Genomic DNA, 57,671 nt, shown 5'->3' with positions numbered 1-57,671 from the left:
CGAGATCATTCGCATCAAACGTTTCCTCTTTCACTGTAAGCTTATACCACTTCTCATTTACATACATTCCAAATGTTTTTGGCTCATTTGGTTTATACGGAGAAACAGCCGCTTCTTCTACATAAAAGTATTGCGCTATTTGTTTTAAAAACTGTTCTTCTGATAAACCATTTAAATCTTTTACAACTCGGTTATAGTCCCAAATGGATAACTCATCGTGTGGGAATAAAACAGATAAGAAGAAATTAAATTCCTCTTCTCCTGTGTAATTCGGATATTGTTCTCTTCGCATGATCCCTACTTTTGCAGCTGATGCAGAGCGGTGATGTCCATCTGCAATGTACAGGTTAGGAATATCTTCAAATAAGTTTACTAAACTTGCAATTACTTCTTCATCAGCTATTTTCCAAGCAACGTGCCTAACGCCGTCTTCTGCTGTAAATGTATAGATTGGCGCATGTTCTTCTTTCCAGCTGGCAATGAAATGCTTTATCTCTTCTTTTGTACGATACGTTAAAAAGATAGGACCCGTATTTGCATCACACACATCTACGTGACGAATACGATCTAGCTCTTTTTCATGACGCGTTCTCTCATGTTTTTTAATTGTATCATCTTCATACTCATCAATAGATGTACAAACGACAAGGCCTGACTGCGTTCTTCCCTGCATCGTCAGTTCATAAATGTATAACGCTGGCTCTTCGTCTTGAATGAACACTTCTTCTCGTATAAATCGATTTAAATTTTCACCCGCTTTTTCATATACACGATCATCGTACGGTGAAAGTGCCGGGTCTAAATCAATTTCTGCTTTATCAACATGCAAGAAAGAATATGGATTCCCTTTTACAACTTCCCTTGCCTCTTCACTATTTAATACGTCATACGGTAAAGCTGCCACTTGTGCCGCTTTTTCCTCTACTGGACGAATGGCCCGAAACGGTCGTATTTTTGCCACATTCCTCTCTCCTTTACACAATCATTCGAACGGCTACAACACCTGTAATTTTGCTTATATTTTCTACAATATTCTCTTTTATTATATCATCAATTCCGTTATCGATATCAATCATTGTGTATGCCCAAGAATGTTTACTACGATTAATCATATCGGCAATATTAATATGATGTTCCGCTAAGCATCCTGTAATTTGCCCTACCATATTCGGGACATTTTGATGCATAATTGTAATTCGTTTCTTTCCGATATACGGTAATTCTACGTTTGGATAGTTTACTGAATTACGAATATTTCCTGTCTCTAAATATTCACGTAATTGGCGCGCTGCCATTACTGCACAATTTTCTTCTGATTCAGACGTAGATGCACCGAGGTGAGGCGTCGCTGTTACGTTTTTCATTTTAATCACATTTTCATTCGGGAAGTCAGTTACGTAATGCGCAATAACATCTTCTTCTAACGCTTTTTGAAGAACTTTTTCATCTACAAGTTCTCCTCTTGAGAAATTGAATAAACGCATTCCTTTTTTCATCTTCTCTATAGCGTGTTCACCAATAAGCCCCTTCGTTTGATTGGTAAGAGGAATATGCAGTGTAATATAATCACACGTTGCAAAAATTTCATCAAGGCTAAATGCTCTTTGCACATGTGTAGAAAGGCGCCAAGCTGTTTCAACTGAAATATAAGGATCATATCCAATAACGTCCATCCCTAACGCTAACGCATCGTTCGCAACTAAAGCACCGATTGCGCCAAGGCCAATTACACCTAAACGTTTTCCTGCAATTTCTGATCCAACGAATTGTTTTTTTCCTGATTCAACAAGCTGCGGTACTTCTTCACCCTCTAAATTTTTCGTCCAGCTTACACCGTTAATAATGTTACGTGAAGACATAATAAGGCTGGCGATAATAAGTTCCTTTACTGCATTGGCATTCGCTCCTGGTGTATTAAATACTACAATCCCTTTTTCTGTACATCGCTCGACAGGAATATTATTTACACCAGCACCAGCTCTTGCAATCGCCTTTAAGTCTTTTGAAAAATCTTCTTGATGTAAAGAATAGCTGCGAAGTAAAATACCATCTGGGTGATCCATTCTCTCCCCTACTTCATAACGCTCTCCGCTAAGAACTTGTAAACCTTTTTCCGCAATTTGATTTAACGTTTGAACACGAAACATATCCCCATCTCCCTATCTATTCTCAAGCTCAAATTCCTTCATATAATTTACTAATTGCTGTACGCCTTGTACTGGCATCGCATTGTAAATACTAGCTCGCATACCACCGACTGAGCGATGTCCTTTTAGCGTAACAAGACCGCGTTCTTTCGCTTTTTGTAAAAACTCATTGTTCAGATCTTCTGACGGTGTTGTAAACGGAATGTTCATAAGTGATCGATACGTAGGATCAACTGGTGAAGTAAACAATGTTGATTCATCTAAGAAATTGTAAAGAAGTGAAGATTTCATTCTATTCTGTTCTTCAATCGCAGATACCCCGCCCTGTTCTTTCAGCCACTCTAGTACAAGTTTCGTTACGTAAATACTAAAGGACGGCGGTGTATTATATAAGGAGTTATTTTTGCTGTAAGTTTCATAGTTTAACATCGTAGGACAAGAGCGATCTGCTCCTCCAATTAAATCTCTTTTTATAATTGCAATCGTTAAGCCCGCTGGCCCTAAATTCTTTTGCGCTCCCGCATATATAAGGCCAAACTTCGTAACATCATATTGTTCTGATAAAATATTTGAGGACATATCCGCAACGAGCGGTACTTTATCTAAATGTGGAACTTCTACATATTTCGTCCCCTCAATTGTATTATTCGTTGTAATATGTACATAATCTAGTTTTTCATCGCTCAGTAAACCATCCAATTTAGGAATTGTAGTAAACTTCTCTTTTTCAGAAGAAGCAATCACTTGTACTTCCCCTACTTTTTCAGCTTCTTGCATCGCCTTTTTTGACCATGAGCCAGTCAATACGTACCCTGCTTTTTTATACGTATTCATTACATTTAACGGTATCATAGAGAATTGTAATGACGCACCGCCTTGTAAAAACAATACATCATATTCATTAGGAATGTTCATTAATTCACGAAGTAGGTTACTCGCTTCATCTATAATACTTTGAAAATATGAAGATCGATGACTCATTTCCATAATAGACATGCCTGTCCCGTTATAATTTACAAGCTCCTTTTGCACTTTTTCTAAAACTGGCAAAGGGAGTATTGATGGTCCTGCTGAAAAATTATACACTCTCTCCATCCCCATGATAACCCCCCTATTTCTCATTTTTATTAATTTTTAAACTTTCTGAATTATAACCTAAAATATAATATACGGTCAATTTGTTTTCCACTATTATGGCGTAAGACGCAATGGAATCGCTTGCAAGTGCAAACCTTTTTTTTATAAACATACAAAAAAGTGTTAAGTACATAATCGTACTTAACACTCTAGTAATGAAAGAATAATAGCTAATTGTCCGTAAAGAACCGATCAAAAATTTGATAAATTGCAGAAAGACCAATGAGCCAATAAATAGTGTCCACAAGCGCCGGCATAGAACCAAACCATTTCTCAACTACATTGTAATCTAACGCTACAAACAACCAATTCAAACCGCCAAGAATCACCAAAATTACTGTAAGGTAAGACAAAAATTTCATTATGATTGCCCCCTAGGTGATAAGATGGTGAAAGGCCTTTCACTAGAAATATATGTGGTAAACTTTAAAACTTACCTATTTTATAAAATTTATTTTCGGTACCACCCGCTAATAACTGCCTCTGCTTCTTTACTATGTATTTGATACGCATGCGTACTATCATTAGATCCAATAAACCAAATTGAAAAACCTTTAAAATATGGTTTTGGTTCTAATACGTCACGGTAAGCGCGCCATCCGTTTAATTGTACGTCTTTTGAAAACACATTAGAAACATCTGGATTCCACGGATTTTGCAGTCCAAGTTCACGCGCTGGAACGTTAAATCCACCAAAATAAACAGGCTTTCCTGTTGCTTTATGTAATTGTTCTAGTTGCTGAACAACATTTTGCCCACGATTATATACTGTCGTCGCAAATAAACTTTGCTTCACTTCTTCGTATGATGGATTTCTTTTTCCTGAAACTTCAAACCAACTGTCTATGCTAACAATATCCACCTTTTTTAAATACGGGCGATTGATTTTCTCTTTAAACTTCGCTTCATAAGAAGGGTCCCAGCTTGCTGTTAACCACCAGTTCATTTGATACAAAACATTTCCTTTATACTGATTACGAACAAAATCAATTGTATCGCTCCAGTATCCTTCTGCATACTCCATATTCACGAAATTAGAAGCAATCTTTAGTCCATACACATTGTATTTACTTGTAATGGAATTAAAAATATCTTGCAGAATAACCGTCTTCCAATTCCAGAAGAAATCATTAATGTTACTTGGGTTCCATTCTGTCTCTCCAACATTCCCCTGCTGAATATACGGGAACGGTTCCACTATAACTTGAATATTACGCTTTAATAATTCTTGAATTAAAATAATAGCTTGTTGCTTTTGCGCTTGATTAATTACCATGTTAGTAGAAGTCACATTTGGGATATCTACTTGAATCGGTACATTTACTGTATTTAAATTTAAGCGCTCCACATCCGCTAATACTTTCGCTACATTTCCAACTTCCCATACTGTTACGTTTCCTGATTTGATTTTTCCAGATTGAACAGTATTTACATCTGCCTGTACATTTCCTTGAAAACAAAAAGAAAACAACATAATAAACACTCCTAAAAAACTTATTAAACTCTTATTTTTCTTCACAACTTTCCCCCTATAATTTTTGGCTTTCTTGATTATTTTATACAACGTTTCATATATATTCCACAAAAAATCCAATAAATTTTTATTGATAAAAATGCTATTCATCCTTTATTCACATCTTACTCATACTAAGCTCCTAAAAATAGTAAGATAAATAAAAAAGGAACGGATTTCCGCTCCTTTTTTATCTTTTTACAATTATCAATCTATTTCCCTTTTAGGCTCTACCAACATGATATGAGATTCCTTTTCAGTGAAAGGTTTATGCTCAACGCCTCTCGGGACAATAAACATCTCGCCTTTAGAAATTTTCACCTGTCCATCACGAAAATCGATGAACATCTCCCCTTCAAGCACAATAAATAGCTTATCCGTATTAGGGTGCTCATGCCATATAAAATCTCCATTAGCTTTAAAAAGCTGAATTTGATCGTCATTCATTTCACCAATCACTTGTGGATACCAATAATCGTTAATTTTAGATAACTCGTCATTTAGTTTAATAGGTTGGTAATGGATAATAATCCCTCCTCACTTTCAAATTCCACTATATTACAGTAATATAAGTAAAAAAGTCGTTATTACGCTTAAAAAGAAAATGCTCCGGCCAGAACTTTTCATTCAGATAGTACAAAGGAGTGATTTCAATGAAAGTACTTTCAATCCAATGTTTCCTTTAACTCTCCATAAGTATAGAACAGTGATTTTCAAATAAGAATGGACCCCTGTTGACATTAGTATGGATTATTGATGAACTTCTCGCGATATTTAGTAGGCGAAATGCCAACTCGCTTCTTGAAAACTCTACTAAAATAAAAAGGGTCTGCGATTCCAACAGCCTGCGCAATTTGTTGTACAGGCACATCACTTGTACATAACATTTTTTGAGCCATCTTTATACGATAGTTCAATAAATATTCTGTTGCCCCCATACCTGCATGCTTTCTAAACACGTAAGAAAGACGATTTCGATTAACATTATTTTGTTCTGTAAGCGTATGAATTGTAATATCCTTATAATAGTATTTACGAACGTAACTAGATATTCGTTCGAATAAAGTATGCGACTCATAATTGCTTTCTCTATTGACAACACTTAATAAAGCTTCATTCAACGCTTCGCGAAACAGCATTTCGGTCTGAAACATCGAAATGCCTCCACGCTGATTATATACATCCCAAAGACGCATAAGTAATTCGACAAGACGAGGAGATTGTCCTGTTAATAATTCAAAATGCTGATGAGTAAAGCCAGAGTCTTCTCGTTCTGAATTGCTTATCTGATATAAAACAAGAATATATTCCCAGTTCATTTCACCAAGCATTTTATGGGCTAATGTCATTTTTGCACCCCCATGTATAACTTTTCCTGGGGAAAGAGTATACGGCGTACCATTAAATTGAAATTGCGTCTTCCCTGTAATTGGAAATACAAATCCTGGGAAAGAATCTGTAGACTCAGCAAAAGGCACACCTGGATTTTTAGCATAACGATATACTCCTTCTACTCGGAAAGGAGTATTGGCAAGATACTCTGCTAACTCATTCACGTCCAACTTCACAATACACGCCTCATTTCAATAATAGTTTTCTTGTAATTCGCGAGATTAATTGGTGTACATTCTGGGAAACGCTAAACTAAAAATAGTACATACAACTTAACATGATCTGGTTATTAACCTATAAATATATTATTTTTCATTTATTGACCAAAGTATCCTCCCTATATTATTGATAATGATTTTCATTGTAGTTTGATAAAAAAACATTTGTCAAGTTGGCTGGCCTAGAAAAATGATGAAACAAGGGGAATAGAGGAACAGTTCTGTTGCAAATAATACCTAGTCTTTGTTAACTAATTCCCCTCAAAACTGGAATGATCATGTTAATAGTTGTAATGACTTTATTAGTTACAGCACTTGCAGCATGTGGAAATAATCGTAATCCTGAAGAAGTTGCTACAGCGTATTTCGAAGATGGAAACAGCCTACTATCAAATTAAATGATAGTAGGCTGGCTGTTAAAATTATTTAAGAACTGGGTTATGTTCTAAATGATAAGCTTTCATTATCAAAAAGAGTATTACTAGTTCCCTCCACAAACAAAAACACCCTATCACTTCGGTTCTAAATTTAGCACCTTCCCCTCTATCCCCTCCGTATTCAATGTAGTCGTATGATACGTACCATTTACCCAATCATCTATTTGATCATGATACCAATCGCTTCTAAAATGTCCCGACTGTCCTGGTCCTACGATATGATAACCGTTTGACATATCTTTCGTATCAATAATGAATCTCCAAGACGCTCCGTGATTGACAATGCCGTTCTCGCCGTAACTCGCTGCTTGGACGGTAACTTGACTTCCTCCAATTGGAACTGGTTTCTCACGATTAAAAGCGAGTAATGCTAACATACTCGATGATTTCGAAATTGGATGTGTAAAAGCGAGTTGATGGTAATCGCCCCACTTCCACTCTCCAACATCGGGTCCATATTCCTTCTGCAATTTCTTCATTACATTCTCGTACGATGTATGCACAACTGTTGTGAAACCTCCGTACTTCGTAAACCAAACGCTATTTTCTCCCGCTACTTCTTTTCGAATCAATTCATCAACAACTTGTGACTTCCCTTCAAATAACTCCATTACATCTTTCGGTATTTCTTTTGAAAATAACGTATTTGAAATCTCTTTCATTAACAAATGGAATATTAATGGTGCCGCTTCATCTTTACTATCGTAAAAATTCCACTTTGTTAATTGGTCTACGCCTTCTTTCTCTACCTCATTTAAAGATGCTTTATTTAACTCTTTTAAAAATATAGGAGTAAACTCTTTCCCGTATAAATTCTTTTGATCCATCTGTAACTCTTCTAAATCTTTCACCGTATACTTTTCCTTCTCTTGCAAAAATTCTTGAATACGCATTTGCCTATATGGCTGCGCCCACGTATCGCTAATATGATATGGATAATCATCATCAACAATTTTATTATTCGCAGTTGAAATAAACCCTTGTTTTGGATTGATTACTTTTGGAAGTTGATCAAACGGGATATACCCTTCCCATTCATATTCATCTGTCCATCCTGGAACAGGCAAGCTACCATCACCTTTTTTACGCACTGGTATATTTCCATTCGCTTTATAAGCAATTGTGCCGTCATTTGATGCAAACACAAAGTTTTGGGTTGGTGTATGAAAATCTTGAAGAGCGGTTTCAAACTCATTCCAGTCTTTTGCTTTGTTCATATTTAATACAGCTTTTAACTCAGCTGACGGTTCTAAAGCTGTCCATTTCAAAGCAAATACTGTTTTCGTTTTCTCCTTCCCCTTATCCGCAAACTCTGAAATTACTGGCCCATGTCTCGTAATCGTAACGTTATAAGGAATTGTCTTCCTGCCTTTTACTTTAATCGACTCGTCTACAACGGTAGCTTTCTCCCATTTATCGTTATACAGAAATTCATTTTCATTATTAGGATTTCTCTTCTCAATATATAAATCTTGCACATCAGGCCCCGTATTCGTAACGCCCCACGCTATTTTGTCATTGTGTCCTAATATAACACCTGGTACTCCGGCAAAAATAACGCCACTCACATTCAAACCTTTCATTTCAAGTCGCGTTTGATACCAAATAGAAGGCGTCGCAAGAGATAAATGAGGATCATCTGCTAAAATTGGCTTACCTGACGCACTCTTCTCACCGCTCACAACCCAGTTATTACTACCGTTAAACTCCGGCGGAATTATCGTTTTTGAAAAACTTTGTGCTACGTCCACATTTGTATTTTTCAGTTCAGTTAGCAATCTAGGGGCATCTTTCGGATATGCAGGAAATAGCTCATTCGCTTGCTCTTTCGGAAGATTTTTCAGCGCCCAATATCGAAATGCCTGTCCGTGCCAATGTCCTCCTAAGTCAAACGCCATATACTTCCCGATTGTTAAAGTATCAACAATTGACCACTCAGCAGGTTCATAACCTAATATAGTAAACTCAACTGGTAATTTCTTTTCCTTTTTCGCCTCACGTATAAAAGCGTTCACCCCATCAGCAAATGACTGGAGGGCATATTTCGCTTCTCCATCATATTGACCAACTGAAGCTTCGGCCGCTCGCCGTAAACCGAGTGTTCGAAACAATTTATCTCGATCAACAGCTGCTTCCCCAACAACTTCACTTAACATACCAGACGCTTGTCTTCTACTTAAATCCATTTGAAACAAACGATCTTGCGCTTGCACATATCCTTGTGAAAAATATAAATCATGTGCATTTTCCGATTTAATATGCGGTACACCTTTACTATCACGCTTCACCGTAACAGCCTGTTGTAAACCCTCTAGCTTTATCGTTCCATCTATCTTTGGCATAGATTTCAGCGTATATATGTTCAAAAAAATCACAGCGGAAATAACTAACAAAAGAACGATACTACTAGCCCAAATAAAAATTCTTTTTCCCTTTTTTCGTTTCTTCTTTATAACGACTTCCATATAACCACCCCTTTCTCACAATATTCGCTTCTATAGTAAAAGAACCTTTTAGACTAGAAAAAATCCTTATCCAAACTATGGATCATACAAACCAAATACTTCTCTCCTATGCATTCCTTCACTAAAATCTACTCGTCCTTTCTTACACCAATTCCTCAAAATCCCCTTCACATAAGCTAACGTTTTCTTATTATTTTCAAACGCAATTTTAAGTGCCTCTAACACTTTCTCTCCAGAAAGTCTTTGTATCCAATTCTTCAATTCCTTCACAATATATGGGGATAAACTACTAATATTTTGTTCATAAAACTTATAAACTTCACTATTTGGAACGTCCTCTTCTATGGTTTCCACCTCTATCTCTTCCGCTTCTTCTTTCTCTTCAATAACTACTTGTGAACTACTATTATCCTCTTCTTTTGGCATACCAAAATGCTGCAATAATAATGGAATCTTGTATTCTTCTTCAAGGCATTTACGTAAAAATATATGTATGAACTCATTACTTTTTATAGTCTTTAACTCACGTAATACGCACTTCTCCACATTCGTATTTGAAATAGGGTTATAGTGTAACCAGTTTATTATGAATACCTCTTTCGTTTCCGTATCATATAGAATCTTTCCATACTCAACAAACCTGTTTAGCAACTTCTCAACAGTCTCCATACTATAACCTGTTTCAAGCTCTGCCACACGCTTCGGTAATATATAAATACCACATTGCTTCGTTTTCGTACCAGTTAACAAATATATGTAAAAATAACGCTCCTCTGGCGTTAAATCTAATATGAATTCATCTTGCCAAAAGTTCACCTGCACATTACGGTATACTGCCATATGTTTCCCTCCACTCTTTGCTAGTAAATAGGAAAATTTTAATCCTTCATTATAAAGATAGGACTGCGGGAATGGTTTTGGCATTCGAATTACAATTTTTTTACTACTACAACGCCGGTTTCATTTTTTCGCGCTTGTTTTGTTCTTGTAGTTGTTTTTGTTTTTTCTTAGTGATTTATTACTTGGTAGGGGCTTATGAGGGGCTTGGAAGGGCATTCTACATTACAATCTATCAAATACAATTGTTCTTCCTACTAAATAGGAGCTATTCCAAATTATTATTTTGGATAGCTCCTTTCAAATTCTTCTTATTTTTTTACTTCTACCAATGTCAGCTTCTACATACAATTTCTTCTGCTATTTGTGGGCAGTAACACTCTCATTTCAAAATTTGGTGAATAAACTGCTTGATTGCAATGCGAGTGGCCCTCACTGATTAAAGTTTCATTTTATTTTTGCATTGAATCTAACATCTTCACAATAAAGGCAGCCGCCTGACCACGAGTTGCTGTGCCTCGAGGATCAAACTCATTATTTCCAATACCATTAACTACCTTTAGACTGTATAATCGTTGAACCGATTCTTTGTATGTTATTAAATGCTTATCTGTAAATGGTAATGCTACTAACTCACCTGTAATTCCTTTATATCGTAATGCTTTGTCAATCATAATAGATACTTCTTCACGAGTAATTGGTGAGTTAGGATCAAAAATCCCTTCACCACGACCATTAATAATTCCTGCACTTGCACAACGTTTAATACCGTCATGAAGTGATGGATGTGCCTCATTGATATCTACAAATGACTTATTTCCCTCTGGTAGTTTAAGAGCATTCGAGATTAATTTCGCAAACTCCGCTCTCGTTACATTTCGATATGGCGCAAATACACCATTACCTTCGCCTTGCATAATACCTAGACTGTTTAATTTACGAATATGCCCTTCAAACCAGCCACCTGTAATATCATCTTTTGGTTTTTGTACTTCTTCCTTAGGCTTTTGTACTTCTTTCTTTGGTACATTGTAGTTAATTTTAATCCAACTTGGGTCATAGAAAATCCATTCTCCATTACCTACTTTATACCAACCATTTTTAACCGCTAATACTTTGTAACGATCTCCGTTTGAAGCTTTACGTACAACCCGATGTTCAATACCCGCATCACTACGTACATTGATGCCACTACCATTTACCACTAGTTCCATGCTAGGTTCAGCTGGATTATTTTCATTTGGATTAAATGAGTCATTTTTATCTTGTAAAGGCGTATCAATCTGCGCATTTATATTTGCATACCACTGAATTCCTTGTACGAAACCAGCCCAATTACCACGTGAAATTAAAATGTCAGGACATTTTTTCCCGCTCCATTGTTGATGCTTGTAAATATGACCTGCACCAATTCCTTCTTTGTTCATTAAATAACCTGCAAGTCGTTTTGCATTTTCTAACGCTTTATTGTAATCACCGTCTTGGTTAACCGCAATCTCGATACCGATAGACTCCCTGTTTCCTGAACCATCTCCATCGCCTGCATGCCAACCATTTTCGTTTGTTGGTAAGTGTTGATAAATTTGTTTATCATCTACAGTAAAATGCCATGAAGCTGTTCGGAAAGTGCCTTCAGTTGCTTGCTTGTATAAATATTTCGCATGATTTTCAGCATTAGCACCAGCGGCTGTATTTGCGGTCTCATGAATTGTAATGTAACGTGCTTTCATCGGATTTGCAGGACGAATATCAGGATTTCCTGCTGGAACAATCCACTCCACAAATGGAACCCCTGCAAGTGTTCCATATTTCTTCGTACTCTGTGCACTATATTGAATACCTCTTGGCTTTGCAACAGGTTTCATTTGACGATCAGATCCATCATTTCGACCATCTACAGATTCAAATGCCTTTTCAATGTTTGAAATAGCTTCCTTTTCTGCTACTTGCCCCTTCTTAGCATCTTGCACTTTGTTTAATTCTTCTGTTTCATCATGTTTATGCTTATATTCTTCTAAAAGAATTTTTTCATTTTCAGATACTTCTGCTTCGTTAATTTGTACATGATCAGGAACTTCCAACTTGAAATTAGAATAATTTAATCCGCTCGTTCCATTTTCTCCCTGGGCAATATTAAGTTGATCAGTTTGAGATTTGTTCAACTCTTTTGCTGATGCTGATAAAGGTACGCTCCCTAAAATCACTAGACTTGTTGATAGTGCGATTACTTGTTGTTTGATTGTCTTATTCATTATTATAATAGATACATACACATTGCCGCCGTGTATGTATCTCAACCTCCCTTTATTCTCACATTAATTTGTTAAAATATGAATCTACTATGTACTTCTAATATGACTTCTTTTTATTTACATATTTAAATAATTATATTTTATAACCATTAAGAAAATATTTATATGTCATCCCTACAGATGAATTTCATCTAACATACTTTTTACAAAATCCGTCAACAAACATTATTTTACAACTAATTACAAATACCGTCAAAAGCATTTGTACATACTGGCATGTTTTTAGGCTGAATCATTGAACATAATTTATTTAGTCAAGAATTTGAAGAAGAGTCTCCAGACGAAATTAATCAATTTAAACTTAGACAAATGACTGGCACACAAATTTATATAAACTGGGATGGCGTTTTAGCAGACAACATGTTAAATGATGAGGGCAACCAATTCGCAATGTACTACTTTAACAATAAGGATGAGTGGAAGTATATAGATGATTACTCAGGTATTTTTACAGACGATGGAGAAACTCTCTACCACGTGCAAGTTACTTGAGAAAATTATTTCAAATTAAAAGAAGTTATTGATAATAGCTATAATTTTTGGAAAGACAACTTACAAAATATATAATTATAACAAGTCGATTTCTTATTTTAATAAGGAATCGACTTTCTTAATATTTAATTTGCTGATTAACATCTCACTCAAAAATTATTTTACTAACGATACTATTATAGATACCGAATTATCTATAACGGAACGTTCTGGGCGTGATTTCATTAACACTGTTAATCCAATTAAGGACGTGACTAATGTTTGCGCTAATGCTTTAGCGTTCAAATCACTTTGTAGTTCTCCTGATCGAATTCCTTTCATGATTAATTCTTGAAAAATAACTGCAAGATACATTTGGTGTTCTCTAGTCAGTACTTCAAACTTTTCATTATGAGGAGCAAGCTCAACCATTGTGTTAATACAAAAACAGCCTTTACTGAACTCTTTTTTATATTCCTCTTCCACCATATTTTCAAAAAACATCCGAATTGCTTCTTTTACAGATTGTTCGTTTTGAAGTTTTGTTCGTATACGAGCCGCATGTAAATTTGTGTATCTCCTTAATGCCGCTTCAAATAAGCCCTCTTTATCACCAAAAGCTGAATATAAACTCGGTTTTTGTATTTCCATTCTTGCAGTTAGATCACTTAATGAAGTAGTAGCGTATCCTTTCTCCCAAAAAAGTTGCATAGCAGCATCCAAAGCTTTTTCTTCATCAAATTCGCGTAGTCGAGCCATTTAAAAATATCCCCTTCCTCTACATTTTTAGATTATAAACTAACACTTTATGTACCAATCAGTATATTATATATCGTATTAAATTATAAACGATGTGTCAAAGAAAACAGAATTAACTCAAAATAAACTTGACATATACATTTACTCAAGATTATATTTTACTTACAAAATAACATACCGTTCGGTACGTTATTTACACCAATACAAAATGGAGCTGATTTTATGAATAGCAAGGAAAAGATGATGACCACTCTTAAACATAATGATCCCCAGTTATATTCACCTATTAGCGCAAACATGTCCCGCTACATGACTCTATTATTCGCAATAGCTTGCGGGATGGCGGTGGCAAATATATATTTCGCTCATCCGCTACTTGATTCTTTATCAAATGAATTTAAGATTAGTCATTCAACTATCGGTATTGTGATTACTATTACTCAAGTTTGTTATGCAATCGGATTACTTTTATTAGTTCCACTTGGTGACTTATTAAACCAAAAAAGACTCATTATTGTTCAAATGGTTTTATCCGTTATCGCTTTAATTGTAATTGGGACCGCTCCCTCGGCCATCGTACTTTTTATAGGTATGGCCTTAGTAGGAATTCTTGCAACAGTTACGCAAACACTCGTCGCATACGCATCCATTTTAGCAAATCCAGCTGAACGTGGACGCATAGTAGGTTTCGTTACAAGCGGCGTTGTAATAGGCATTCTCCTTGCGCGTACATTTGCAGGCGCATTAACAGATTTAGCTGGATGGCGATCCGTTTATCTCACCTCCGCTACACTTATACTATTCGTAACTGTTTTGTTATATCGTAATTTACCTACTCTTGAACAGAGCAGAATGACAACTATGCCTTACCGGAAGTTAATACGTTCTGTACTCTTATTATTTGTAGAAGAACAACTCTTACGCATTCGCGGAATATTAGCATTGCTCATTTTCACTTCATTCAGTATTTTATGGACTTCTTTAGTATTACCTCTAAGTGCTACACCACATAATCTTTCACATACAGCTATTGGTGCGTTCGGCCTTGCTGGAGTTGCAGGTGCATTAGCTGCTACTAAAGCTGGACAATTAGCTGATAAAGGATTAGGACAAAGAACAACTGGCATAGCTTTATCTTTATTAGTACTTTCATGGCTCCTAATTAAATCTATTAATCACTCTCTATTATTACTAATTTTCGGCATTATCCTCTTAGATTTAGCGGTGCAAGCTGTACATGTCACCAATCAAAGTATGCTGTTCACAGTGCGTCCCGAAGCAAGAAGTCGACTTACTGCCAGTTACATGATTTTTTATTCTATCGGTAGTGCAACAGGTGCAATTCTTTCAACAAATACGTATGCAAAATATGGTTGGGATGGCGTATGCATATTAGGTGTATCTATTAGTGCTTGTGCTCTTTTATTTTGGATAATAACCTTGCGGCGATCATCACAGCTGAACGAAGAATAATTCATTTATGATTAATACGTGTTTTTCTACAAGACTATAGAATAACATTTATTTTTTAACACAAATCAACGGCATTTTCATATAAAAAATGCCGTTGATTCACAATTTCATAATAAGAGATCCTATACTATCGAAATACATCTATTACAAATTCCCTTTAACGTTTTCAACAATTTCGTTTATCGTATTTCGATCAAACTTATCACTAATTTCGTATGGCTCACGATCTTCTACTAATTGTACGCCGACGATATCGTTGCGATTTTTACCATATTGCACTTCAATAATAGACCCACGCTCTATTTGTTTCCAAACGAGACTTGCTTCATCTTTATTATCTAAAATAATACAGTCCTCAATATTTTCATCAATTCCAATTAACTTATTATCATCCATATATCCAATCTCGTATTGTTGCCGTTCTTTCGCTTTGCCACTTACTAATATACCTTTGCTACCATATGAATAATCCATATAGTCCTTTTTCTCCGTTTGTACCGCTTTCGGCTTTTGTGCTTCAGTTTTTTCAGTAGCCCCACAACCTGTAATAAGACTGATTGGCATAACCACTATTAATACTAATCTAGTGAATTTCTTTATCATTTGTAACCAACCTCATATATTTAATGCAAAACTCCATTTATTACTCTATTAAAGAATAACATGATACTAAGTAAACAGAACGAAAGATAACATATTATTTACATACCCACACTTTAATGAAGGACCAGACCATTTAAACCTAGTCCTCCATAATTTTAGCTTTGCTTCACATACTTAATTGTACGAAATGACGTCTCATTAAATAATCGCAAGTTTTCCCCATCATAATCTTGAACTTTATATGCTATTTTCTTTTTTTGAATTGTATCTTCTACACCGTCTACTAAACGTTTATTGAGATGTAAATAGATTGTAAAAGCTTCCTTATCATATTCCCAAGTGCCTTCAATATAATTCTTTTTATTTGGATACTCATCTTTACCATACGTTTCAAATGTCTTATCACCTTTTAAAATAAGTGACATAATGAAACCGTCTGTTCCTTTGAATCCCCAATTACCAATTAATTCCGTACCATCCTTCACATTCTTCATAACGTTATCCGTATTAATTCCAGCTTTCTTATCTAACTCTTTCAAATCTTTCACAGATACTGTACCGTCACCGATTTTAATATCCCCTTCAAGATCTTTGAATGCCTTAAGCCAGTAAATATCTCCTTCTTTCACTAACTTTTCAGATTTCTCTATTAACTCTTTATCAGTCTTATCACCTTTTTCTCTTTTTTCTTTTCTGGTGAAGACTTCATTTATTAAAGAAAAAGACTCTCTAAAATAACTAATTGCTTTTTCAAAATCTTTTTGTTGGTTTACATACTCTGTCGGGGGATCTATCGTCTCAAATTTATCTAACACTTTATTTAATTCTTTCACACTATCTACTATATCTGATTTCTTTTTCTTACCATCAAAAACCTCTCTTGTAATATTGTTATGCTCCGCAAACAACTTATCAAACTCTACCCCTAATTTATACACTTTATTAGGATAGTCTTCCTTTGAAACTTTTTCTTTCTTACTATTAGACTTCGATTCTTTTACTTTAGACTCTTCCGTTTTCTCCTGTTTAGAAGTGTTCGTTTTCTCAGAAACTCCACAACCAAATAACAACATGACCGGAACTGCTACCCCTAGTAGTTTCTTTGCATTCATGACTGATTTCTCCTTCTACTTGAATAGATTACTCTTGCTATACCCATCCTCTTTTTTATCTTGTAATTAAAGTTACAATCGCAATAACTCCTAGAATCGGTCCCCAATATTCCATTTTTATAAAAAATAATGAGTGCTTTTTGTTAAACATAACTTTTTCACCAGTTTCGGTATCTATATAAACTTTCCCATCTGGCTTATTAATATATTTACCTAAATACCAAGACATAACCCCTGATATAATAAACATTACCGCCATTGGCCAACTATGGTCTTGAAAATATGTAGCGTCCCCCGTTATAGATCCAAAGATAGCCTTACCCAAAAGAGTATTAATAATTACAATAATTGCGACTAAAAAACCCCAACCAGACCAAATAATCATCTATTTCTCCTCCTAAAGCGTACAACTTTGTACTTTATGTTAATTTGAACTGCAAACGAAAATGTTTAAAAAACCGAATATTCAGACGTTAATAATTATATTTAGCTTACATTCGATTCTAACTTTAATGTCCTAAATGCAAATGAACCAGATATAATTTGTAAAATTGTCGGAATAAGTAAAAAGAATAATGACATACACAACATAACTATAGGAATCACAATCATACAAACTCCATAAACTTTATTATTAACCTTGTTTACTAAACACGATAAAATGAACAACCCTATTTGAACCGTTAAAATAATAGAGTAATAAGCTAAAAGTTCGTAATCAACACCTTCCATAATATTAAACGCTACAACTATTAATATTATAGAAATAATAATTCCCAAAATGCCACCAATTAAACCTAATACAAATTCAGGTGTTCTTTTCAATTCAATCCCCCTTTTATGAACCACTAACTGCTTGTATATTTTTCCCATTCACCATCATACCAAATATTCATTGGAAAAACTATACATACTTTTCATTCTTTCTTACAGTGACCTTCTTACCATTATAGATAGCTTGTAGCAGTCACAAAATCAAAAGCTTCAAAATTACTAACTGGTTTTGATACCTTTAGAAAGTAGACATACCTCTTAAATACAATTAGTATTAAAATAAGAAATATGAAAGACTTAAAAAGGCTCTTACATGAAGGAAGGAAGTGCACAGCTATGGATTTTAAAACAGTTATGCAAGAACTTGAGGCTCTAGGTAAGGAACGAACGAAAAAAATATACATATCTAACGGTGCGCATGAGCCAGTATTCGGAGTTGCTACAGGTGCTATGAAACCAATCGCTAAAAAAATAAAATTAAATCAAGAGTTAGCTGAAGAGCTTTATGCCACAGGTAACTACGATGCTATGTACTTTGCAGGTATTATTGCCGATCCAAAAGCTATGAGTGAGTCTGATTTTGATCGCTGGATAGACGGGGCATATTTTTATATGCTATCTGATTATGTAGTGGCAGTAACTTTATCGGAGTCAAATATTGCACAAGATGTTGCTGATAAATGGATTGCAAGTGGGGACGAGCTTAAAATGTCTGCCGGATGGAGTTGCTACTGTTGGCTTTTAGGAAATCGCAAAGACAATGAGTTTTCCGAAAGTAAAATTTCCGATATGCTTGAAATGGTGAAAGATACAATTCATCATTCTCCAGAACGAACAAAATCCGCTATGAATAATTTCCTAAACACCGTGGCAATTTCATATGTACCACTACACGAAAAAGCAGTCGAGATTGCAAAAGAAGTTGGTATAGTTGAAGTCAAACGTGATAATAAAAAAAGCAGTTTGTTAAATGCTTCTGAAAGTATTCAGAAAGAACTAGATAGAGGAAGACTTGGTTTCAAGCGTAAGTATGTAAGGTGTTAAAAGTATGAAGGTGTCAATCTAGGAGAGATTGACACCTTTTTTGTGGACATTACTAGACTAACGGAGCTGCAAGTTAAAGGGAACCAATCATTCATCTCCCGCTATACATCTCAAACTTCTTCTTTCAACTTATATACCCTATCTCTTTTCTCATCATCTTTGATAAAAATAAGTTTTCCTTCTGTAACAAAACCTTCTAATAGTAAACATACTTGTCCATATGCTTTAGGCTTATTCGTAGTAAATCTTTCATCGGGTATTTTACCAGATCGTATTAATCGTTCACATAGCTCAAGCGCACTTATTTCTTCAGAATCAATTAATTCTAAAATATCTTTTTGTAATGGTGATAAAGGGGCTGGTACCTTACATACCTCAGCTACCTCCACCTTTTCTTTTTCTTCTTCAAATAAATCTTCAAATGAAATTTGATTCATTACATCTGTTCCTTTCTAACGATTGATTTGTATAATATGAACTGAATCCTATAGCGTATTTATTATTATGTATTACTTACCTTTTTTCATAAATCTCAAACTCATGTACATCGTTTCATATAGTATGTTTTGATTATACCAAATATACGTTCTGTTTTCTATTGTAGAATTTTCATAACAGAAATGAAAGTAATAGTAAACATTTCTCTTCTCGTTAGTTATATAGAAAACTATGTAAAAAGTTTACATAATAAAATTATAGTGATCTGTTAAATTTCTATGCAAAAAAGAAGCACTTGTTGCCTCAAGTAGACAATCAAGTGCTTTAAGTTCATATGTTTTTAAGTAGCATTAATCTTGTAAGTTTTGTAGTAACAGTATGACACCTTTTATACGTCATGACAACTACTACGTTAAAACTTACGAGTTTGTACGAGTTCGTTAGTTTTATGTCCATTCCATGTCTTTATATTCGTCGCACATTAAAATGTCATCTCGCCTAAGCTCGTACCTTATTTTCTATTCTATCATTGCACACAGTACTCCATGACGGTACAACCATCATGAAGTGCGTACTTCAAAATGACCTTTTCTTTTTTGTACACTTCAACTATCCCTTAATTCTATCAGCCCATATATTCCGAATGAATAAAAAAACAATTTTATTGTCTCTATAAAAATAAACTTCGAAGTTTAAAGTACAACGTCCTGATAACCTACCTCAGTTACTTCACCTTTCACAAAACAAAGGCCTAATCCATTTTCCATATCCCATGTACAGTCAAACGTAAGTCCGATATCAAGAAAGTCGATAAGGTCATTATCTGGAACAAAAATTCCAACTAAGGTTATTTTTTCAAGAATTTGAGTAGCTGTTTCTATTAAAGGATAATTTTCGTTAAATTCAACATCGTAACCAAGTTCATATCTTTTTTGTTTATAATAATCTAATATAGGCTCCAAAATACTTTGTTGTAATTGTTGCCATCTTTCTATTAAAAAATTATATGCCATATATTGTTCTTCCTCAAACTGACCATCATCTTCTCCCCTGACTATTAATGCCACCTTAACTTCGTTCCCAAAAAACTCAATGTTTTTATATCCAATCCAATCATAATTATTAAACTCAAGTTCGCCAAAAACTGCATCATTTATTTTCATTATATATCTCTCCTTTATTGTTTACTAGCAAATCCATCTGGCATAAACGCTCCTGCATTGATTTCACCTACTCCACCAAGATGTCCAAATTTACTGTTTATCTCTGTCGGTACAAGTTGCACTGTCTTTACATCATTTAATTCATGCCAAGTTAACTTGTGTGCACGTCGATATTTCTCTATTTGCTTCCATGTAATTTCACCAGATTCCATCCCAAACTTACGTGCTAATTCAGGAGAATTATTCAATTGCTCAGCCAATTTTTCATCTGCTTGAGTGAAATTAAGACGTCTTGCTGCTGATCCATTTCCACCAGTGCCGCCTACCATATGATTGATTTCTACCTGTGCTTTTGATACTGGTGAAAAATCAGGAACTCCATTTTTATATTGAATACCCTTTATACCAGCCTCATCTAATATGCTTTTCAATTTAGGGTCTGGTGGCGGTTTAAGCGTACTTAAAGATTCTCTCCTAATTCCTTCAAATTCAATCTTTGGATTAATCTGTGCAGGTGTTTGATTAATCCTTGATTCATACGAACTAGCAAAATCAGTTTGTCTAAAAGCAGGTGGAACTTCAACCTCTCTATTACCCGTACCCTTAGCCACACTACCTTCCTTACTAACTCCTGAACCACCACTACCCTTAGCAAGTTGATAAGCGTCATCCTTAGCTGCCGTACTTGCCTTTGAAAACTTTCCGGCTACTTCACCAACAGTTGAAGATTCTATATAAGGAAGCTTCATTCCTATTCCAGTATCCACCGTCCTAACTGCTACTGGAATAGGAGTATTTTTCATAGCATCTAGTGCATTTTTTAAAGTCTTATTTTCCCTAGGCGATTGTACCATATTATTTCTACACTAAAACAAAAAAAGCACTTGTTGCCTGTAATTGACAATCAAGTACTTTAAGTTAATATATTTTTAAGTATCGCTAATTTTGTAAGTTTTGTAGTACAGTTTGACACCTTTTATATATCGTGGCAACTACTACGTTAAAACTTACGAGTTTGTACGAGTTCGTTAGTTTTATGTCCATCTCATGTTTTTATATTCACCACCATGTAAAATGTCATATCGCCTAAGCTCGTACTTCGTTTTCTATTCTATCATTGCACACAATACTCCATGATGGTACAACCATCATGAAGTACTTACTTTTTAACAGCTTATTCTTTTTCTTTCCACTTCAAAAATAAATTCTTTTTCGTTTACTTGTCTTATGTGAATTCTTTAATTTCTAACCCTAATTGTCTATACCTTTCAATACTAATTAACCCTCAAATTATAGATTTCCTGCTAACATTAAAAGGATCTACGTTATTTTCCTCTAACAAATCTTCAAATTTTTCTGTTCCGTATTTTACAAAACATTCATATTCCGACTGGGAAATAAAGAATGCTAACAAAATTTTACCATCTTGATCTTCACTTCCAGTACGTACATCACCATATTCTTCTGGAAAAGCGAATGGTTCAGTAAAGTAAACTGCACTTTTATTATATTTTTGAACAAATGATTTATCAATACTTTCAATACCACTAATTGCTGTTCCTCGTCCTATTTCTATTCCATTACCTATACAATAAAATAAAGCACTTGCAAGGATATACCCTGTACTATTAAATGCCCCATCAACTACCATTGAAATTTCAACATTATCCCCTACTATTTCTTCATATTTACTGAGTCCAAGTGTATTAAAAACTAAACATTCTTCAAATACATTTTCATATTTTAAAATTTGCATACTCGGAAGCTCTTCATTATTTTTAAAAACCTCTCGGTCTATTGGATCACCTAAATATTTACTATAATGGTCATAATAAAGCTCTCCGTAATTTATCATTCTTTTATCTCCCCTTTATATGTTCCTTCTATTCCTTCAAATTTATGACTTATATTACATTCATGACATTGAACCCTTATTCGAGCATTATATTCATCCAATACTTCTTTTCGTGTTGGTTTTACTTCACCTGTTTTCATACTTACAACTCTTTCTGCCCAAGTATCTGGATAATGATCTAAGTCATATCCAATTCTTTTTACTGGTCCATTTTTAGTATTAATGGTAATACTATCTGGAATATCTTTTCCGCACGTAGGACAAATCATTTTTCCTGTTGCATTTTTTGGTGCTTCACTTTCTGCTTTAACACGAGTACCTTTTCTAAAACTACTTCTCTTATACAAACTATCAGTTTTTTTAACTTTTGTACTACCTTCACCCGTACCCTTACTAGCAAGAGAAGCCTCTACACCCTTAATCTTATCATCTATAATCTTATTACTTTCTGTATGATGCTTATTCACCCAGCTTTGGAAATCTGTACCACCTTGCTTAGATATTAGTAAGCCATTTCCATCAACTTCAAAACTTGCCGATTTGGCTGTCCTATCATCTATGCTTTTGGCTATTTTTTCGCCAAATTGATACATCTTTTCATTTCCGGATTTCTCCATTTTAAGGCTCGCTAGTTTCAAACGGTCAAGCATAATAGCTTTATTATCACGCAATGATTGTACCACATTTTTACCCAAATTTGGATTAAAACCAGGCATTCCTTCTTTGAATTTTAATAATTTGGCTAAATCAGCTAATTCACTCGTGCCTTTGAATGCTTTTACTCCTTTTCCTACTGCTCCAACAACTGGGATTGCATCTAATCCGCCAAAAATGATGTTTCCTACCCGCTCTTCTTGGCTCAATTTCCTATGTGTTCCCCAGTCTTCTCCGTCGATACCGCTTTTTATTTGTACACCTCCGTATACTACTGCGGCAGCGGCCCCGAGTGGCGGGCAAAGGATTGTTGTGATGATGATTCCTAGGCCTATTCCTATGTCTCGCACCATTTCTAGTTTTTTCTGTTCATCTTCTATCGATTTGTATTCAAATCCTCGTGTGGATGGGACTACTTTCTTATATTCTTCATAATTTAGTTTTGCATCTGGGTTTTGTTTTTTTAGTTCTTTGTACTCCGCTCTCAGTACGTTATCAAATGCAGGTGAATCTCTAAAAATATCTTCTACTGTTATTTTATCTTTTTTTGTTTTTATTGTTTGTGGTACACTTCCGTACCCTGCGTGCGCATCTGGTAATACTGTCGTTGTTGTGGAGCCAATTCGGTTATCTGTTTCGAAACTGAGAATAGATGTATCTCTCATTTTTTGAGCAAATTTATCCATTTCTACTAAAAAAGGTTTATCTATATGTTCAGAGACCAATCGCCCGGCTTCTCCGCAATATTTTTGTAATGTCGAATAGCTATCAAGTAATTCTCCTATTTTTTGCGATTGATCTTTTGGGTTAAAGTGTATACTGCCATCTGAGTCTAAATCTCGTATTCTTCCATCAATTTTTTTCAATAATTCATTTGCGCGCTGTAATTTTATGAGTGCATCTTTTGTAATTCGATTCATACCATCCCCCATGTTTTGCCATGGTTCAGGTCTATATTTCACATCCATTTCGTTTTCATCCCCCAGCCGTATGGTGATTTCTACAACTTACTTAATCTTTCACGTAATTGTTCGTCCTTTTCAAGCATTTCCACGCATACATTTCCTACAACTTTCGCCGACCTCAAATAGTGTTCAGACAATTCAAGTGTTTTGTGTAATATATCAGGATATTTTTCAATTACTCTCATCGCTTCACCTTTTTGATAAAAATCACTGCTTAATAAACTCTCAATATTCGTTCCAATAACGTCTACATGGATTTTATATATATCTTCTAATTTCATTACTATATCAAGTAGTTCTTGAAAATTAACTAATACTTCTTCTCCACCACCAGAACCACCGTCTCCCATTGATACTTGCATTATTCAATACCTCCTAACGAAAATTGTCTCGGATCAACTAATTTTTTATACGGCATTTTTAACACGTCATACAATTTCTTATTTACCGCATAGAGACTCACCCAGTCATATCGATTACGTTCTACATCAATTTGAACGAAATCTTCTCCTTCAGTGAAATATAAGAAACATTCCCATTTTCCTCCTCTATTACTACGAGGCCTCGTATACGTTTCTATCGCTATAACGTCTTTATTTGATAAATCTTTTCCCTCAAATGTTTGTTGTTCTGCCTCTGTCATTCTCTTTGAGAAAAATGTATCTTCTATTTCCCTCGGTTCTCTCAATAAGAAGGGAATGCGTGTTAATAATGAAAAATATACGTCCGGTTTTGGTATGTAGTCGATCTCGTATTTTTTATTTGGTTCTATTTCTGTTAATACAGCCACTCGGTCTTTATCCTCTTTTAAAAAGCCAATTAATACATTATTCATTCTCGTGTATTCATGACAATTTTCATATTCCTTTAATAGTTCAATTATTTGAAAAGCTGCAGGGGTAATTCCATTTTCACTTGTAAGTAGGCCTTTTTCTTTTAAACTCGTAGTTGCTTTCGTGACACATTCTGCATCAAGTAAAATAATTGCGTCACGGTTTGGCAATCCAAATATATCGGTAACCCCAGCTGCACCTGCGAGAACATATAATTCAGCAGGTGCAAAACTCATTTCTTTCCCCATTCTTTTATCCCTCGTTTCTCCATCACAATTGTTTTATCGCCCTTACTTCCGATTTATCTCCGTACGTTTGAATGCTTTTATCTAACTCTTTCAAAGCTTTCGTATGTCCTTCAAATGCCTCTACCATTTCTGAATTATATTGAATGATCAAATCAAGATAACTTAAAAATGCATCTCTCGTTTTTCCATTCCATTTCGCACCTGTGACATATGCTTTTAAGTCTTTCGCTTGGTTTAAAGAATCCTTCATACCATTTTCAATGTTTTGTGCGTAAGAAATGGCACTTGCAGTGTTACTTCCTATAATTTCAACCTCTTTACCACTCATGTTCGTTTCCTCCATTCTTTGTATACTTAATGGATAAGTTTTTCAATTTCCTTTTTCTTTTCTTCAAAAGCCTTGGTCGCTGCGGCGTATGCTGACGCTTTCTCCGATTCTGCTTTCGCTTTATATTCCAAATACTTTGCATAAGCTGTACTTTTTGCAGATCCAATATCGCTTAATGCACTTTTAAAATAGGATAATACTGTATTTAAGTCTTCATCCTTTTCATGACGTTTTTGTTCAAATTCAACTGCCGGAATTTTATTAGCTTCTAAGCCATTACTTTTACTCTCATACTCTCTCTTCGCTGATTCAGCCTCTTGAATGAATTGCTTTAACTCTCTTTCTTTATCTTTTAAATAATCATGTAAATCATCATACCGATCTCGTTTCCTCGCACTTTCTGTAAAACCAGACGCATTTAAAAAAGCATTATACAATTCATCTAACATCTTTCTCCCCCTTTAGCACAATAACTATGTAGTTAAATCCGTATATTTAAACATGAATATTCATTACATTAAGAATTAACAAATAATTTTTTTACATATTGCTATTTTATCAAAGGGATTTTAACATTTCCATATTTTATGAATGGCTTTCGCATTTTTCTTCAATAAAGTGAAACTTTAATCAATATGACTATGTATTTATGTGCAGAAATAATAAAAAACACTGCCAGGCGCAGTGTTTTTTATTATTTCCTTTTATCCAATTCATTCATATTAAATCCTTGCTTGAGAGTAAGACCAGTTCTTTCTTATTTTCATCAACAACTATTTCTGGATAATCCCAATGAAGCGTACGAGTAGACTCCCTGATTCGTTTTACTATTCCTTTGGCTGTTTTATTTCTATATTCATTCCAATATTTTGGCTCAGTCGCTCTTAAAAGAACGATAGAAAAAGGATCTGATATGAATATCAGATCCTTAACTTTAATTTCTTAATACATACATCTTTTTACACGATAACTGGTTCGTACGTGCTCAAATTATCATACTCAGTTTTTACAATACTAGGCGGAAGGTTAACAAATCCTCAGATTTACCTTTTCTTGTAGCAGTGCATAATGTTTAATAAAATTAAAGCATATTTTTACTTACCAGACTTAATTTTTTCGTTATATTCTTCTAAAGTTAACCCTTTTTCTTTTAGATAAACGGCAACTTCTTTCCCTACATAACGATAGTGCCATGGCTCATACTTAATGCCAGTAATATTCTCTTTCTCTTTTGGATAGCGGAGAGTAAATCCATATTCTGCAGCATTCTTATCTAACCATTTGAATGCATCGGTAGTTTCAAATTTTGCATTTAAATCTTCTACAGTATTCTGCCATTCAACTGAAATAATGTCTAACGCTAATCCAGTATGATGTTCACTTGCACCAGGATACTGAAGATATTCCAATGCCTTAGCACTAGCCTCTTTATCCGACAAACCTTGAGATTTATAGCTTTTAACTGAAGCATCATAATAAGTTTGTTGTAATTTTATAGCTCGATAACCTGATCTTAAATAAAGATTGATTCCCTCTTTTTTTGCAGCTGCTACCATATCCTGATAGGAAGTTGCAATTCTACTATCTATTTTCATATTTGGCTTCGCATTTTGGGTGATACTTGTTAATTCAATTCCTAGTTCCTTTGATAACATATGCTCTCTATTTACAAGGATAATTCTCCAATCATTAACATCAGAGATAGGTAAAACATCTTTTTTCTTCGCATGTATTTCATTTTTATTTTTATCGTTATTATTAGTAGTTGCCTGAGATGTTTGCTTTCCACTACAAGCAGCAAGACTCCATCCCATTGCTAATACCAATGCTAAAATTATAAATTTTTTAATTGTATCTCATTCCCTTTTGTTTATTAGTCTTTATACCAATTTCCCAACACGTCTCTAGGAATCTCCTTGAAATCCTTCAAAGAAACGGGGCCGACAAATTTTTTAATTCCATGTTTTTTAGAATTTTCATCCGAATAATCTTTTAAAAATTGAATTTTAAATTGTTTCTTACCATCAGCATAGTCGGTTACTGTCGGTACGATTGCCGCTTGTCGTATACCAAAAGTTTTATCTTCATACTTAACAAATTGTACATAAGATAATCCTCCAACTAATGTTTCTAATTTTTCTTGCGCAGAAATAAGATTTCCAAGAGAATAATAGATTAGCGTTTCATGTCCATCTTTATTTTGTTTCCACTCAATTGGTTGAATTACATGTGGATGATTTCCAATTACTACATCTACACCTAAATCTGTTAAATATTGAGCAACTTCTTTTTGTTGCTTTGAAGGTGTGGAGGTATATTCTACTCCCCAATGCACCATAACAATCACCATATCAGAGCTACTCTTTGCCTTTTCCACATCATTTTGTATCGCTTTTTTATCAATTAAATTTAAAGCCCAAGACTTATCAGCTGGAATTTTAATTCCATTCGTACCATATGTATAATTTAGTAACGCAAAACGAATACCATTTTTTGTAATCGTTTTTATTTCATTACGCTCGTTTTTACTCTCATTAATACCTACCGGGATAACATCCAGATATTTTTTCCAGTATTCTCTTGTATTCGCAACACCTTTAATACCCATATCCATAGCGTGATTTGTCGCTTGCGTCACTATATTGAATCCAGTGCCCACTAAAGATTGGCCTACTTCTTCAGGTGTATTGAAAGTCGGATATCCTTGTACTTTTAAATTATTCCCGGCAATCGGAGTCTCCTGGTTCACTATAGCAAGATCACTTGATTTAACAGCTTTTTTGATATTTTCATAAATATAATTATAATCATATGAACCGTCTTTTTGTTTGCCATCTTTAATTACTGCGTCATGATATAAATTATCACCCGTAGCTATTAAATTCACAACCGATTGTACTTTTTTATCTTCCGTAAAATTAGGAGACTGTTGGATAGGACTTTTCTCTACCCAATTTGGTGCTTTTAATGATGTATCTATATTGGATTCAGCCGGTGGTAATGAAGCTTTAGATGTCTTAACATCAGTATTACCACAAGCGGTTAAAAGCACTAAAAAAATAAGACATACTAAAAAAAACTTTTTACTTCTCTGTAAAGTATCTAACATGTGATCCTCTTTTCTGTTTTATTCCTTATAACCTGTTCTAACAAATCATTCTTTAAAAAAACGTATTTTGGTTTTACCCTTAATTATGGAAGGACACTCTGTTACACCTGCTTCGGAATATACTAATAATTGTTTTCCGCTTTCTAGCAATCTATCGATTCCATCAGAAGTAATAGATTACTAGAAAAACATAATCCATCAGGATGTCGACTAGTTTGATATACCTATTCCAATTGCAATAACTCGTTTAATATTTAAACAAGATAGGAGAATCGTTCATATAGCCTCTTCTCTCGCTTTATGTTTAAGGTGCCTCCAAAAAAGGGATCGTTGCTGTACCCCTTTGCATAGTGCGAAATTTTTGTAACTAATTTCTTTCATTCAAGCGACAAACATTATACCGATAACAATAAGTAAGACCCAAGAACTTATTTTACCAATATACGAAAAAAGTAGCAATCTTTTGCCCCATATAAAGAAGCCAATTAGGAGAAATGAACGAGAGATTCATTCTATTCAATTCCTTCATTGATTAATAAAAAAACAAGCCACCCAACTATTGGATGGCTCTATACTATAAAGAGAATTTGTTATTGGATTACTTCAATTTCCCTTCAAAAACAATCTTCCTACCGCACGGCTCAACTACTGTTTTGCCGTCTTTCTTTACTTCATGAAAGATTGGCTCTTCCATACGACGAGACGGAGCGTATCCTTCTTGTTCCATACGTGCTAAGCAGTCTGTAATTGTTTCATTTTCAAGTACTTCAAATTTCTTTTTATTAGGTTGTTTTGTCATGCCCTAACCTACTTTCTATTTTTCTTGATGCGAATTGATTTTTCATGTAGACCATATATAACATTGCGAGAATTCCCATTATAATCATAACCGCAATAAAAAAGCTTGTATACTGTATTTTTTCTATAAATACGCCGCCTAATACAGGTCCCATAATACTTCCTAAACTAAAAGCGATTCCGGATAATATATTACCTGCTGGTAGTAAGTGTCTCGGTAATAAATCAGTCATAAATCCAAGCCCTAAAGAGAAGCACGATCCAATAACCATACCCGCTAAAAGCATGCAGGCAAAGACGATCCAGTAATATTGATCAAATACGGCGGCAAGTAGAAAAATGCCCGTACTTATGCTAAACGTCCACGTTAATATACGGTCCCTTCCGTATTTGTCACTTAATATACCGAGCGGAATTTGTGTAATAATACCCCCAACTGCAAATGCTGGTAATAAGAAGGATACATCTGAAACAGACCACCCTTTACGAAGTGCGTATACTGGTAAGTTACTGTTTAACATCGCTTCAAGTACGCCATATGCAAGTGGACCTAGCAATGCAATCCATCCTAATCCAACAACTTGTTTATAACGAGAAAATGATGATTCACTCTTCACTTCTCTTTCATCTTGCGCTGGGAATGCATTTTTTGTTGGAAGTAGTAAAAGCCAACCTATTAGACAAAGTATAGTAGATATAATAAATGGTGTTGCAAGACCGTACTGCACAGTGCTTGCTAAATACGGACCAACGGCAAAACCAATTCCGAAGAATACACCATATATCGATACTTGTCTCCCTATTTTACTTGGGTCTGATGTTGTCGTGATCCATGTTTGTGTTCCGACATGAAGCATATGATCTCCGACTCCAACTAGAAATCTAAGGATAAACCATACCCAAAACGAAAATGTTTGTGTAAAAAAGAATAATGAAATAATAACGAGAAACCCACCTATAACAATAATCGGCTTCATTCCAAACCTTTGCATCGGTTTTTCAAGAAACGGCGAAATGACTAATATCCCAATGTACAATGCCGTCGCATGAATACCATTAATACTTGAACTAACCCCTTCTTGTTCAAAAATCATTGCAATGGCAGGTAAGAGCATTCCTTGTGACAAACCCGAGATTGCTACAATCCCAACCATAATCCAAAAAGTAAAACGCATTGACATCCCTTTCCCTCTCCTTCTCACGCTTCCACTTTTCATTATAAACTGTTTCTGCAAATGCGTGTACGAATATTCATAATAAAAAAGAAGCTAAAAGAATGAACCTTTTAGCTTCCTATCCTTCCCAAACTTGCGCTTTCACATTGTAATGAAAGTGTTTAAAATATGGATTTTCATAAAATGAAGGTCCATATAAGTAATGTTGCATATGAGCTGTTAGTGGCTGCTGCATCTGTAAAGGAACTACAGCTGGTGAAACTTGCATATACATCGGATCTATCATTATTTTTGTATAGATATGATGATTATATGGCGAATAAGCGATTAAGGATGGTTTATGCATTGATAATCTCCCCTTATACATACAAATGTTATAGTATATGCAACACTTCTCATTTCCGGGATTATTTCTGTTCTAACCAATCCTCTACATGTTTTATAAATACATCTAAACAATCAATAAACGGCGAGTGTCCGCAATCTTCTAATACCTTCAACTCTGCATTTGGCAAATGTTTCGCTAATTCCTCACCGACTACTTGCGGTACGACATAATCTCTATCACCTTGTATGACGAGTGTTGGCGCTTTAATACGATGAATTTGCTTACTTCCCCCTACAACCCCGTTATGTTCATCTGAAATATTAAATGTAATGAGCGCATAATTCACATCTACGAAATTACGTTGCGTTAACATATCATCTAAATACTTTTCATAACGGTCCGGTTCAGGTTGATTATGTGTATATATTAATAGATTCCATACTGTACGGTAATATAGTTTGTTCATATTTTTTATCGCGTCTAATACTGGAGCGATTTGTACTGGATCTTGCGCAATTTCTTCTTTCGTCTTTACTAAACTTGATACAATCGGCTGCCCATTCGTATCTTTTTTAAAGATTGGGTATCCTTTCATTCCTACTGATTCTACTAAAATTAACTTTTCTACAAAAGTTGGGTGGTTCGCTGTAAATTGCATCGCAACGCCACCGCCCATTGACCAGCCCATTAATGAGAATTTCTCTAGCTTTAACTCGTCGATAAATAATTTTATATCTTCTACAAAGTCTTGTAATGAATCTATGGACTGATTATACGTTGATTGTCCAAACCCTCTTAAATCAAGAGCGTAAATATGGTATTGATCTTGCAACTTTTCAATAACTAAATCCCAATGTTGTGACGATGTCATGTTCCCGTGAATGAGTAAAAGAATATCTGTATTTCGCCTTCCAACTTCCTGATATGCAATCGTTTCTCCGTTCGATAGTGAAACAAACTCCATTGTTGCAGGCTTAATCATCACAAGTTCCCCCATTCTATTTAATAGAAAGAAAATTCTTTACTTAATTAAAGAATAGCATGTAGAATGTACGTTCGCAACATAAAACCTATAAGAATTTTTTACATAAATCAACATGTCTATTACTAGACAATTATTATAAAAAAGTATATAGTTAGCTAGGTAACTAATTTGAAAGGATCAAAATACATGGACGAAAAACAACATTTTTTTCACATCGTCAGCCAGACTTCTCGAAAGTTTACGAAGAAATTTAATGAACGTGTATCTCCAACAGGGTTATTTAGTGCGCAATGGGCTGTTATTTTCCGCATTAATCAAACTGGTTCTTGTACGCAAACAGAATTGTGCCAGTATTTAAATGTTGAATCACCAACGATGACTCGTACGTTAACACGTATGGAAACGATGGGATGGATTATTCGTACAGAAGGTAAAGATCGCCGTGAGAAGCTCATTTCTTTATCCGAAACAGCGATAAAGATGATTCCAATATGGCAAGAAGAAGTTGATACTTTCGAAGAAAAAACGCTAGAAGGTATTAACGAAGATGATTTACATCAAGCATTTCAAGTGTTACAACAAATTATTAAAAATTTAGATTAAATTGGAGGGATGACGATGCAAAGTGAGAAACTTTGGACGAAGGATTTCCTCGGAACTTGTTTTAGTAGTCTATTTCTCTTCTTAACGTTTTACATGCTTATGACTACTCTGCCTGTCTATGTAATAGACGGCCTAAAAGGAAAACCTGAGGAAATTGGTTTAGTTGCAACTGTGTTTCTTATTTCTTCTGTTTTATGTAGACCATTCACAGGAAAATGGCTCGATGATTTAGGAAGAAAGAAAATATTATTTATTTCACTTTCATTATTTTTAGCCGCTACTGTTATGTATTTCGGTGCGCAAAGTTTATTCTTATTACTTGCCCTTCGCTTCTTACACGGTATTGGGTTCGGGATGGCAACGACAGCTACTGGTACGATCGTAACTGATGTTGCGCCAGCTCATCGACGAGGCGAAGCACTTGCATATTTCGGCGTATTTATGAGTCTACCGATGGTAATTGGTCCTTTTTTAGGTTTAACAATTATTTCTCATTTTTCGTTTACTGTGTTATTTATCGTTTGTTCCGTATTTTCATTACTTGCATTTTTATTAGGACTACTTGTCGATATTCCTCACGAAGCACCTGTTAGCAAACAAAAACGTGAAAAAATGAAATGGAAAGACTTAATCGAACCATCTTCTATTCCAATTGCACTTACAGGATTTGTTTTAGCCTTTTCTTATAGTGGTATTTTATCCTTTATTCCTATTTATGCGAAAGAACTCGGTTTAAGTGAAATTGCAAGTTACTTCTTTATTTTATACGCACTTGTTGTTGTCATTTCTCGTCCATTTACAGGAAAGATTTTTGATCGCTTCGGTGAAAATGTACTCGTTTACCCTGCTATCATTATTTTCACAATCGGAATGTTCATATTAAGCCAAGCACAAACTTCATTTTGGTTCCTTGGCGCAGGTATGCTAATCGGTTTAGGTTACGGGACATTAATTCCGAGTTTCCAAACGATTGCGATTTCTGCCGCTCCAAACCATAGACGTGGTTCTGCGACAGCTACGTATTTCTCATTCTTTGATAGTGGTATTGGTTTTGGTTCTTTCATTTTAGGTATTGTCGCAGCGAAATCCAGTTATCATAATATGTATTTTATCGCAGCTATTATCGTTGCGTTCACTTTACTTTTATATTATGGATTACACGGACGAAAACAAAAATTCAAGAAACAACCTACAGACGGAAAAATTTCCGCTTAACGTTAATAAGGAAAGTAAACTTCCCCGTTTACTTTCCTTATTTTGTATTTCTTTCAAGACGAGCGTATACTTATAGTAGAAATAAAAAGGAGGGCCATATATGAAACTAAAAAGGAGGGCCATATATGAAACTAAAAAGATCTCCCCTACTCTTACTTATACTAACATTCATATTTGTAATTACAGGGCTTGGGTTTACTTACTTCAAACAAAATAAAACGACCCCATCAAAACATAATGTGACAAAAGAAAACTGGTTAAATGACCCTTACTTACGTTGGTCATATACCCATATGAAAGAATTCACTTTAGTTAATAACGTAAAAAACAATCCTGACCAAATTGCTCACTTCCCTTCCGCATTGCAAAACTTAGACGATTTTGCTGTGGAGCGTAGATTCGGAAATACAACTCCTCTAAAAAAACTTTTAGACGATAACAAAACAGATGCTTTTGTCGTTGTACATAATGGACAACTTGTTTACGAACGATATTTCAATGGGTATAAACAGAATGAACCTCATGGTATGGCATCATTAGCAAAAGTCTTTACCGGGGCAATTATACAATCTCTCGCTGAAGAAAAACGTATTGACTTAGAAAAAACAGCTGACACTTACATAAAAGAATTAAAAAACACACCGTTCGGTAATGCCACACTTCAGCAATTAATGGACATGCAAGTTTCAGCTGAATATCCTACTCATGGATATGAGCAACCTGGGCTAGAAAATCAAGATGCACAATTATATTTAGCTAGCAATATTTTACCCCGCGGCAAAAATTACGACGGTCCCATGAAAATTTATGATATGTTACGGGAAGCCGAAGAAACTGCCCCGCCTGGTTCTTCCTTTTCTTACAATAACGGATCAACAGAAACGCTCGCTTGGATTATTAGAACTATTACTGGTAAATCACTAGCTGAAAATGTAAGTGAACGAATTTGGTCTCAAATTGGTATGGAAGAAAACGCGTATTACGTTACAGATGAAACAAAAGTAGAACAAGCTAGTGCTGGATTAAATGCAACTGCTAGAGATATGGCGAGATTTGGGCAATTACTATTAAACAACGGGGAATATAACGGAAAACAAATTCTCCCTTCTTCTATTACAGAAAGTGTAAAAAATGTACAAGAAGGTGAACTTGAAATTAGTAGTGGCGCTTCTATTTCTTATCATAATCAATGGTGGATTCCCCACAATGAACAAGGTGCTTTCGAAGTGTTAGGTAGTTACAGACAAACACTTTACATCGATCCGAAAGCCAATATGGTAATCGTTCATTTCTCTTCTAACGCAACGCCAAGTAATGAAATACATTCGGTTTATTCAAATATGTATATTGATATTGCACATCATTTAGAAAAGCTTCCACAGTAGTGGAAGCAGGAGTTTAAACCTTGCACAGTTATGACTATTCAATTGAACACTCGATCTGTTGTGCTAAAACGTCAATATAGTAAAAAAGGATCTCTCTTGATATAGAGAGATCCTTTTTTTTATTTCTTCTTCTTTTCTGTCGGTTGGCTTTGTTTAGCGAAATTAGATGAATCATCGAAATTTGGTTGCTTTTTACCTGCATTATTACTTCTACCTTTTCCCATATGTAATGCACCTCCCCTCATCCTTACTATTCCCAATAAAAAACTCCTCTTGCGTTCAGGAAAAAATTTTTATTGTCGCTTATTAATAATGTCCAACAGTTCTCGTAGTACTTCCAACACTCTCGGTTCTGCCATACCATATTGTATACTTTCAACCATAATGTTAATGGTGATCATCATGCTGAGCTTGATAAAGAACAGCTTGTGGATAAAAAACCGTACATTCCATACATGTGAAAGAAGTTTTAGTGGTATTTTGACTCATCCAAGCATATAAAGTAACTAAATACTTGCTTGGTACCTATCTGTTTGTTGCACAAAACCAACATCCCTAGTAATCTCTCGTAAGATATTTGGAGATAACAATCTTTAAAATTCTTAAGCAAATAATTGTAATTCATCAGATACAAGAATAGACATAAAAAAACGCTATCCTTTCCTATATATTTATAGAAAGAATAGGTTTTTTCATTTTAATAGTATTACTTGATAGTATTGGCATTCCTATTAAAGCTAATATACAAATAACATCAATAAACTTGTAACTATGCCAACCCAAATGCAAAGAATGAAACAATAACCCATAATGTCTTTAATTTTCAATCCCAGCACACCTAAAAGAGGTAATGCCCAGAACGGCTGAATCAAATTTGTCCATGCGTCCCCCCAACCTACCGCCATAGCGATAGTAGCCGGATCTACACCTAACTTCAATCCTGCCGGGACCTGCAGTGGTCCTTGTAAAGCCCATTGCCCCCCGCCAGATGGCGCCAATAAGTTTACCAACCCGGCTGACCAATATGTAAATATATCAAATGTATCCTTTGACGCAATGGATGCCATCCATTCAATGATTGAGCTTCCCAAACCTGAACTACCTAAAACAGCAATAATCCCTGCATAAAATGGAAACTGTAAGATAATTGGAGAAATGGATTGCGCAGATTCTTTGAATCCTTGTGCAAAGTTACCAAGAGAACCATGTAGGAGCAAACCAAGTGACAAGAAAAACAAATTAATGATATTTAAATCTAAACTATGACCGTTCATGAATTCATAAACACAATACAACGTGCCGATTGCGCCTAATATTATTCCTAAAACTGGTGTCCATTCCAGTTTTTCCGCAGGAGTTAAACTTTTTTGAGGAGGTTTTACAAAAGAATTTGTATCAGTTTCGATTGCTTTATAGCTGATAATCCCACTTTTAGGAGCCATAAGTACAATAATAATTGGCATCGTGATGAATAGAGTGAAAAAAATAATTAAAGTAGAGTAACTAAAGATTGTTTGTGAGGTAGGAATAATTCCAATCATATCTACAAGAAAATGATCCTTTGTGGCAATTGTCAGGCCAATAGAACTGGAGAGACCTGCGCTATATAAGGCTGTCGGAGCATAAGCAGCTGCTACAAGTAATGGAAAATGTGCATTCGCATTCTTTTTTGCTACTTCCTTTGCAATGATAGCTCCCACAACTACGGCTAGACCCCAATTGATATAGTATGCAATTGCACTGATCAAAAATGTCATCGTATAGGCCTTTTGAGGTGTATCGGCTAACTTTGCAACAGACTGCAAGGCTCTATTAATAAACGGGACAGAAGCTAACGTCATCCCTGTAACCATTAGCAATACCATTTGCATTGTAAACGTTAAATAAGTCCAAAACCCATCCCCCCAAGATTTTACGATTTTGTACGGATTTGAGGGATTCATCAACAAAGCTATAATAAAAGTAAATAAAGTGAGCAGCACTGCAATAACAAAGGCATCCGGGACATATTTCTGAGACCATCTCGAAAATATATTTGCACATCGTGTAAGCAACGATTCTTTCTTTTCTGGTTCTGAATTTGTCTCCATTAAGGAATGTTTCATAAATATTCTCCTTTCTAAATTTTAATAAGGTAAATATAAATAACATTCCACAAAAGAAAATAAAATCCTTTTGCACTTGCTGCATATTAATCAACTAGATCAATATTCAAATACCGTTCCTTTCAACCTTTCTGGGCATTACCAGCATTAGCGATAGCTGGTTTAGGTGCTCGTGACATTATGGGATTTTGTGTTGTGAACTTACTATATGCGGGTTTTATCATTTAGTCTATACTTCTTATTTATTTAAACGAAAAGCTAGTTTTATACTAGTTTTTTTACATAATAAATCATTTATTTCCCATGCAATTTATAACTGTATTCCACTCTACGTCCTTAAGATGTAATGCCTCAAACGCAAAAAAATCTTCACACACTTTTTCAATTAGATATGGATTTTCCCTCAAAAAATTCCACTGTAATACTTTAGGAAAAAAATGCATTTCATATTCTTTACTTCCCCGTACTACCTCATCAACTTCTCTTTCACAAATTCCTCTTATCAAGTAGTCATTTCTTAACTCAATTTGAATTTGTTGAAATGTATCGCTGCATTTTTTCAATTGAAGTAAACGCGTAACATACTTCCGAAAAAGTTCGCCATCATACTGAACACAGTTTATAATACGGTCGACTTCATTCATAATGTACGAGCCTTTTCTTCTATTTGTAATAACCATTTTTCACGCTTTGATACTTTACTCGTTTTCACAGATTGAAACACTGACCGTTTTATATCGCGAATGCCACAAAAACGTAAAACACCTCTCTTCATCATAATCCAATCTGCTGATCGATATAACAATGCGACGTACCATAGAGGCGAGTCTAACGTATTAATAACCCACGCTTTTTTCCCTTGCAATAATCCTTTCGGCAGAACCCCTTCATATTTATAAGCAAATCCAGCTACGAAAATACGATCGATAAATCCTTTTAAAATTGCTGGCATCCCCCACCACCATATTGGATAGATGAATAAAAGTGTATCTGCTTCTTCTACTAACGTTCTGTACCGAGCTGTTTCTTCTTCATTTACTAAATCACGTCTTTTCTTCTCTTCATGAAATACGAGGACTGGATCAAATTGTTCTTTGTATAAATCAAGTACGGTAACTGAATGATTTGTTTCCTGTAGTCCTTTTTGCACATGATTTAAAATCGCCGCGTTAAAACTTGAAGGATTAGGATGAGCGTATACAATTAGTACATTCACTACATAACAACTCCCTCTATAAGTTAAAGTTTCCCCTTCTTTAACAACTTCTCTACAATTTGCACGTTTTTCGAACTTTGTAATAAACGGTTTAATACAGTAAGTAACTCTTCCTTTTCTAAATCTTTCAGTTTCTCTTTAACTGCACTCTCACCAGTGCCTTGAATATCATAAACAACTGCCGCCATATGTTTACAATAATTTTCATAGGGACACTCACAGTTACTTTCTGAAAAATCTTTGAGGTCGATAACGACTTCATAATTTCCTGCATTACCATTCACAAAAGCAAATACTTTATTATCATGTACTTCAACATCTTCTACATGTCCATCTTCATAATATTTATATCCTCTATCAATAATATATTTCGGAATATGCCTATATAGTTCTTTTATTAAATAAGCATACATAACAACACCTCTTCCTTTAATTCCCTTTTGACTTCTAGAGCCCCTGCATGTTATTCTAATAACTGTCAAATAGCAAGTCTATATGACAAAATGACTGACACCTATTCGGCGAAGGTGTCTCTTTTCATTTGCAGCCGATATGAATTGCCTCTTTCAGGCACATTCAATTTTTGACACTACACACTCAACACCATTCCCTGTATCAGGCTGCTTTAGCAGTCTTTTACTCTACATACTCCGTTATTTTAAGAAAAAAAGAGAGCTTAGCTCCCTTTTCTCGCCTTATACAATACCCCTTTTTCAGCATAGAGATATTCATCAGCTAATGTAATTTTCCCATCCAGTTTTAGTTCGTCTAATAATCTTGATAAATAAAATTGATGCAACATCTTTTTCGTGAATTTTCCTTCATGATGCGAAACGATATGTTCTTGAATATCTAATAATGATATCGGCTTATCTTGCTCTATCATATATTCATAAACTGTACTACGCAGTTTTACGTATTTTTCGAGTGTCACAGTAATGCGCAACCCCTTTCTTCTTAATATAAATTTTCGTAATCGGTTTTTTTGCAATAAAAAAACCTCTCCGATAAGAAGAAGTTACGTATATATCTTCGTCTTATCTCCCAGAACAAATATGTTCTGCTGGAATTAGCACCTGCATCGCGGTTGCTGGGTTTCATCGGGCCAGTCCCTCCACCTCTCTGGATAAGAAAATATTCACTTAATTCTTACTATACGTAATTCCACTTTAATTGTCAAACAAATATAATAAATATAACAAATTATATTTTCTTCCTTACTGTTCATACTACCCATATACGAACATGCAAGGAGGATTATGAAATGCATCAAAATGCTCGCGGATATGTACAAGATTCTTTTCAATCATTACAAGAAGCTAAAAATTGTTTAGAAGAAGCGCTCGAAACAGTTGAAAAAGATTTTAATCGCGCTCGTATTGAACAATCACTTTATGCTGTTGAACAAGCTATTCAACGTTGCGAGTACACCGTTCACATTTTAGAAAAAGATTAAAAACTTCCCATCAATTGATGGGAAGTTTTTTCAAATGGCATACTTCATAATTATTGCCGTTATGATTAAAAAATATACAGAATTAGCAATTTCTAAAATTCCTACTTTTATAATAGAAATTTTTTTGCCATACAACACAATTGCTCGAATGACACTTGGTATAAAAATAAGAGAACACCACGGATTAATCGCAAATACAATTATCGTTAATAAGATATGATATCCCCAAGATATAAGACGATACTTCGGGTTATTTTTTTCACGAATCATCGTTTTCACATAAAACGTACTACCTAAAAAGTATAAAAATGAAATAAGTGCAATGAATAAAGCTGTATGATCGATTTGCTTCATTGAAAAGTAATAACTAATTAACCCACCGATACAAAACACAATGATTGCACAAATATCATTTAATAGTGCTCTTTCATTTTTTTGACGGGCGTAATACATATTCACTATAAATAATGGAATCATTACTATTAAGAATAAAAGAATTCGCCACTCATATAATAAAGAAATCATCCCAAATAGGAACGCAATGCTGAAATAAACAATGGCAGCTTGTAAAAACTCTTTTTTTCGTCTTTGCTTTATGTACGTAAGAAATGGATACGTGGCTAAATAGATAAAAAACCACGCTAAAAACAATGGAATATGATAAATAGTAGGTTTCCCAAGTATGACACTTAATAAAAAAGGAATAACAAGCATGGCCCATGCACCATGTTGCTTCGGAATAACTAACTTCATTAACTATACACCTCACTTTTGAAAAAAGTTCTCACCTACCATTATACAAATAATTTTATATAATAACGGATGCATATTAAATCAATTTTTTGACAAAAAAATGCTCCTTACAATATGTAAGAAGCATGAAAGAGGCAAACGAATATGTAAGTCGCGACCCTACCTTATATGAGTATGCTTTTCTATGTCACGTTATGCTCATCTAATATACCGTATTTCTTTTTAAATCTTGTAAGAATCGTAATCCATGAAGTACTAAATAGTAATAAGAAAATAACATTCGAAATCGCATGGCTCAAATCAAAGTAAAAACTTGCGATATAATACGAAATGACAGTTTCCCACGTTGCTTCTCGTATAAAACCGAGAAGGCCCCAGAAATTCATAATCCAGCCAAATAAAAAGCCAACAATTACTCCGTAAAGAAGTCTTCCCCATAGCTTTTTCATAAAAAATGTATTACGAAGTAGACCTGCTATAAAACCAATCATACCCCACGAAAACATTTGCCACGGTGTCCATGGACCTTGTCCTAAAAAAATATTGGATACGATTGCTGCTGTAGCACCAATCATAAAACCAGTTTCACTTCCAAATACAATTGCAGAAACGATAATGACAAAAGAAGTTGGTTGTACACTTGGTAAAATAGAAAATGGCACCCGGCTTACTGCTGCAATTGCCGCTAATACAGCAACGAGAACAATTTCACGTGAAACAAACGCCTTTCTTTCAAAACGGATATAGAAAGGTAACATAATAACTGCTAATATAAACAAACTACTTAACATGTAATAACCGTCCATGACAAGTGTCGTAAGAAGTAATGTGCCGATTATTACTGCAAAGATACATATTATGAATGCAACATATCGTTTGGACACGCTTCGTACACATCCTCCCACGTTAATGCATATGGCAATTCTTTTCGAATGAATCGATTAATAGATGTTGTATAAAAGAAGTTGCCGCTAAAAAATTCTTTCGGTGCATCATTCATAATGACTGTTCCATCAAATAACATCATACATTGATCAACGTATTTCGCTGCAAATTCAATGTCATGCGTCGCCATTACAATTGTTGTTCCTTCTTTTTGCAGCTTCCTAAATAGTTCTCCTACTCTTTCTTTCTTCCATGGATCCAACCCCTTTGTCGGTTCATCAAGTAATAATAAAGTCGGCTTTGATAATAACGTCGTACATAACGCAAGTAATTGTTGCTCTCCTCCGCTACAATCATGCGGATGTCGCTCTTTAAGCGCATGTAACCAAAACTTTTTCAACATCTCTTCTGCAATTTTTCTTCCTTGTTCTCCATATAATTCACGTGCACGTTCATACACTTCTTCCCACACTGTATCAAATGTAAAATGATAATACGGATGCTGCGATACATACCCAATACTTTTAAATCGTTCTTTCGAATCAATTTTATGTATTACTTTTCTGTTCCACTTTACTTTCCCTCTTCTCGCTTTTTGTAATCCTGCTAAAATCGTTAACAGTGTAGACTTACCTGTACCGTTCTTCCCAACGAGCGCTACCCATTTTCCTTTTTCAATCGAAACTGATAAATCACGTAAAATAAGCGGACTATTTTTTTCATATTGGAACGAAATATGCTCTGCGCTTAAAATTACCTCTTGCTTTTCACTTTGTGCTATTGGCTCATTTCCATATGATATCGCTGCAAAATCATTCATTTTCATTTGCGCCTCTCGCACTGTAAACGGAATATCTCTCACATTCCACTCTAAAAATAGCCTTGGAATTTGCGGAATAAATGGACGGAATGTTTCTACTCCCCACATATCCGTAATAACAAATTTAGGACTACCATCATACATAATACGGCCATTATCCATACAAACAACGCGTGTTGCAAGCGGGATAACTTCATCTAAACGATGTTCACTTAAAATAATCGTAATTCCAAGTTCTTCATTAATCCGTTTTAATAATCCTAAAAACTCTTTTGCAGCGATTGGATCTAACTGCGCTGTCGGTTCATCTAATAATAGCAATTTCGGCTGCATAACTAATACCGCAGCTAAATTAACAAGTTGCTTTTGCCCACCAGATAACGTGTGAACAGATTGATGCAATAAATCTTGAAATCCTAAAAAGCTAATAAGCTCTGCTATTCTTTTTTGAATAATATGTGATGGTAATCCGATATTTTCTAAAGAAAATGCTAATTCTTGAATCACTGTATCCATAACGATCTGGTTTTCTGGGTTTTGAAATACCATCCCAATTTCTTGGGCAGATAACAAATCAGCTACTTCCTCTATTAAAACACCCTCATAAAATATCTCTCCAGAACGCGTACCAATTGGAAGTAACTCCTTTTTAAAATGTTTTAATAACGTCGTCTTCCCAGATCCCGATCCTCCAGCAAGTGCAATAAACTCACCTTTTTGAACAGAAAGAGAAATATGCTGTAACGCTTTTTCATTTTTATCAGCATATACAAATGATAAATTGTTTATTTCTGCATGCGCCACCATATCCATTCTCTCCCTTCCATTATGATTGGTAAACTAATAAACATCGTAAATACGACAAACATCATCCCATCGTATTGCTGAAATAGAATCGATTCGACTTTCGGATAAATAATCAATTTCCCTCCGCCGTAATTACTACATACAATAGCAGCTATAAATAAAATGATTAAATAACTGAGCGTATACCAATCGCGCCTTTCCATTCTATAGCGAATATACGTCGTACGCTTCGTTACACCAAATCCACGAGCCTGCATAGAATCTGCCGTTTGCAGTGCATCTTCTAACGAACAAATTAATAATACTTGCAGCAATTGCATACCATTTTTGACGCGTTCAATTATCGAACCTGAATCTACCTGCACACCTTTCGTCTTTTGAACGAGTGTGATTTTCTTTAATCGCCTTATAAACAAAGGAACAAATCTCACTGTAATCATCGTTAACAATGCAACTTTCGGTGAAATTCTTGAAAACAAATATAAAAATTTATGACTGGAAATAATATCATTGTATGACGCAAACGTAAACATAACTGCAACTAGTAATAACCCCATTACTATTCCAAACATAATCGCCTCAAGCTTAATACGGCTATCACCTAACCAAAATAACGTCGTTCGGCCTCTATGCGTTAATAACGAATTAAATAAAATTACCATCAAAAAGAAAACAATTGTGCTCGGTAGCATCTTTCTTATCTTTTCGCTATTTCCTTGCATCACATTTAACATAATAATTAATACTATTGCTCCAATTAAAAAAAGAGGATGAAGACACATCATACATAGTATCATCACCCCGATATAATAGAAAAAATTCACAAAAGGATGTAAAGAAGAAAAACTTATTTTCATAGCCCTTTACCGAATGCCTTTCTTATTGTAATACGTATACCCACTCAATTGTATCGCCTGGTTTTACCGCAGCTACACCAGCACTATGGTTTGGAAAAGCACCGTTCACACGATATTTCCAACCACTAGTATCCGAAATATCTTTTTCATATAAATCATTAATACCTTTTACATAAATACTATCTCTAGATCCGCTTGCATCAACATCTAATCCTGTACGTTGCAATACTTTATACACTGTATCGCCTTCTTGTACATCCATCTTTTTCGCACCCATTATATATCCGTTATTTCCTTTTACCGAGATTGTTACTTGTTTTGCTTGCGGTTTCGGTACTGGTACTGGATCTGGTTTTGGTGGTTCAGGTTTTGGTACTGCCGGAGTCGGTATCGTTTTCTCCGCTTTATTCGGATCAACTTTTTGCTCCTGCTTCGGTGTTTCTTTCGGCTGATTCACAACCTTTGCTTCTTCTTTTACTTCTGGTGCTTTCGGTTGTTGTTTCTCTTCTTGTGCTGGTTGCTGCTCTGGTTGCTTATTTACAGCCGGCTGTTCTTTCGGTTGTTCCTGTTGTTTCTCTTCTTTCTTTACCTCTGGTTGTGCCTGCGGCTTTTCCTCTTTCGGCTTCTCTTCTACTTTTTGTTCTTGTTTCTCTTTCTGCTCTTCTTGCTGCTTTTGCTCTGATTCAGCTTGCTTTTCTTCTGTTTTTTCTTCCGGCTTCGCTTCATCTTTTTGTTCTTCTTGTTTCGCTACCTCTTCTTGCTTCGGTTCTACCTTCTTCTCAGGCTTTACAGCTGCCTCTTCACATCCGGCAAGTAGCCCGAGCGAAAGCAGTAAAGAAATGAACCATTTCACCTTACTCATCCTATCTCTCACCTTTCATACGAAAATTAGGAGCAAATAATTGCTCCTAATTTTTTGTTAAGCTGCTTTACGTCTCCATAATACATATGCAGAAGCAATACATAATACACCCATACCTACTTCTGTTGCTGCACTATGAGAAGATGCTCCTGTTTTTGGTAGACTGTTATCGTTTCCGATTTTTTTATTCTTAACCGGTTCGTTATCTACAACTACTTTTAGATTTTCATCTTTTGTTTCTTGTTGTACTTGTTTTTGTTCTTTCGGTTCTTCAATAACTTCTTTTTCTACTACATTATTTTCTTGTTCAACGACCTTTTCTGGCTCTTCAATCGGTTTTGGCTTAATTACATTACCAGCGTCTACATTAGACCAATCATAAATAGATTTTCCCATTTCCTTAAATTGAAGTAATGCTAAAAGAGCCTGTTCTGTAGCCATTCCGTTACCATTTTGATCACTTGGTAACCATTTAAATTCACCATTTGAAAGTTGATATGATAATAGGTTTTGCATTGCCTTATGAAGACGATTTTGATCTACATCTTTAACAAGCGATAATCCAATAATTGCTTGCGCAGTACTATTTGAATTTTCTTGTCCATCAGCTGAAAAACCGCCATTTTGCAGCTGTTCGTTATATAAATACGCAACAGCTTTTTGTATAGCTGGTTTCACATCTGATCGCTCTTGATAAGGAGCTAATGCTGATAAAACCATACCTGTTACATCAACACTACTAGCACTATCTTTACTACCTGAACTATTATAAGTCCATCCACCGTCTGTATGCTGATTATTTAACAGTGCTTCCACTAGAGCAACTCTGTTCCATTTTGATTCAACTGGAATCTCATACTTCTTCGTATCAAATGCAAGTAAAGCAAATGCATAACCTGTAACAGAATTCACTTTATCTGACTCATACAATTTTTGAACTAAATTATGTCCACCTACATTTTTAGGGTCTGCACTCATTGCATTCATCATAATAATTGTTCTAGCTAAATCTGTCGCTGAAAAACGATTAATGCGCTTTTCTACTTTTTCAGTTACTGACTTAACATAATTTAATTTTGCCTCAATTGGCACATTCTTTCCAGAACGAGAAAGCGCTACAGCTACCCAGTCACTTTCAATTCCATCTTGTAACATCTTATCTGATGTTTTAGAAATGGCTTCGTTTAATTGTGCACTTGGATCTTGAATGTTCTCTTGCTGTGGTTGTTCTGTTTTTTTCCCATCTGGCGTTTTACCGTCTTGATCACCTTGGTTTTTCTCATCTGGCGTTTTACCGTCTTGGTCACCTTGGTTTTTTCCATCTGGTTTTTCACCGTCTTGGTCACCTTGATTTTTCCCATCTGGCGTTTTACCGTCTTGGTCGCCTTGGTTTTTCCCATCTGGCGTTTTATCATCTTGACCTTCTGATTTTGGTTCTTCTGTTTTGCCACCGTTAGGTTCTTCTGTTTTACAAGTCCCGAACTTATCTAACGTTTCTTTCAATGTTTCCTGGCTCATATTGCTCCAGTCTGAAACAAAACGGAATACAACAACATCACCAGACTCTAATTTATAACTATCTGCCCCAACTTGTGCAGATGTATCATTTACATCGTATGTCCAACCACTTGTAGCCCCGGCCATTAAGCCATCGATGCCTTTTACATATGTTCCAAACGACATCGTTTCAGATTCTACCTTGTCCCCCATGACCTTTTGCAGCAAACTTAAAGCTGTTTCCCCATCTTTAATTTGCTCTTCTTTCGGACATAACATAATGCCTTTTTGTGATTCCCCAATAATTGCAAGTTTTGCTGTATTTTCTTCAGCAAACGTAATATGTACTGTATTCGCAAAAGAAACAAATACAAGTGTCACTGCCATTAACGACGTAAGCAGCCACTTTTTCAACATTGCCATCCCAAAATTTCCTCCCTTACTACCATTTACACAAAAAAAGGCCCTTCAAGGGCGTGCGATTGACACTCTCTTTTTGTAAGTGTCGAACAAAAATGTACAACACCTCCTACCCGCATTATTCGCGGCTATATTTGTATAGGAAAAATAATTTTGTTTATGAACGTATCATTGTGATAACATTCACTTTTCTCGGCACAACTTACTTCCATTTAAGTTATCGTAAAACGATAAACCTATACATTCTGTAAATTTTAAATTTCTGTATTATTTTACTATTGACAAAGAATTTTGTCCATGCTTTATCGGATTTATTTTCTAAGAATAATAACTTATTAACTCTTAACTATGTAAACTCCTTTCACTAATAATGACGCCATCTTCATCCGCATAGACATATTCATTTGGATTCCAATCCACTTGTCCAAAGTGCAATGAAATATTCCGTTCTCCTTTTCCTTCTTTCACACTTCTATTTGGCATCGTTCCTAACGCTAAAATACCAATATTAATATTCTTTAGTTCACTAGAATCACGAACATACCCATTCACAATAATTCCTGCTAGCTTTCTTTCTTCCGCAATAGCTGCCAAATTATCACCGAGTAACGCACAGTTAGTAGACGCTCCGCCATCAACAACTAATACTGTTTCTTCTGGTAATGTTTGCAATCCTTCCTTCACTAGTACATTATCATCTTTCACTTTTACAGTTGCAATTTTTCCGTGGAATTGTTCTTTCTTCCCAAAAGATTGAAAAGACTGGCGACATATTTGTAATTCCTTTTCAAATTCATCACATAGATCTGTAGTTTTCCACATCTTGTTCCCTCTTTTCCTTTTTCTTTCTACATAACATATTCTGGGCTTATTTTCGTTTCCCTGTCTAATATTGCAATAATTTGTATGTACGGGAAAGGATACAAAAACTATTGCCTTAAGAAGCTACCTTTATTATAATCTATTCCACGGATTAAATTCAGAATATTAAAAATTAACCAAGTGAAGAAGGAGGGATTTTATGCAAATACAAACTGAGACAAAAAAACAATCTAGTAAACAAAAGTTTAAAATGCCTGATGCTTACGTACTACTATTTTTTATTGCCTTACTTTGCGCCATTGCTACGTATTTCGTTCCTGCTGGAGAATTTAAAAGGGTTACAAACGGGACCGTTACAACAACAATACCAGGTAGCTACCATTCTGTTCCGCAATCACCCGTAGGATTTGTTTCTTTTTTTACCGCTATTGAAAAAGGAATGACACTTGCTGCTCCTATTATCTTTCTAATTTTATTTACGGGCGGGGCTATTGCAATTCTTGAAAAAACAGGTGCCCTTGACGGTTTAATCTATCATGTTATTAACAAATTTCGTAATCAGCAATTACTTTTCATTTGTATAGTTGCCGCACTTTTTTCTATTCTTGGAACGACTGGCATTATCGTTAATTCAGTTATCGGTTTTATCCCCATCGGCATCATCGTTGCACGCACATTAAAATGGGACGCTATCGTCGGTGTAGCAATTATTTATTTAGGTACTTATGCTGGCTTTAATGCTACTATTTTATCTCCCTCACCTTTAGGTATTTCACAAAAGATTGCAGAACTTCCGATGTTTTCCGGAATTGGTTTACGCACCGCAATCTATATATCTTTTTTACTTGCCACTATCCTTTATATAAATTGGTATGTAAAGCGCTTGAAAAAATCGAATAAAGGAAGCATTCTTGGCGATAACTGGTTTCCAAGTAACGCTCTTTCAAGCGAAAAAGAAACAGAGAAAAAAGAAGTTCCTTGGACGATACGTCATAAATTAATTTTAATCGTTTCAGCTTTATCATTAATTGCATTTTTAATAGGCGCTTTTCGTCTACATTGGACGGACGCAGAAATGACTGCTACTTTTATTTTCATAGCAATTACAGCGGGAATAATAGGTGGTATGAAAGCAAACGATATCGCTTCTACTTTTCTAGCAGGTTGCCAAAATCTCATATACGGTGCTTTAATCGTTGGAATGGCTCGTTGTATTTCAGTCATTTTAGAACAAGGAAAATTGCTTGATACAATTGTTAACCAACTCGCACAAGCTCTCGAAGGACAAAGCCCTGTATTTGGTGTTATCGGCATGTATGTGAGTAGTGCCGCATTACATTTCCTTATTTCATCCGGGACAGGAGAATCGGTTATTTTTATTCCGATATTAGCTCCATTAGCTGATTTCATGCACATTACACGCCAAGTTACAGTACAGGCTGTTATGCTTGGAGAAGGTGTAGTCAACTGCTTAAATCCAACTTCCGGTGTTTTAATGGGCGTTCTCGCAGCAAGCGGCATTTCTTACGGCAAATGGATTCGATTCATGGCTCCACTTGCATTCATTTGGTTTATCATTGGACTTGTTTTTCTTATTGTTGGGGTGAATATTGAGTGGGGACCGTACTAAAATACCCATATATACTTAACTTGATAAAATATCTATCCTATTCTCCTCTTCAATCCTATAAAAATCATTTATTCTAGTAAACATATAAGAAGGGATTGATCATAATGATCAATCCCTTTTATCAAAATATAATACCTTTAAAAATCTTAGTTCCAAATTTTATTTACCCATTCAGGATGATCAATAAAAGGATTGCGGTTATGTTGATATTTTGTAAAAATCACTTCATTACGCTTTCGCTCTAAATCATCGACCGGGTCTTGTTCATTCCATTTTAATAAAACAGATAGTTTCCCCATGTATGCATCTTTATTGTTATTCACTTTTTCATTTAGTTCTAAATCTATTTCGCCGTTGTCCCCCTCGTAACGAACAGCCATATAAAACAGCATTCTAGCAATATCTCCTTTTACACTATCACGAGGTTCCCAAGAATCACTATCATATTTACATTCTGTCGCTTCAGAATGATTTACACCACCGTTATCAAAATCCAGATTTCCACGTGAACTATTTACAGATACATCCGTCGCTCTTAAATGATGTAGATCTGTTCCAGGTCCTGCAGTCGTTCCAAAGTCACCGTGAGATTTTGCCCAAACATGCTCACGGTTCCAGTTATTTACTCCTGATCCATTCGTAAGCTTCCCTTGCGAACGACCAGTATATAAGAGTATCACATTATTTTTATTATTTGGATCTTCATCAGTATCTCTTAGCGCTTCCCAAACCGCACTGTATGATAACTTTGTATGATTATCAATAATATTATGCAGTTCCTTCTTTAATTCTAAGCCCGTTTTTCCTATTGCGTTATTATAATATGTATCGTCATAACTTTTTACAATAATCTCTTGTGCTGATGCAGGAGCTACTTCACCGTGTATAGTATCTGTGAATGATAGAGATGCAGAACCTAAAATAAAAAATGAAGATAGTGTAATCATAGCAATCTTTGTATTTCGAAACTTCATATACCCATTCCCCTTTAAAATATAATTTGAAGCTATTAACTAAAAAGCGCTTTCTAACCCCCGAAACCTTTTAGAAACCCATACCCCTTTTCTGTTTATTTAATACAAGACTCTATCCAGTCTGTATCACTTCTAAACTTTTTGTTTATTCACATTCCAAACAATTTCACTTTTTACAAGGAATATCCTTCTCTTATAAAGATTATTAAAATATTCTTTACAATTTAAAAGTAGTTTAATATTAACTTATAAATTGTAATTTATTTATGCAATAATACATATTTGATAATTTGTTCAAAAGCATTTAAAGAAAACTGTGCTCAAATATATAAAATTTAATATAGAAATTAAAAATCCGATGCTAATATGAATTCTTTTCTCTACAAATAAAAAAAGAATGTGTCTCACACATCCCTTTTTTCATTCCCATTTGTAAAAGGATTCTATATCCCTTCAAGTCTTACTATTTATTTCGTTATCTCACCAAACTGCGCTCTCGTCACTTTCACCAAGTCATCAACTTTAAGCTCAATTTGTATACCGATTTTCCCGCCGCTTACTATCATCGTTTCAAGTGATTGGGCGCTTTCATCGATACATGTAGAAAATAGCTTTTTCATTCCGACTGGCGAACAACCACCGCGAATATACCCTGACACTTTCGTAATATCTTTAACAGGAATCATTTCAATCTTTTTTTCACTTACTGATTTTGCCGCAGCTTTTAAATTTAGTTCCTCATCTACCGGGATGATAAACACATGATAATTTTTACTATTCCCTTGAGCGATTAACGTTTTATATACTTCTTTCACTTCTCTTCCAATTTTCTCGGCTACTGATACGCCATCAATTTTCCCATCACCTGGATCATATGACATCATCGAATATTCAATTTTCTCTTTATCTAATATTCGCATCGCATTTGTTTTATCTTTTTTCATGGGTTTCTCCTTAAAAAGTCATTTCATAACATTAATTTTGCTTTTATTATACACCCTTTTCCATTTCTCCTACATAACTTCACGTATTTTTCAAAACTAAAAATATTGATAATTGAAAAATCATCTGATATAATTTGGAAAAACTTATGTTAAGGAGAGATTTGTAATGAGAAATTTTAATACTTCTTTCCAACTTCATCATCATACGTAACGCCGTGTATCCGAAGAAAAATTTTTCTTCGTGGGTACAGGGCTTTTCCTGTTGACCCACGAAGCGTTCATAAAGCTATGTGGGTATTTTTATACCTGCATAGCTTTTTTTAATTTAAAAAAGGAGTGATTATGATGGAAATGAGAAATGTAAAAGGAACGAAAGACTATTTACCAGAGGAGCAAGTGCTGCGAAATAAAATTAAAAGGGCTTGTGAAGATACGTTTGAACGATACGGATGCAAGCCGTTAGAGACACCAACGTTAAATATGTATGAGCTTATGTCTTACAAGTACGGTGGTGGCGATGAAATATTAAAAGAAATATATAAACTTGAGGATCAAGGAAAACGTGACCTTGCGTTACGATACGATTTAACTATTCCATTCGCAAAAGTTGTGGCAATGAATCAGAATATCCGCCTTCCGTTTAAACGTTATGAAATTGGGAAAGTATTTCGAGATGGGCCAATTAAACAAGGAAGATTTCGTGAATTTATACAATGCGACGTTGATATAGTCGGTGTAGAATCAGTCATGGCTGAAGCGGAACTCATGAGCATGGCGTTTGAGCTGTTCCGAACATTAAACTTAGAAGTAACGATCCAATATAATAACCGAAAATTGTTAAACGGTATTCTCGAGTTCATTAACATCCCTACTGAGTTAACGAGTGACGTCATTTTATCATTAGATAAAATCGAAAAGATTGGGATTGATGGTGTACGAAAAGATGTATTAGAACGCGAAATTTCTGAAGAAATGGCTGATACGATATGTAATACCGTATTATCTTGTCTAAAACTTTCAATTGCCGACTTTAAAGAAGCTTTCAATAACCAACTCGTTGCCGATGGAGTAAACGAATTGCAACAATTACAGCAATATTTAATCGCTCTCAGAATAAATGAAAATACGATATTCAATCCGTTTTTAGCAAGAGGACTCACAATGTATACTGGCACCGTATATGAAATCTTTTTAAAAGATGGATCGATTACATCCAGCATCGGTAGCGGCGGCCGTTACGATAACATTATCGGAGCATTCCGTGGTGATAATATGAACTATCCAACAGTCGGTATTTCATTCGGTTTAGACGTTATTTATACAGCACTATCGCAGAAAGAAACAACCCCATCTACAGCGGATCTATTTATCATCCCACTCGGGACAGAGTTACAATGCTTACAAATTGCCCAGCAATTACGCACCACTACTTCATTAAAAATCGAACTAGAACTAGCAGGACGCAAATTAAAACGTGCCCTTAATTATGCCAATAAAGAGAATATCCCTTTTGTGCTTATTATTGGTGAAGGAGAACTTAGTACAGAAACCATTATGCTAAGAGATATGAAAGAAGGTAGTGAAGTGAAGGTCTCCCTTTCTTCTTTAAGTAGTTATTTATAATACAAACCACCCTCGTTTGGGTGGCTTTCCTATTTTATAGATAATCAATAATTAGTTTACATAAAATAATTACAAGCTACTTAAAACTAAAAATATATAATATCCAATTACCTATTATTTTTGGTGATATACAGATATTAATTATTTTAGGAGGAATTATTTTGAAAGTCTACATACAAGCACTAAAGTGGACCACAGGGATCTCTCATCTTTTATTACTTCCTTGTTATTATTTATTTCAGGAACTTGTTAACTTAGATGGGATACTTTTACTACTATTGATTGCTTTACATATCACTACTTTTTTATTAGCTAAAAAAGTAGACATGAATACGTGCCCTCATTATATCGGTATTATCGTTACTCTAGTTGCCTTTTCCCCTTATATAGACCTCGTTCTACATATGATAGCAGCCATTTTACTTTTATTAGATGCGGTTTCTACGAATACAAAAGAAGTGTATAATTCATAGCTGGGTAAAATAAAACTTCAATTCATAGAGTTTTGAAATAGGTCAGCAAAAAGGATTTACTTTTTAAGTAAACCTTTTTTCATTTTTAATTACTTTCCTTACTCCAGGCTAATAAAAGAATATTCTGTTTAATCTTTATAAATTTCTAAATATTTATAATACATTCAAATTAACATACATTTTAGTTATGAAAAAAATCTAAGTTTTAAGGAGATGAATCCATGCTTAAAAAGTTGATAGCAGGTGCATTATTAACTGTTTCATCGTTAACTGGAGGAGTGGGATTAGTATCAGCTAGTACCGAAAAGGATTATTCGATTACCTCTTTTGAATATGTAACTGTAGATGAAAAGACTGTAGATTCGTTTAACAAATTGAGTGCGCCATTAAAGGAAGACATAAAAATAACGTTAGTACTACCGAAACAAAATCAAAATGGAGACTGGTTATCTTATGGATTTTCGAGCAAAGAAAGTTTAAAGTCTTTTATTGAAAAAGATAAACAAAGATTGAATAATACAATTACTCCCCTTGGGGTTGGCGGGAGCGGACCTAATAGTACAGACTTCTATGAACATGCAAATAAAGGTGGCGAGTATTTTTCTCATAGCAGCGGTTTTAAAAATTTGCCTCCTAGTTGGCAAAATAGAATTTCTTCCATAAGTACAGCATCCCCTACTGCTAGCTATTCAACAACGCTATGGGAACATACTTCAACTGAAGGATATGGAAAAGGTGTCGTTTTTAAACACGCTGATTGGTATGGCAAAACTGTAAACTTGAATGACTTCGCAATTTCAGCAGTTGATGTTAAAAAGTAAAAAACATGAAAATAAAAGGTGTCTTCACATATGGAAAACACCTTTTATTTCTACAACGATTTCACATATCTCGTCTATACCAATTTCAACTCTTAATTATTATTTTTCGTATTCCTACTCTCCAAGACTTTCTCCATATTATGGGTTGCCCATTCCATCATTAATAGAATTACTGGACGAAGAGATTCCCCAAGCTCAGTTAATGAATATTCTACTTTTGGCGGCACTTCACGGTATACTTCGCGATGTATGATGCCATCTGCTTCAAGTTCTCTAAGCTGAAGTGTTAACATTCTTTGTGTGATATTAGGTTTTAATCTTTTTAATTCATTAAACCTCTTTTTCCCATCTAATAAATGATACAAAATAACACCTTTCCATTTTCCACCAATAACCTCAACCATCGCTTCAACTGGACAAGAATATTTGTTTAAAAATGGGTAATTTATATTATTTTCGTTTGGACAATCCATAATAAATCCCTTCCCTTATCAATAGTATCTTTTTTGATACTATACCACATAAATGTGCGTACTTGTATCTATGTTACTTTAAAAATATAATTTACTTACAAAAATAAATTTATGAAAAGAGGAACTTTTATGACAAATACAAACGAAATTACAAAAGAAAAGATTATGGAGGCTTTTCATTTCAGACATGCATGTAAAGAGTTCGATCCTATGCACAAAATTTCAGAAGAGGATTTTAAATTCATTTTAGAAACAGGCAGATTATCTCCTTCTTCTTTTGGATATGAACCTTGGAAATTTATTGTCGTACAAAATAAAGAATTAAGAGAAAAACTACAACCATATTCATGGGGCGCTGGTGGGCAACTTGCAACAGCAAGCCACTTCGTCATTGTTCTTTCAAGAAACATTAAAGATATGCACTATGATGCAGAGTATATTAAATATATGATGAACGATATTATTGGATTGCCTGAAGACACTCAAAAAATTAGATATGAATTCTTCAAAAAGTTCCAGGAATCAGATTTTAACTTATTACAATCCGATCGTGCTGTATTTGATTGGGCATCTAAACAAACTTATATTGCTTTAGGTAATATGATGACGAGCGCAGCTCAAATCGGTATTGATTCTTGTCCAATAGAAGGATTTGATAAAGAGGAAGTAGATACTTTACTTCGTCAAGAAGGCATTATACAAGGCGATAATCTTGAAGTATCAGTTATGGTTGCCTTTGGTTACCGTAAAGAAGAGCCAAAGCGTGATAAAACAAGACAGACTATGGATACAATTGTTGAATGGATTAAGTAATATAGCACAGACAAATAATGCTCCTAATAGCTGGATACTTATACTAAAGAACTATCAGTCGTTTTTCTTATGTATGAATTTGGTTTTTCATGGAAAGATATATTAGTATGTATACAGTTTGAGCGCTCTATTTTTAGAGTCGAACAGGAGGAGAATGAATATGTCTGATATTGAAGTTGGCGAAGTGTTTACTCTTAGTGATGAGAATAACGAAGAGCAAGAAGTAGAAGTACTTGGAGTGATGGATGTCGAAGGCGCAGAGTATATTGCAGTTGCCTTTGTTGAAGATATCCAAACAGAAACTGAGGAAGACATTGATATTTTCTTTTTAAAAGTAGAAGAAGATAATGAGTTTTCATACATTGAAAATGATGAAGAGTTTGATAAAGTATCTGCTGCGTTTGAAAAGATTTTGGATGAGCAAGAGCAAGAATAGTATGAATGAAAAACACGAGAGCGGATGCATATCCGCCCTCTTTTTATTTATTACTCATCCAGAGACTCACGCAGTAATTGCAGTACATCTTTCATCGCAAAAGGTCCACCTTTTTTAACATGCTCCGCAAATTCTGAAACGAGACGTAATGTTCTCACACTTTCGATTGGATGCTCTCCTGATGCACTTTCAGCTGAAAGCATAACTGCATTCGTCCCGTCCAGTACAGCTTGAAACACATCAGTCACCTCTGCCCTTGTTGGAATAGAATGATCTACCATAGATTGAAGCATTTGTGTTGCTGTAATGACATATGTATTCGTTCGATTACATTCCTGAATCATCATTTTCTGTAAAAGCGGAATGCATTGATACGGTAACTCTACTCCTAAATCGCCCCTTGCAATCATAATTCCATCTGCTTCTTTACATATATCTTGAAAATTCTCGATTGCTTCCATCGTTTCTATTTTTGCAATTACATTAGGTGACGTTTCTTTATACTGTTGTATAAAATCTCGTATTTCTTTTATATGACTAGGTTTTCTTACGAAAGAACACGCGATAAAATCAACATTCTCTTCTAAAAGAAACTGAATATCTTTTTTATCTTTCTCTGTAATAGCTGGTAAACTAACAGCCGCACCTGGTAAATTAACTCCTTTATGGGATGAGATATTGCCACCTGTTTTGACCTTTGTTTCTATTTTGTCCGTACTTATCTTTTCAACAATTAATTCAACTTCTCCATCATTAATCAAAATTCTACTGTCTACTTTCACATCATTCGCAATTCCTTCATAATCAACGCTTGCTTCTATATTACTCCCTGTAACTAGTTGTGTATGTAAAATAAAAGGATCTCCTGCCTGAAGTGTAATTTGCTCTCCCTTCACTTCACCTAATCTTATTTTAGGACCTTGTACATCACCCAAAAATTTAATAGAGTCATCTAATGATTTCACTAAACGAATGATGTCTTTATGACTTTCATGCGTGCCATGCGATAAATTTAGTCGAACAATTTTCATACCATTCTTTATTAACTGTGCTAACGTTTCTTTATTATTACTTGCGGGTCCAATTGTACAAATTCGATCAATTGTCATTTTTGTCACCATCCTTTTTTTAATACGTTTCCCATATGAACTTAAAAATAACAGAGATTATGACATGAATAGATTTAAATTTACACGAAATTCATAAGGTTAAACCTGTATTCCTTGCTGGCTAAGCATTAGAAGATATATTCGCTTTTTTCCAAATGAAGATATGTTGAATTGAAAATAAAAGAAAAGTTAAGTATGGGATAAAACATTGAGAGTTTCGAAATTTTCATATATTGTATGAATTGAGTTCGAACTCAAAAATTTTAAAAGGTGGGAAAATTAGTGAATATGAAAAAATCTTTATCGGTGACAACTTTAGGGTTAGCGGTTTTAGGTTTTGGTTTTACTAATAACGCAAGTGCTTCAGAGGTCGATACTGTAGACAAGCAGCCCATTTTAGTTGACTTTGATACAATTCAATCAACAAAAACATCTATTGTTCCTAGTTTGACTGTTGCAGCTGCACCTAAGAATGACTCTAACATTAGCGTATATACTCCCTTTTTTGGTAACCCATATGCAGTTGCGAAATCGAAATCAACTACGACCGAAGACTATGTTTATGCAAAAGCAAGAACTTTCAATGGCGATGGCTCATTAGTAAATACGAAAAGTAATAGTGCAAAAAAATCATCCTTTGTAAGTGCTACAGCGACCAACACAAGCATTTATTATGGAGATGATTACGCTATCGGTAATCATACCTATAAATTATGTGGTTATAATGATGTGAATCACGAAACAAAAGCTTTCTGGTAAGAAAGAGAAAAAAGATATGCATCTTGCATATCTTTTTTCTCTAATATTTTACATATATTGAGGTGCTATTTATGAAACAAATATATATTATTAGCGGTGTTTTACTTATTTCATTACTTACAATTTATATTTTGTTCAATACTTCAATCATACAACCTCATCCACCTTCCATAGAAAATAAACGAGAGCAACAAACCAATACTATTTCTTACGGATTGAAGGATAATCAAGGTCAACATATTAACAATGGTAGTACCATTACTAGTGAGGATAATAGAGTTAATGTAACATTATCATTCGTACATACTATTAATGAAAACCGAAAATATGGATTAATTGT

The 57,671-nt window shown here is 34.8% G+C and carries 60 protein-coding genes, 4 pseudogenes and 1 riboswitch (2 of these 65 cut by a window edge); of the genes and pseudogenes, 16 read left to right on the top strand and 48 right to left on the bottom strand.

Annotated elements, in window-relative coordinates; all coding sequences use genetic code 11:
• From CGQ22_RS21080 to CGQ22_RS21025, 10 genes are all read right to left on the bottom strand, one after another.
• Window positions 1-961, bottom strand: the 5' portion of a protein-coding gene (locus CGQ22_RS21080) for a DUF1015 domain-containing protein (protein ID WP_001063061.1). 287 nt of this gene lie to the left of the window's left edge; 961 of the gene's 1,248 nt are visible here — the first part of the coding sequence; its start codon is at window positions 959-961; its stop codon lies beyond the left edge, outside the window.
• A 13-nt stretch (window positions 962-974) separates the two neighbouring features.
• Window positions 975-2,147, bottom strand: a complete 1,173-nt coding sequence (locus CGQ22_RS21075) for a 3-phosphoglycerate dehydrogenase family protein (protein WP_061884388.1) — start codon at window positions 2,145-2,147, stop codon at window positions 975-977.
• A gap of 12 nt (window positions 2,148-2,159) precedes the next feature.
• Window positions 2,160-3,242 carry a 3-phosphoserine/phosphohydroxythreonine transaminase gene (gene serC / locus CGQ22_RS21070; protein ID WP_061884855.1) on the bottom strand — a complete coding sequence of 361 codons (1,083 nt, stop codon included), beginning with the start codon at window positions 3,240-3,242 and terminating at the stop codon, window positions 2,160-2,162.
• Window positions 3,243-3,454: 212 nt separating this feature from the next.
• Complete coding sequence (locus tag CGQ22_RS21065) at window positions 3,455-3,646, bottom strand: DUF378 domain-containing protein (RefSeq protein ID WP_000670803.1); 192 nt, start codon at window positions 3,644-3,646, stop codon at window positions 3,455-3,457.
• Window positions 3,647-3,735: 89 nt separating this feature from the next.
• Window positions 3,736-4,803, bottom strand: coding sequence for a glycoside hydrolase family 113 (locus CGQ22_RS21060; RefSeq protein WP_000739766.1), 1,068 nt, complete (start codon window positions 4,801-4,803; stop codon window positions 3,736-3,738).
• 201 nt (window positions 4,804-5,004) lie between these two features.
• Window positions 5,005-5,244: a cupin domain-containing protein gene (locus CGQ22_RS21055; protein ID WP_000997181.1), complete on the bottom strand. Its 240-nt coding sequence runs from the start codon at window positions 5,242-5,244 to the stop codon at window positions 5,005-5,007.
• 293 nt (window positions 5,245-5,537) lie between these two features.
• Window positions 5,538-6,365 (bottom strand): helix-turn-helix transcriptional regulator, encoded by an 828-nt coding sequence (locus CGQ22_RS21045; protein WP_089149253.1) that lies wholly within the window; start codon window positions 6,363-6,365, stop codon window positions 5,538-5,540.
• A gap of 553 nt (window positions 6,366-6,918) precedes the next feature.
• Window positions 6,919-9,309: a penicillin acylase family protein gene (locus CGQ22_RS21040; protein WP_089149252.1), complete on the bottom strand. Its 2,391-nt coding sequence runs from the start codon at window positions 9,307-9,309 to the stop codon at window positions 6,919-6,921.
• A 75-nt stretch (window positions 9,310-9,384) separates the two neighbouring features.
• Window positions 9,385-10,233 carry a DnaD domain-containing protein gene (locus CGQ22_RS21035; protein ID WP_131250171.1) on the bottom strand — a complete coding sequence of 283 codons (849 nt, stop codon included), beginning with the start codon at window positions 10,231-10,233 and terminating at the stop codon, window positions 9,385-9,387.
• Between the two features lie 365 nt (window positions 10,234-10,598).
• Complete coding sequence (locus CGQ22_RS21025; RefSeq protein WP_139032832.1) at window positions 10,599-12,398, bottom strand: S-layer homology domain-containing protein; 1,800 nt, start codon at window positions 12,396-12,398, stop codon at window positions 10,599-10,601.
• A 246-nt stretch (window positions 12,399-12,644) separates the two neighbouring features.
• Here CGQ22_RS21025 and CGQ22_RS32785 point away from each other — a divergent pair.
• Window positions 12,645-13,025 (top strand): annotated as a pseudogene (locus CGQ22_RS32785) (DUF7832 domain-containing protein).
• An 81-nt stretch (window positions 13,026-13,106) separates the two neighbouring features.
• Here the strand turns inward: CGQ22_RS32785 and CGQ22_RS21015 are convergent.
• A complete protein-coding gene (locus tag CGQ22_RS21015; RefSeq protein ID WP_000113335.1) occupies window positions 13,107-13,688 on the bottom strand; it encodes a TetR/AcrR family transcriptional regulator in 582 nt (193 codons plus the stop codon).
• A gap of 222 nt (window positions 13,689-13,910) precedes the next feature.
• Between CGQ22_RS21015 and CGQ22_RS21010 the strand changes: the two genes are divergently transcribed.
• The gene (locus CGQ22_RS21010; protein ID WP_001085016.1) at window positions 13,911-15,161 is read left to right on the top strand and encodes an MFS transporter; all 1,251 of its coding nucleotides are present in this window, start codon (window positions 13,911-13,913) and stop codon (window positions 15,159-15,161) included.
• 144 nt (window positions 15,162-15,305) lie between these two features.
• Here CGQ22_RS21010 and CGQ22_RS21005 read toward each other — a convergent pair whose 3' ends face one another.
• The 4 genes from CGQ22_RS21005 to CGQ22_RS20990 form a co-directional block, all read right to left on the bottom strand.
• Window positions 15,306-15,764, bottom strand: a complete 459-nt coding sequence (locus CGQ22_RS21005; protein ID WP_000591640.1) for a hypothetical protein — start codon at window positions 15,762-15,764, stop codon at window positions 15,306-15,308.
• Between the two features lie 155 nt (window positions 15,765-15,919).
• Window positions 15,920-16,876 carry a DUF3994 domain-containing protein gene (locus tag CGQ22_RS21000; RefSeq protein ID WP_089149251.1) on the bottom strand — a complete coding sequence of 319 codons (957 nt, stop codon included), beginning with the start codon at window positions 16,874-16,876 and terminating at the stop codon, window positions 15,920-15,922.
• A 55-nt stretch (window positions 16,877-16,931) separates the two neighbouring features.
• Complete coding sequence (locus tag CGQ22_RS20995; protein WP_000587855.1) at window positions 16,932-17,261, bottom strand: hypothetical protein; 330 nt, start codon at window positions 17,259-17,261, stop codon at window positions 16,932-16,934.
• A gap of 101 nt (window positions 17,262-17,362) precedes the next feature.
• The gene (locus tag CGQ22_RS20990) at window positions 17,363-17,701 is read right to left on the bottom strand and encodes a DUF4064 domain-containing protein (RefSeq protein ID WP_061884394.1); all 339 of its coding nucleotides are present in this window, start codon (window positions 17,699-17,701) and stop codon (window positions 17,363-17,365) included.
• A 285-nt stretch (window positions 17,702-17,986) separates the two neighbouring features.
• On the opposite strand from CGQ22_RS20990, the gene CGQ22_RS20985 reads away from it, so the two are divergent.
• Window positions 17,987-18,694, top strand: a complete 708-nt coding sequence (locus CGQ22_RS20985; RefSeq protein WP_000346317.1) for a DNA alkylation repair protein — start codon at window positions 17,987-17,989, stop codon at window positions 18,692-18,694.
• Between the two features lie 110 nt (window positions 18,695-18,804).
• Here the strand turns inward: CGQ22_RS20985 and CGQ22_RS20980 are convergent, their stop codons facing one another.
• The 16 genes and pseudogenes from CGQ22_RS20980 to phaZ form a co-directional block, all read right to left on the bottom strand.
• Window positions 18,805-19,131, bottom strand: a complete 327-nt coding sequence (locus tag CGQ22_RS20980; RefSeq protein ID WP_001071909.1) for a DUF3895 domain-containing protein — start codon at window positions 19,129-19,131, stop codon at window positions 18,805-18,807.
• A gap of 243 nt (window positions 19,132-19,374) precedes the next feature.
• Window positions 19,375-19,582: pseudogene (locus CGQ22_RS32980) on the bottom strand (hypothetical protein).
• A 242-nt stretch (window positions 19,583-19,824) separates the two neighbouring features.
• Entirely contained in the window at window positions 19,825-20,295 is a 471-nt protein-coding gene (locus CGQ22_RS20970) for a DUF6985 domain-containing protein (RefSeq protein WP_071759431.1), read from the bottom strand.
• Window positions 20,296-20,309: 14 nt separating this feature from the next.
• Entirely contained in the window at window positions 20,310-21,149 is an 840-nt protein-coding gene (locus tag CGQ22_RS20965; RefSeq protein ID WP_089149250.1) for an HNH endonuclease, read from the bottom strand.
• A gap of 431 nt (window positions 21,150-21,580) precedes the next feature.
• Complete coding sequence (locus CGQ22_RS20960) at window positions 21,581-22,150, bottom strand: suppressor of fused domain protein (RefSeq protein ID WP_000611567.1); 570 nt, start codon at window positions 22,148-22,150, stop codon at window positions 21,581-21,583.
• Window positions 22,147-23,772, bottom strand: a complete 1,626-nt coding sequence (locus CGQ22_RS20955; RefSeq protein ID WP_089149249.1) for a GH-E family nuclease — start codon at window positions 23,770-23,772, stop codon at window positions 22,147-22,149. Before CGQ22_RS20955 ends, CGQ22_RS20960 begins: the two co-directional genes overlap by 4 nt.
• A gap of 32 nt (window positions 23,773-23,804) precedes the next feature.
• Window positions 23,805-24,131 (bottom strand): hypothetical protein, encoded by a 327-nt coding sequence (locus CGQ22_RS20950; RefSeq protein ID WP_001198195.1) that lies wholly within the window; start codon window positions 24,129-24,131, stop codon window positions 23,805-23,807.
• The gene (locus tag CGQ22_RS20945; protein WP_000514122.1) at window positions 24,131-24,850 is read right to left on the bottom strand and encodes a DUF5081 family protein; all 720 of its coding nucleotides are present in this window, start codon (window positions 24,848-24,850) and stop codon (window positions 24,131-24,133) included. The genes CGQ22_RS20950 and CGQ22_RS20945 overlap by 1 nt, the downstream gene beginning before the upstream one ends.
• Window positions 24,851-24,872: 22 nt before the next feature.
• The gene (locus tag CGQ22_RS20940; protein WP_000014535.1) at window positions 24,873-25,178 is read right to left on the bottom strand and encodes a WXG100 family type VII secretion target; all 306 of its coding nucleotides are present in this window, start codon (window positions 25,176-25,178) and stop codon (window positions 24,873-24,875) included.
• 26 nt (window positions 25,179-25,204) lie between these two features.
• On the bottom strand, window positions 25,205-25,627 hold the full coding sequence (locus CGQ22_RS20935; protein WP_000883464.1) for a hypothetical protein: 423 nt from the start codon (window positions 25,625-25,627) through the stop codon (window positions 25,205-25,207).
• A gap of 645 nt (window positions 25,628-26,272) precedes the next feature.
• A complete protein-coding gene (locus CGQ22_RS20930) occupies window positions 26,273-27,004 on the bottom strand; it encodes a M15 family metallopeptidase (RefSeq protein ID WP_000241987.1) in 732 nt (243 codons plus the stop codon).
• 47 nt (window positions 27,005-27,051) lie between these two features.
• Window positions 27,052-28,287, bottom strand: coding sequence for a CapA family protein (locus tag CGQ22_RS20925; RefSeq protein WP_089149248.1), 1,236 nt, complete (start codon window positions 28,285-28,287; stop codon window positions 27,052-27,054).
• Window positions 28,288-28,885: 598 nt separating this feature from the next.
• Window positions 28,886-29,086 carry an NETI motif-containing protein gene (locus tag CGQ22_RS20920; RefSeq protein ID WP_000166303.1) on the bottom strand — a complete coding sequence of 67 codons (201 nt, stop codon included), beginning with the start codon at window positions 29,084-29,086 and terminating at the stop codon, window positions 28,886-28,888.
• Window positions 29,070-30,266 (bottom strand): MFS transporter, encoded by a 1,197-nt coding sequence (locus CGQ22_RS20915; protein WP_000062798.1) that lies wholly within the window; start codon window positions 30,264-30,266, stop codon window positions 29,070-29,072. The genes CGQ22_RS20920 and CGQ22_RS20915 overlap by 17 nt, the downstream gene beginning before the upstream one ends.
• A gap of 112 nt (window positions 30,267-30,378) precedes the next feature.
• Window positions 30,379-30,606 carry a hypothetical protein gene (locus CGQ22_RS20910; protein ID WP_000549500.1) on the bottom strand — a complete coding sequence of 76 codons (228 nt, stop codon included), beginning with the start codon at window positions 30,604-30,606 and terminating at the stop codon, window positions 30,379-30,381.
• Window positions 30,607-30,667: 61 nt separating this feature from the next.
• Window positions 30,668-31,570, bottom strand: a complete 903-nt coding sequence (gene phaZ / locus CGQ22_RS20905) for an intracellular short-chain-length polyhydroxyalkanoate depolymerase (protein WP_000594872.1) — start codon at window positions 31,568-31,570, stop codon at window positions 30,668-30,670.
• A gap of 189 nt (window positions 31,571-31,759) precedes the next feature.
• On the opposite strand from phaZ, the gene CGQ22_RS20900 reads away from it, so the two are divergent.
• The 3 genes from CGQ22_RS20900 (at window position 31,760) to CGQ22_RS20890 (ending at window position 34,776) form a co-directional block, all read left to right on the top strand.
• The gene (locus tag CGQ22_RS20900) at window positions 31,760-32,176 is read left to right on the top strand and encodes a MarR family winged helix-turn-helix transcriptional regulator (RefSeq protein WP_000343675.1); all 417 of its coding nucleotides are present in this window, start codon (window positions 31,760-31,762) and stop codon (window positions 32,174-32,176) included.
• 15 nt (window positions 32,177-32,191) lie between these two features.
• Window positions 32,192-33,391 (top strand): MFS transporter, encoded by a 1,200-nt coding sequence (locus CGQ22_RS20895; RefSeq protein WP_001190318.1) that lies wholly within the window; start codon window positions 32,192-32,194, stop codon window positions 33,389-33,391.
• A gap of 125 nt (window positions 33,392-33,516) precedes the next feature.
• On the top strand, window positions 33,517-34,776 hold the full coding sequence (locus CGQ22_RS20890; protein ID WP_089149247.1) for a serine hydrolase domain-containing protein: 1,260 nt from the start codon (window positions 33,517-33,519) through the stop codon (window positions 34,774-34,776).
• A 441-nt stretch (window positions 34,777-35,217) separates the two neighbouring features.
• Here CGQ22_RS20890 and CGQ22_RS32975 read toward each other — a convergent pair.
• Both CGQ22_RS32975 and CGQ22_RS20880 read right to left on the bottom strand, forming a co-directional pair.
• Window positions 35,218-35,366, bottom strand: a pseudogene (locus tag CGQ22_RS32975) (IS4 family transposase); the annotation flags it as partial.
• Window positions 35,367-35,513: 147 nt separating this feature from the next.
• Window positions 35,514-36,881 (bottom strand): short-chain fatty acid transporter, encoded by a 1,368-nt coding sequence (locus CGQ22_RS20880; protein WP_000682890.1) that lies wholly within the window; start codon window positions 36,879-36,881, stop codon window positions 35,514-35,516.
• A 123-nt stretch (window positions 36,882-37,004) separates the two neighbouring features.
• On the opposite strand from CGQ22_RS20880, the pseudogene CGQ22_RS20875 reads away from it, so the two are divergent.
• Window positions 37,005-37,131 (top strand): annotated as a pseudogene (locus CGQ22_RS20875) (TIGR00366 family protein); the annotation flags it as partial.
• 40 nt (window positions 37,132-37,171) lie between these two features.
• On the opposite strand, the gene CGQ22_RS20870 reads toward CGQ22_RS20875, so the two are convergent.
• The 4 genes from CGQ22_RS20870 to CGQ22_RS20855 form a co-directional block, all read right to left on the bottom strand.
• Window positions 37,172-37,525, bottom strand: coding sequence for a group-specific protein (locus tag CGQ22_RS20870; RefSeq protein ID WP_139032776.1), 354 nt, complete (start codon window positions 37,523-37,525; stop codon window positions 37,172-37,174).
• Entirely contained in the window at window positions 37,522-38,097 is a 576-nt protein-coding gene (locus CGQ22_RS20865; protein ID WP_001101654.1) for an NAD(P)H-dependent oxidoreductase, read from the bottom strand. Before CGQ22_RS20865 ends, CGQ22_RS20870 begins: the two co-directional genes overlap by 4 nt.
• Before the next feature lie 23 nt (window positions 38,098-38,120).
• Complete coding sequence (locus tag CGQ22_RS20860) at window positions 38,121-38,510, bottom strand: SWIM zinc finger family protein (RefSeq protein ID WP_061884401.1); 390 nt, start codon at window positions 38,508-38,510, stop codon at window positions 38,121-38,123.
• Window positions 38,511-38,773: 263 nt separating this feature from the next.
• A complete protein-coding gene (locus tag CGQ22_RS20855) occupies window positions 38,774-39,031 on the bottom strand; it encodes a hypothetical protein (protein WP_000171476.1) in 258 nt (85 codons plus the stop codon).
• A gap of 100 nt (window positions 39,032-39,131) precedes the next feature.
• Window positions 39,132-39,230: riboswitch (SAM riboswitch) on the bottom strand.
• Between the two features lie 131 nt (window positions 39,231-39,361).
• On the opposite strand from CGQ22_RS20855, the gene CGQ22_RS20850 reads away from it, so the two are divergent.
• Complete coding sequence (locus CGQ22_RS20850) at window positions 39,362-39,553, top strand: hypothetical protein (RefSeq protein WP_000554032.1); 192 nt, start codon at window positions 39,362-39,364, stop codon at window positions 39,551-39,553.
• A 30-nt stretch (window positions 39,554-39,583) separates the two neighbouring features.
• On the opposite strand, the gene CGQ22_RS20845 is transcribed toward CGQ22_RS20850, so the two are convergent.
• The 7 genes from CGQ22_RS20845 to rraA form a co-directional block, all read right to left on the bottom strand.
• Window positions 39,584-40,306, bottom strand: a complete 723-nt coding sequence (locus CGQ22_RS20845) for a YwiC-like family protein (protein WP_000779977.1) — start codon at window positions 40,304-40,306, stop codon at window positions 39,584-39,586.
• 182 nt (window positions 40,307-40,488) lie between these two features.
• Window positions 40,489-41,190, bottom strand: coding sequence for an ECF transporter S component (locus CGQ22_RS20840; protein WP_000044907.1), 702 nt, complete (start codon window positions 41,188-41,190; stop codon window positions 40,489-40,491).
• On the bottom strand, window positions 41,163-42,824 hold the full coding sequence (locus tag CGQ22_RS20835) for an ABC transporter ATP-binding protein (RefSeq protein WP_139032777.1): 1,662 nt from the start codon (window positions 42,822-42,824) through the stop codon (window positions 41,163-41,165). The genes CGQ22_RS20840 and CGQ22_RS20835 overlap by 28 nt, the downstream gene beginning before the upstream one ends.
• Window positions 42,797-43,675, bottom strand: coding sequence for an energy-coupling factor transporter transmembrane component T (locus CGQ22_RS20830; RefSeq protein ID WP_089149244.1), 879 nt, complete (start codon window positions 43,673-43,675; stop codon window positions 42,797-42,799). The genes CGQ22_RS20835 and CGQ22_RS20830 overlap by 28 nt, the downstream gene beginning before the upstream one ends.
• Before the next feature lie 22 nt (window positions 43,676-43,697).
• Window positions 43,698-44,537, bottom strand: a complete 840-nt coding sequence (locus CGQ22_RS20825) for a DUF4430 domain-containing protein (RefSeq protein WP_089149243.1) — start codon at window positions 44,535-44,537, stop codon at window positions 43,698-43,700.
• A gap of 57 nt (window positions 44,538-44,594) precedes the next feature.
• Entirely contained in the window at window positions 44,595-46,457 is a 1,863-nt protein-coding gene (locus CGQ22_RS20820; protein WP_089149242.1) for a DUF4430 domain-containing protein, read from the bottom strand.
• A 339-nt stretch (window positions 46,458-46,796) separates the two neighbouring features.
• Window positions 46,797-47,276, bottom strand: a complete 480-nt coding sequence (gene rraA / locus CGQ22_RS20815; protein ID WP_061884406.1) for a ribonuclease E activity regulator RraA — start codon at window positions 47,274-47,276, stop codon at window positions 46,797-46,799.
• A gap of 199 nt (window positions 47,277-47,475) precedes the next feature.
• Between rraA and CGQ22_RS20810 the strand changes: the two genes are divergently transcribed.
• On the top strand, window positions 47,476-48,906 hold the full coding sequence (locus tag CGQ22_RS20810; protein ID WP_061884407.1) for a YfcC family protein: 1,431 nt from the start codon (window positions 47,476-47,478) through the stop codon (window positions 48,904-48,906).
• A 146-nt stretch (window positions 48,907-49,052) separates the two neighbouring features.
• Here the strand turns inward: CGQ22_RS20810 and CGQ22_RS20805 are convergent, their stop codons facing one another.
• Both CGQ22_RS20805 and ybaK read right to left on the bottom strand, forming a co-directional pair.
• Window positions 49,053-49,880, bottom strand: coding sequence for an endonuclease I family protein (locus CGQ22_RS20805; RefSeq protein WP_000672179.1), 828 nt, complete (start codon window positions 49,878-49,880; stop codon window positions 49,053-49,055).
• Between the two features lie 467 nt (window positions 49,881-50,347).
• Window positions 50,348-50,824: a Cys-tRNA(Pro) deacylase gene (gene ybaK / locus CGQ22_RS20800; protein WP_089149241.1), complete on the bottom strand. Its 477-nt coding sequence runs from the start codon at window positions 50,822-50,824 to the stop codon at window positions 50,348-50,350.
• A gap of 345 nt (window positions 50,825-51,169) precedes the next feature.
• Between ybaK and CGQ22_RS20795 the strand changes: the two genes are divergently transcribed.
• From CGQ22_RS20795 to CGQ22_RS20785, 3 genes are all read left to right on the top strand, one after another.
• Window positions 51,170-52,447 carry a histidine--tRNA ligase gene (locus tag CGQ22_RS20795; protein WP_089149240.1) on the top strand — a complete coding sequence of 426 codons (1,278 nt, stop codon included), beginning with the start codon at window positions 51,170-51,172 and terminating at the stop codon, window positions 52,445-52,447.
• A 161-nt stretch (window positions 52,448-52,608) separates the two neighbouring features.
• A complete protein-coding gene (locus CGQ22_RS20790) occupies window positions 52,609-52,920 on the top strand; it encodes a hypothetical protein (RefSeq protein ID WP_089149239.1) in 312 nt (103 codons plus the stop codon).
• A 221-nt stretch (window positions 52,921-53,141) separates the two neighbouring features.
• Window positions 53,142-53,741 carry a hypothetical protein gene (locus CGQ22_RS20785; RefSeq protein ID WP_000914247.1) on the top strand — a complete coding sequence of 200 codons (600 nt, stop codon included), beginning with the start codon at window positions 53,142-53,144 and terminating at the stop codon, window positions 53,739-53,741.
• A 92-nt stretch (window positions 53,742-53,833) separates the two neighbouring features.
• On the opposite strand, the gene CGQ22_RS20780 is transcribed toward CGQ22_RS20785, so the two are convergent.
• Window positions 53,834-54,214, bottom strand: a complete 381-nt coding sequence (locus CGQ22_RS20780; RefSeq protein ID WP_000340573.1) for a winged helix-turn-helix transcriptional regulator — start codon at window positions 54,212-54,214, stop codon at window positions 53,834-53,836.
• Window positions 54,215-54,343: 129 nt separating this feature from the next.
• On the opposite strand from CGQ22_RS20780, the gene CGQ22_RS20775 reads away from it, so the two are divergent.
• Window positions 54,344-55,027 carry an NAD(P)H-dependent oxidoreductase gene (locus CGQ22_RS20775; protein WP_000185710.1) on the top strand — a complete coding sequence of 228 codons (684 nt, stop codon included), beginning with the start codon at window positions 54,344-54,346 and terminating at the stop codon, window positions 55,025-55,027.
• Between the two features lie 154 nt (window positions 55,028-55,181).
• On the top strand, window positions 55,182-55,463 hold the full coding sequence (locus tag CGQ22_RS20770; protein ID WP_003301955.1) for a DUF1292 domain-containing protein: 282 nt from the start codon (window positions 55,182-55,184) through the stop codon (window positions 55,461-55,463).
• 50 nt (window positions 55,464-55,513) lie between these two features.
• Here CGQ22_RS20770 and CGQ22_RS20765 read toward each other — a convergent pair whose 3' ends face one another.
• The gene (locus CGQ22_RS20765; protein WP_000151073.1) at window positions 55,514-56,572 is read right to left on the bottom strand and encodes a pyruvate kinase; all 1,059 of its coding nucleotides are present in this window, start codon (window positions 56,570-56,572) and stop codon (window positions 55,514-55,516) included.
• Window positions 56,573-56,854: 282 nt separating this feature from the next.
• On the opposite strand from CGQ22_RS20765, the gene CGQ22_RS20760 reads away from it, so the two are divergent.
• Window positions 56,855-57,331 (top strand): XoxI protein, encoded by a 477-nt coding sequence (locus tag CGQ22_RS20760; protein WP_089149238.1) that lies wholly within the window; start codon window positions 56,855-56,857, stop codon window positions 57,329-57,331.
• A 71-nt stretch (window positions 57,332-57,402) separates the two neighbouring features.
• Window positions 57,403-57,671, top strand: the beginning of a protein-coding gene (locus CGQ22_RS20755; RefSeq protein WP_000810172.1) for a hypothetical protein. The gene runs 670 nt beyond the window's last position; only the first 269 of its 939 coding nucleotides appear in the window; the start codon lies at window positions 57,403-57,405; its stop codon lies off the right edge, out of view.

Source organism: Bacillus sp. M13(2017) (genome assembly GCF_002218325.1).
Taxonomy (GTDB): Bacteria; Bacillota; Bacilli; order Bacillales; family Bacillaceae_G; genus Bacillus_A; species Bacillus_A thuringiensis_K.
Note: the sequence above shows the minus strand (reverse complement) of the source record. Positions and strands in the feature narration are given on the sequence as shown.

Bases quoted from the DNA above. Each gene is read 5' to 3' on its own strand.
- CGQ22_RS21040 (WP_089149252.1), bottom strand. From the start codon at position 9,309: ATGGAAGTCGTTATAAAGAAGAAACGAAAAAAGGGAAAAAGAATTTTT.
- CGQ22_RS20900 (WP_000343675.1), top strand. From the start codon at position 31,760: ATGGACGAAAAACAACATTTTTTTCACATCGTCAGCCAGACTTCTCGA.
- serC (WP_061884855.1), bottom strand. From the start codon at position 3,242: ATGGAGAGAGTGTATAATTTTTCAGCAGGACCATCAATACTCCCTTTG.
- CGQ22_RS20825 (WP_089149243.1), bottom strand. From the start codon at position 44,537: ATGAGTAAGGTGAAATGGTTCATTTCTTTACTGCTTTCGCTCGGGCTA.
- rraA (WP_061884406.1), bottom strand. From the start codon at position 47,276: ATGTGGAAAACTACAGATCTATGTGATGAATTTGAAAAGGAATTACAA.
- CGQ22_RS20995 (WP_000587855.1), bottom strand. From the start codon at position 17,261: ATGATTATTTGGTCTGGTTGGGGTTTTTTAGTCGCAATTATTGTAATT.
- CGQ22_RS20775 (WP_000185710.1), top strand. From the start codon at position 54,344: ATGACAAATACAAACGAAATTACAAAAGAAAAGATTATGGAGGCTTTT.
- CGQ22_RS20765 (WP_000151073.1), bottom strand. From the start codon at position 56,572: ATGACAATTGATCGAATTTGTACAATTGGACCCGCAAGTAATAATAAA.
- CGQ22_RS20795 (WP_089149240.1), top strand. From the start codon at position 51,170: ATGGAAATGAGAAATGTAAAAGGAACGAAAGACTATTTACCAGAGGAG.
- CGQ22_RS20860 (WP_061884401.1), bottom strand. From the start codon at position 38,510: ATGTATGCTTATTTAATAAAAGAACTATATAGGCATATTCCGAAATAT.
- CGQ22_RS21015 (WP_000113335.1), bottom strand. From the start codon at position 13,688: ATGGCTCGACTACGCGAATTTGATGAAGAAAAAGCTTTGGATGCTGCT.
- CGQ22_RS20950 (WP_001198195.1), bottom strand. From the start codon at position 24,131: ATGCAAGTATCAATGGGAGACGGTGGTTCTGGTGGTGGAGAAGAAGTA.
- CGQ22_RS20920 (WP_000166303.1), bottom strand. From the start codon at position 29,086: ATGACAAAACAACCTAATAAAAAGAAATTTGAAGTACTTGAAAATGAA.
- CGQ22_RS21075 (WP_061884388.1), bottom strand. From the start codon at position 2,147: ATGTTTCGTGTTCAAACGTTAAATCAAATTGCGGAAAAAGGTTTACAA.
- CGQ22_RS20810 (WP_061884407.1), top strand. From the start codon at position 47,476: ATGCAAATACAAACTGAGACAAAAAAACAATCTAGTAAACAAAAGTTT.
- CGQ22_RS20985 (WP_000346317.1), top strand. From the start codon at position 17,987: ATGGATTTTAAAACAGTTATGCAAGAACTTGAGGCTCTAGGTAAGGAA.
- CGQ22_RS21005 (WP_000591640.1), bottom strand. From the start codon at position 15,764: ATGATAAAGAAATTCACTAGATTAGTATTAATAGTGGTTATGCCAATC.
- CGQ22_RS20980 (WP_001071909.1), bottom strand. From the start codon at position 19,131: ATGAATCAAATTTCATTTGAAGATTTATTTGAAGAAGAAAAAGAAAAG.
- CGQ22_RS20925 (WP_089149248.1), bottom strand. From the start codon at position 28,287: ATGTTAGATACTTTACAGAGAAGTAAAAAGTTTTTTTTAGTATGTCTT.
- CGQ22_RS21035 (WP_131250171.1), bottom strand. From the start codon at position 10,233: ATGCCAAAACCATTCCCGCAGTCCTATCTTTATAATGAAGGATTAAAA.
- CGQ22_RS20970 (WP_071759431.1), bottom strand. From the start codon at position 20,295: ATGAAAATAAATGATGCAGTTTTTGGCGAACTTGAGTTTAATAATTAT.
- CGQ22_RS20780 (WP_000340573.1), bottom strand. From the start codon at position 54,214: ATGGATTGTCCAAACGAAAATAATATAAATTACCCATTTTTAAACAAA.
- phaZ (WP_000594872.1), bottom strand. From the start codon at position 31,570: ATGATTAAGCCTGCAACAATGGAGTTTGTTTCACTATCGAACGGAGAA.
- CGQ22_RS20835 (WP_139032777.1), bottom strand. From the start codon at position 42,824: ATGGATATGGTGGCGCATGCAGAAATAAACAATTTATCATTTGTATAT.
- CGQ22_RS20820 (WP_089149242.1), bottom strand. From the start codon at position 46,457: ATGGCAATGTTGAAAAAGTGGCTGCTTACGTCGTTAATGGCAGTGACA.
- CGQ22_RS20880 (WP_000682890.1), bottom strand. From the start codon at position 36,881: ATGAAACATTCCTTAATGGAGACAAATTCAGAACCAGAAAAGAAAGAA.
- CGQ22_RS20940 (WP_000014535.1), bottom strand. From the start codon at position 25,178: ATGAGTGGTAAAGAGGTTGAAATTATAGGAAGTAACACTGCAAGTGCC.
- CGQ22_RS20845 (WP_000779977.1), bottom strand. From the start codon at position 40,306: ATGAAGTTAGTTATTCCGAAGCAACATGGTGCATGGGCCATGCTTGTT.
- CGQ22_RS21025 (WP_139032832.1), bottom strand. From the start codon at position 12,398: ATGAATAAGACAATCAAACAACAAGTAATCGCACTATCAACAAGTCTA.
- CGQ22_RS20935 (WP_000883464.1), bottom strand. From the start codon at position 25,627: ATGTTAGATGAATTGTATAATGCTTTTTTAAATGCGTCTGGTTTTACA.
- CGQ22_RS20945 (WP_000514122.1), bottom strand. From the start codon at position 24,850: ATGGGGAAAGAAATGAGTTTTGCACCTGCTGAATTATATGTTCTCGCA.
- CGQ22_RS20785 (WP_000914247.1), top strand. From the start codon at position 53,142: ATGCTTAAAAAGTTGATAGCAGGTGCATTATTAACTGTTTCATCGTTA.
- CGQ22_RS20830 (WP_089149244.1), bottom strand. From the start codon at position 43,675: ATGAAAATAAGTTTTTCTTCTTTACATCCTTTTGTGAATTTTTTCTAT.
- CGQ22_RS20850 (WP_000554032.1), top strand. From the start codon at position 39,362: ATGCATCAAAATGCTCGCGGATATGTACAAGATTCTTTTCAATCATTA.
- CGQ22_RS20805 (WP_000672179.1), bottom strand. From the start codon at position 49,880: ATGAAGTTTCGAAATACAAAGATTGCTATGATTACACTATCTTCATTT.
- CGQ22_RS20870 (WP_139032776.1), bottom strand. From the start codon at position 37,525: ATGAATGAAGTCGACCGTATTATAAACTGTGTTCAGTATGATGGCGAA.
- CGQ22_RS20960 (WP_000611567.1), bottom strand. From the start codon at position 22,150: ATGATAAATTACGGAGAGCTTTATTATGACCATTATAGTAAATATTTA.
- CGQ22_RS20955 (WP_089149249.1), bottom strand. From the start codon at position 23,772: ATGGATGTGAAATATAGACCTGAACCATGGCAAAACATGGGGGATGGT.
- CGQ22_RS21055 (WP_000997181.1), bottom strand. From the start codon at position 5,244: ATGAATGACGATCAAATTCAGCTTTTTAAAGCTAATGGAGATTTTATA.
- ybaK (WP_089149241.1), bottom strand. From the start codon at position 50,824: ATGAAAAAAGATAAAACAAATGCGATGCGAATATTAGATAAAGAGAAA.
- CGQ22_RS20770 (WP_003301955.1), top strand. From the start codon at position 55,182: ATGAATATGTCTGATATTGAAGTTGGCGAAGTGTTTACTCTTAGTGAT.
- CGQ22_RS21065 (WP_000670803.1), bottom strand. From the start codon at position 3,646: ATGAAATTTTTGTCTTACCTTACAGTAATTTTGGTGATTCTTGGCGGT.
- CGQ22_RS20895 (WP_001190318.1), top strand. From the start codon at position 32,192: ATGCAAAGTGAGAAACTTTGGACGAAGGATTTCCTCGGAACTTGTTTT.
- CGQ22_RS20910 (WP_000549500.1), bottom strand. From the start codon at position 30,606: ATGCATAAACCATCCTTAATCGCTTATTCGCCATATAATCATCATATC.
- CGQ22_RS20915 (WP_000062798.1), bottom strand. From the start codon at position 30,266: ATGTCAATGCGTTTTACTTTTTGGATTATGGTTGGGATTGTAGCAATC.
- CGQ22_RS21000 (WP_089149251.1), bottom strand. From the start codon at position 16,876: ATGAATGCAAAGAAACTACTAGGGGTAGCAGTTCCGGTCATGTTGTTA.
- CGQ22_RS20965 (WP_089149250.1), bottom strand. From the start codon at position 21,149: ATGGTACAATCGCCTAGGGAAAATAAGACTTTAAAAAATGCACTAGAT.
- CGQ22_RS21010 (WP_001085016.1), top strand. From the start codon at position 13,911: ATGAATAGCAAGGAAAAGATGATGACCACTCTTAAACATAATGATCCC.
- CGQ22_RS20890 (WP_089149247.1), top strand. From the start codon at position 33,517: ATGAAACTAAAAAGATCTCCCCTACTCTTACTTATACTAACATTCATA.